Origin of the sequence: Mucilaginibacter rubeus (genome assembly GCF_014643835.1) — a bacterium.
Taxonomy (GTDB): Bacteria; Bacteroidota; Bacteroidia; order Sphingobacteriales; family Sphingobacteriaceae; genus Mucilaginibacter; species Mucilaginibacter rubeus.
In genome coordinates this window covers 922,744-974,011 of the sequence record NZ_BMKD01000002.1, presented here as the reverse complement: position 1 = coordinate 974,011, position 51,268 = coordinate 922,744, and the positions used below count along the sequence as shown (strand labels likewise).

General features: G+C 41.7%; 37 protein-coding genes and 1 tRNA gene (1 of these 38 cut by a window edge). 26 read left to right on the top strand and 12 right to left on the bottom strand.

What is annotated here, in order from left to right; translation table 11 throughout:
* Positions 1-511: 511 nt before the first annotated feature.
* From IEX80_RS10515 to IEX80_RS10505, 3 genes are all read right to left on the bottom strand, one after another.
* Positions 512-697 carry a hypothetical protein gene (locus IEX80_RS10515; RefSeq protein ID WP_090533036.1) on the bottom strand — a complete coding sequence of 62 codons (186 nt, stop codon included), beginning with the start codon at positions 695-697 and terminating at the stop codon, positions 512-514.
* Positions 698-798: 101 nt separating this feature from the next.
* Positions 799-1,488, bottom strand: coding sequence for a sterol desaturase family protein (locus tag IEX80_RS10510; RefSeq protein ID WP_090533034.1), 690 nt, complete (start codon positions 1,486-1,488; stop codon positions 799-801).
* Between the two features lie 19 nt (positions 1,489-1,507).
* Positions 1,508-2,689, bottom strand: coding sequence for an AIR synthase related protein (locus IEX80_RS10505; protein WP_229701592.1), 1,182 nt, complete (start codon positions 2,687-2,689; stop codon positions 1,508-1,510).
* Between the two features lie 219 nt (positions 2,690-2,908).
* Here IEX80_RS10505 and IEX80_RS10500 point away from each other — a divergent pair, with 219 nt between their 5' ends.
* Positions 2,909-4,684, top strand: a complete 1,776-nt coding sequence (locus IEX80_RS10500; protein WP_188832832.1) for a chloride channel protein — start codon at positions 2,909-2,911, stop codon at positions 4,682-4,684.
* Between the two features lie 164 nt (positions 4,685-4,848).
* Here IEX80_RS10500 and IEX80_RS10495 read toward each other — a convergent pair whose 3' ends face one another.
* Positions 4,849-7,023 (bottom strand): glutamine synthetase III family protein, encoded by a 2,175-nt coding sequence (locus IEX80_RS10495; RefSeq protein WP_090533030.1) that lies wholly within the window; start codon positions 7,021-7,023, stop codon positions 4,849-4,851.
* A gap of 598 nt (positions 7,024-7,621) precedes the next feature.
* On the opposite strand from IEX80_RS10495, the gene IEX80_RS10490 reads away from it, so the two are divergent.
* The 3 genes from IEX80_RS10490 (at position 7,622) to IEX80_RS10480 (ending at position 11,270) form a co-directional block, all read left to right on the top strand.
* Positions 7,622-9,229 carry an ammonium transporter gene (locus IEX80_RS10490; RefSeq protein ID WP_188832831.1) on the top strand — a complete coding sequence of 536 codons (1,608 nt, stop codon included), beginning with the start codon at positions 7,622-7,624 and terminating at the stop codon, positions 9,227-9,229.
* 333 nt (positions 9,230-9,562) lie between these two features.
* Complete coding sequence (locus IEX80_RS10485; protein ID WP_188832830.1) at positions 9,563-10,603, top strand: outer membrane beta-barrel protein; 1,041 nt, start codon at positions 9,563-9,565, stop codon at positions 10,601-10,603.
* A 70-nt stretch (positions 10,604-10,673) separates the two neighbouring features.
* Positions 10,674-11,270 carry a DUF4468 domain-containing protein gene (locus IEX80_RS10480; protein WP_188832829.1) on the top strand — a complete coding sequence of 199 codons (597 nt, stop codon included), beginning with the start codon at positions 10,674-10,676 and terminating at the stop codon, positions 11,268-11,270.
* Between the two features lie 130 nt (positions 11,271-11,400).
* Here the strand turns inward: IEX80_RS10480 and IEX80_RS10475 are convergent, their stop codons facing one another.
* The gene (locus IEX80_RS10475) at positions 11,401-12,711 is read right to left on the bottom strand and encodes an ammonium transporter (RefSeq protein WP_188832828.1); all 1,311 of its coding nucleotides are present in this window, start codon (positions 12,709-12,711) and stop codon (positions 11,401-11,403) included.
* Between the two features lie 166 nt (positions 12,712-12,877).
* Between IEX80_RS10475 and IEX80_RS27910 the strand changes: the two genes are divergently transcribed.
* Positions 12,878-13,000: a hypothetical protein gene (locus IEX80_RS27910; protein ID WP_262892439.1), complete on the top strand. Its 123-nt coding sequence runs from the start codon at positions 12,878-12,880 to the stop codon at positions 12,998-13,000.
* A 516-nt stretch (positions 13,001-13,516) separates the two neighbouring features.
* On the top strand, positions 13,517-14,356 hold the full coding sequence (locus IEX80_RS10470) for an energy transducer TonB (RefSeq protein ID WP_188832827.1): 840 nt from the start codon (positions 13,517-13,519) through the stop codon (positions 14,354-14,356).
* Between the two features lie 515 nt (positions 14,357-14,871).
* Here IEX80_RS10470 and IEX80_RS10465 read toward each other — a convergent pair.
* The 4 genes from IEX80_RS10465 to bla all read right to left on the bottom strand — a co-directional run bounded on the left by IEX80_RS10465 (position 14,872) and on the right by bla (position 19,338).
* The gene (locus IEX80_RS10465; protein WP_188832826.1) at positions 14,872-15,912 is read right to left on the bottom strand and encodes a hypothetical protein; all 1,041 of its coding nucleotides are present in this window, start codon (positions 15,910-15,912) and stop codon (positions 14,872-14,874) included.
* A gap of 183 nt (positions 15,913-16,095) precedes the next feature.
* Positions 16,096-16,578 (bottom strand): YybH family protein, encoded by a 483-nt coding sequence (locus tag IEX80_RS10460; protein WP_188832825.1) that lies wholly within the window; start codon positions 16,576-16,578, stop codon positions 16,096-16,098.
* A 271-nt stretch (positions 16,579-16,849) separates the two neighbouring features.
* Complete coding sequence (locus IEX80_RS10455) at positions 16,850-18,241, bottom strand: S41 family peptidase (RefSeq protein ID WP_188832824.1); 1,392 nt, start codon at positions 18,239-18,241, stop codon at positions 16,850-16,852.
* 230 nt (positions 18,242-18,471) lie between these two features.
* Positions 18,472-19,338, bottom strand: coding sequence for a subclass B3 metallo-beta-lactamase (bla, locus tag IEX80_RS10450; protein WP_188832823.1), 867 nt, complete (start codon positions 19,336-19,338; stop codon positions 18,472-18,474).
* Between the two features lie 204 nt (positions 19,339-19,542).
* Between bla and IEX80_RS10445 the strand changes: the two genes are divergently transcribed.
* Positions 19,543-20,826 (top strand): serine hydrolase domain-containing protein, encoded by a 1,284-nt coding sequence (locus IEX80_RS10445; RefSeq protein ID WP_188832822.1) that lies wholly within the window; start codon positions 19,543-19,545, stop codon positions 20,824-20,826.
* A gap of 61 nt (positions 20,827-20,887) precedes the next feature.
* Here IEX80_RS10445 and IEX80_RS10440 read toward each other — a convergent pair whose 3' ends face one another.
* The gene (locus IEX80_RS10440; protein WP_188832821.1) at positions 20,888-21,388 is read right to left on the bottom strand and encodes a hypothetical protein; all 501 of its coding nucleotides are present in this window, start codon (positions 21,386-21,388) and stop codon (positions 20,888-20,890) included.
* A gap of 670 nt (positions 21,389-22,058) precedes the next feature.
* Between IEX80_RS10440 and IEX80_RS10435 the strand changes: the two genes are divergently transcribed.
* The 7 genes from IEX80_RS10435 (at position 22,059) to IEX80_RS10405 (ending at position 30,873) form a co-directional block, all read left to right on the top strand.
* Positions 22,059-23,444, top strand: coding sequence for an MBOAT family O-acyltransferase (locus tag IEX80_RS10435; RefSeq protein ID WP_229701591.1), 1,386 nt, complete (start codon positions 22,059-22,061; stop codon positions 23,442-23,444).
* A gap of 3 nt (positions 23,445-23,447) precedes the next feature.
* Entirely contained in the window at positions 23,448-24,293 is an 846-nt protein-coding gene (locus IEX80_RS10430) for a hypothetical protein (RefSeq protein WP_188832819.1), read from the top strand.
* A 131-nt stretch (positions 24,294-24,424) separates the two neighbouring features.
* Positions 24,425-25,642 (top strand): M57 family metalloprotease, encoded by a 1,218-nt coding sequence (locus IEX80_RS10425; protein ID WP_188832818.1) that lies wholly within the window; start codon positions 24,425-24,427, stop codon positions 25,640-25,642.
* A gap of 698 nt (positions 25,643-26,340) precedes the next feature.
* A complete protein-coding gene (gene purL, locus IEX80_RS10420; protein WP_188832817.1) occupies positions 26,341-28,563 on the top strand; it encodes a phosphoribosylformylglycinamidine synthase subunit PurL in 2,223 nt (740 codons plus the stop codon).
* On the top strand, positions 28,563-28,952 hold the full coding sequence (gloA2, locus tag IEX80_RS10415) for an SMU1112c/YaeR family gloxylase I-like metalloprotein (protein ID WP_188832816.1): 390 nt from the start codon (positions 28,563-28,565) through the stop codon (positions 28,950-28,952). The genes purL and gloA2 overlap by 1 nt, the downstream gene beginning before the upstream one ends.
* A gap of 668 nt (positions 28,953-29,620) precedes the next feature.
* Positions 29,621-30,325, top strand: a complete 705-nt coding sequence (locus IEX80_RS10410; protein WP_188832815.1) for a tRNA1(Val) (adenine(37)-N6)-methyltransferase — start codon at positions 29,621-29,623, stop codon at positions 30,323-30,325.
* A gap of 56 nt (positions 30,326-30,381) precedes the next feature.
* A complete protein-coding gene (locus IEX80_RS10405) occupies positions 30,382-30,873 on the top strand; it encodes a metallophosphoesterase family protein (RefSeq protein WP_188832814.1) in 492 nt (163 codons plus the stop codon).
* A gap of 186 nt (positions 30,874-31,059) precedes the next feature.
* On the opposite strand, the gene rnhA is transcribed toward IEX80_RS10405, so the two are convergent.
* Together rnhA and IEX80_RS10395 are read right to left on the bottom strand one after the other, a co-directional pair.
* A complete protein-coding gene (gene rnhA, locus IEX80_RS10400; RefSeq protein WP_188832813.1) occupies positions 31,060-31,530 on the bottom strand; it encodes a ribonuclease HI in 471 nt (156 codons plus the stop codon).
* Positions 31,531-31,632: 102 nt separating this feature from the next.
* A complete protein-coding gene (locus tag IEX80_RS10395) occupies positions 31,633-33,729 on the bottom strand; it encodes a heavy metal translocating P-type ATPase (RefSeq protein WP_188832812.1) in 2,097 nt (698 codons plus the stop codon).
* Positions 33,730-33,852: 123 nt separating this feature from the next.
* On the opposite strand from IEX80_RS10395, the gene IEX80_RS10390 reads away from it, so the two are divergent.
* The 12 genes from IEX80_RS10390 to IEX80_RS10335 form a co-directional block, all read left to right on the top strand.
* Positions 33,853-33,926, top strand: a tRNA-His gene (locus IEX80_RS10390).
* Positions 33,927-34,317: 391 nt separating this feature from the next.
* A complete protein-coding gene (locus IEX80_RS10385) occupies positions 34,318-36,336 on the top strand; it encodes an alpha-amylase family protein (protein ID WP_188832811.1) in 2,019 nt (672 codons plus the stop codon).
* A gap of 119 nt (positions 36,337-36,455) precedes the next feature.
* A complete protein-coding gene (locus tag IEX80_RS10380) occupies positions 36,456-38,225 on the top strand; it encodes an SGNH/GDSL hydrolase family protein (protein WP_188832810.1) in 1,770 nt (589 codons plus the stop codon).
* Between the two features lie 160 nt (positions 38,226-38,385).
* On the top strand, positions 38,386-39,471 hold the full coding sequence (locus IEX80_RS10375; protein ID WP_188832809.1) for a LacI family DNA-binding transcriptional regulator: 1,086 nt from the start codon (positions 38,386-38,388) through the stop codon (positions 39,469-39,471).
* A 467-nt stretch (positions 39,472-39,938) separates the two neighbouring features.
* Positions 39,939-41,066, top strand: a complete 1,128-nt coding sequence (locus tag IEX80_RS10370; RefSeq protein ID WP_188832808.1) for a phosphotransferase enzyme family protein — start codon at positions 39,939-39,941, stop codon at positions 41,064-41,066.
* The gene (locus tag IEX80_RS10365) at positions 41,066-41,713 is read left to right on the top strand and encodes a carbohydrate-binding family 9-like protein (RefSeq protein ID WP_176627757.1); all 648 of its coding nucleotides are present in this window, start codon (positions 41,066-41,068) and stop codon (positions 41,711-41,713) included. The genes IEX80_RS10370 and IEX80_RS10365 overlap by 1 nt, the downstream gene beginning before the upstream one ends.
* A 113-nt stretch (positions 41,714-41,826) precedes the next feature.
* Positions 41,827-43,569: a DUF4091 domain-containing protein gene (locus IEX80_RS10360; protein WP_229701590.1), complete on the top strand. Its 1,743-nt coding sequence runs from the start codon at positions 41,827-41,829 to the stop codon at positions 43,567-43,569.
* Positions 43,570-43,795: 226 nt separating this feature from the next.
* Positions 43,796-44,383, top strand: a complete 588-nt coding sequence (locus IEX80_RS10355) for an RNA polymerase sigma-70 factor (protein WP_188832806.1) — start codon at positions 43,796-43,798, stop codon at positions 44,381-44,383.
* A 158-nt stretch (positions 44,384-44,541) separates the two neighbouring features.
* A complete protein-coding gene (locus IEX80_RS10350) occupies positions 44,542-45,723 on the top strand; it encodes a FecR family protein (RefSeq protein WP_188832805.1) in 1,182 nt (393 codons plus the stop codon).
* Positions 45,724-45,921: 198 nt separating this feature from the next.
* Complete coding sequence (locus IEX80_RS10345) at positions 45,922-49,278, top strand: TonB-dependent receptor (RefSeq protein WP_229701589.1); 3,357 nt, start codon at positions 45,922-45,924, stop codon at positions 49,276-49,278.
* A 47-nt stretch (positions 49,279-49,325) separates the two neighbouring features.
* Positions 49,326-51,161: a RagB/SusD family nutrient uptake outer membrane protein gene (locus IEX80_RS10340; protein WP_188832803.1), complete on the top strand. Its 1,836-nt coding sequence runs from the start codon at positions 49,326-49,328 to the stop codon at positions 51,159-51,161.
* Between the two features lie 68 nt (positions 51,162-51,229).
* A protein-coding gene (locus IEX80_RS10335; RefSeq protein WP_218117248.1) for an IPT/TIG domain-containing protein crosses the window boundary here: on the top strand, positions 51,230-51,268 show its 5' portion. It continues 1,296 nt past the right edge of the window; only the first 39 of its 1,335 coding nucleotides appear in the window; the start codon lies at positions 51,230-51,232; the stop codon falls past the right edge of the window.

The window sequence follows — 51,268 nt, the reverse complement described above, 5'->3', positions numbered from 1 at the left end:
GTTTATTGAAGATAGCAAACATATTAACTGCTTTCAGCATTGCCTGTAAAAGCAAATGGCCGAATAATCTTTTGCTTTGCAATTTAATTATTCAGCCATTTTAAGCCCTGTTGCGCAACGGCCACAATTTGACCGGGGCTTTTTTTCGTTAGAAATAATTTGATTATATATTTATATTATTTCATAGTGAGTGAAAGTTAATGTATTGGTTAATAATTATTAATCAATACATTGACTTTGTTTTGAATTATGTTTTATATTTGAATAATACTTAAATTTTATCACCGCCTATGAAAACAAATATCGAAATCATCGCGCTCATCCTCTTTAGCTTTTTAATCGGCTTCTCCGTACACTTAGGCTTTACTATGTCAATTGTGTCGTTTGAATTTACGTTATTGAAAGATATATTAAACCCCGGAAATAGCTTTTGGAATCAACTAAATATCTCACTTTTAGTGTTGTTTCATCTTGGATTGTTAGCGCTGCCCTTCATAAGATCATCAAAGTATTATAAAGTCTTTTTGATCTTTATTCCGGCGTGTTTTCTGTTAACTGTTTGCACAAATACGGTCATCTTTTTATTAATAGCGCCGGATTTGGCAGTCTCGATGATTCCCTTTATAGTTATGTGGATCATCTGCCTGGTTAAAAAAGATAATTCTAAGCGCATACCATATGAGGTGTCGTTGAACATATAAGCAAGGATAAAATTCGATCTAACCAATTATAGCCGGGAGCATTTGCATCGCCTCCGGCTTTTATTTTTTATAAAAGGTGAGCTTATAAGCTTATTGTTTAAGGCTTATAAGTTTTAAATAACCTATCCCAGATGTTGGTATAAAAGCCGAAATTAAAATCAATTTCCAGGTGATGCCGATGGTGAAAAGAGGGTGTACCTAAATATTTAAAAGGAGCCATTTTTCGAACAGAGGCAGGAACGGGCTCAATACCTAAATGGCCCATGATACCGAAAAATAAATTGGCTGTAAGGTAAATCAGTACCGCATAGAAATTGAAACCATAAAGAGCCAATATTATAAGCCATAACGAGCCAAAGCCAATCGTTTCGATAGGATGGAGAACAAACAGGTCGATAGGGATAGGATCGGCGTAATGATGGTGAAATTTGTGGATCGCTTTATAAATAACTGAGTGGTGGATGAAGTAATGGAAAATGAACATAGCCAGGTCCATCAGCATAAATAAGAGCAAGAAATCAAGAAGGGTGTACCACTTTAACTGGAACGTGAGTGTTATATAGTTGTGCTTAAAAAGCCAATAACCGGCATAGGTGATCGCTGTGTTGATGGCATTGGTTAACATGCATACCAGAATCTCGTTTCGGCTTGTCCGTTTTATTGGTTTGTTGGATAGTTTTAAGATCAACCATCCGAATAGCAGGGCCAGGGTAGTAACAAAAAGGTTTTCGGCTAAAAATATCGCCCATAATTTTAATGGGGACAAAGTAGCCAAAAACCTCAGCATAAATTTATGTCGTTATTATTTACTCGTACTCAAACACTCCAAACTCCGATGTCACGGTTACTTTTTTAGTATCAGCCTTTTCTACACGGCCAATGATCTGTGCATCAACACCAAAGTTTTTTGAGATATTGATCAGGTCAGCAGCTATAGCTTCAGGCACATAAAGCTCCATGCGGTGCCCCATATTAAATACCTTGTACATTTCCTGCCAGCTGGTTTTTGACTCCTCGTGAATGAGTTTAAACAATGGTGGTACAGGGAACAGGTTGTCTTTTATAATATGCAAACCTTCTACAAAATGCAATACTTTGGTTTGCGCGCCGCCGCTGCAATGTACCATGCCATGAACCTGGCTGCGGTAGCCATCTAAAATTTGCTTAATGATTGGCGCGTAGGTACGGGTCGCGCTTAAAACGAGCTTGCCTGCTGTTACGGTTTCACCGTTGCCAATGTCAATAGCGTCGGTAAGGTTTTTACTGCCCGAAAAGATCAGCTCGTAAGGGATGGCCGCGTCATAGCTTTCGGGGAATTTATCGGCGATGGTTTTATTAAACACATCATGGCGGGCGGAGGTTAGGCCGTTTGAGCCCATGCCGCCGTTGTATTCTTTTTCATAAGTAGCCTGACCGTATGAGGCAAGCCCTACAATTACATCGCCGGGCTCAATACGGTGGTTAGATATCACATCTTCGCGCTTCATAAGGCAGGTAACCGTCGAATCAACAATGATAGTACGTACCAGGTCGCCTACATCGGCAGTTTCACCGCCGGTGGAGTAAATGCCTATGCCGGCCTCGCGCAGTTCGGCCAAAATTTCTTCGGTGCCATTAATGATCGCGGCAATAACTTCACCAGGAATTAGGCCCTTGTTACGGCCGATGGTTGATGACAGCAGTATATTATCTGTAGCCCCCACGCAGAGCAGATCATCAAGGTTCATGATGATGGCATCCTGGGCTATGCCGCGCCATACAGAGATATCTCCCGTCTCTTTCCAGTAAGTATAAGCCAGGGACGATTTGGTACCGGCACCATCGGCATGCATAATATTGCAATACTCAGGATCGTTGGTTAAGATATCGGGTACTATTTTGCAGAAAGCTTTTGGGAAAATGCCTTTATCGATATTTTTTATGGCATTATGAACGTCATCTTTGGAGGCTGATACGCCACGCTGATCATATCTTTGCGAAGAAATCATGGGCAAATATAATGCTATTAACCTTAATTTTCAGAAAGAGTGCTACTCCTTATACGGAGTTTAAATTATGGGTGTGACCTGATTAATAAAATTGACCGAAATTGTGTTTCTTTGTAAGAAAATAGACTGGTGTATATGACCAGTCTGTTTTATCAGCTTAATTGAAAACAATTCGCGCTCATAACTCTTCATCAGCAGAATTGGTAGTATATACTTCTTATGTTAAAAACGCTTTCCTACAAAATAAACCGCTGGCGGTTAAAACGCAATAGTCAACGTAACTTTTTAATTTATTGCAGCGTGTTTGTAGGTTTTATGGGCGGACTGGCCGCCGTTGCCCTTAAGTTTTTAGTGCATTTAATGGAAGAGTTAAGCCGGAATATCTCTTCGCACCTATATTATCATATAGCATATGTGTTTTTACCTGCAATAGGCATTTTGGGTACGGTGCTTTATCAGCACCTGATCAACCGCGATAAGATTGAAAAAGGGATAGGTAAGGTGCTCATCAATATCAAAAAGAACCGCTCAAACATCAAAGCCAATAATATTTATTCGCATTTAATAACAAGCTCGTTAACCGTAGGCTTCGGCGGTTCGGCAGGGTTGGAGGCGCCTATTGTTTGTACAGGTACAGCCATCGGTTCAAACGTAGGTAAGTTTTTTAAGCTTACACCCTATGAAAAAACGGTATTGTTAGCTGCAGGATGTTCGGCGGGCATAGCTGCGGTATTTAACAGCCCTATTGCCGGGGTGCTTTTTTCGCTGGAGATATTAATAGGAGAGATCACCATTCCTACTTTTATACCTTTATTAATAGCCTCCGCTACGGGAGTTGTGGTTTCCAAATTATTATACTCGGGGCAATTGTTCCATTTGGTTACCGAAGGCTGGGCAATGAACGCCCTGCCCTTTTATGTGCTGCTTGGCATATTAAGCGGATGGATAGCGATATATATATCCAAAGTAGGGGGTAAACTTGAAGGAGGGATCCTTAAAAAACAAAACCGATATGTGAGGGCAGTTGGTGGCGGTGTGATATTAGGGTTGATCATTGCTGTGTTTCCTCAATTGTTTGGCGAGGGGTATCATTATCTCACCGAAATTTTAAATGGTAATATCAATGTATTAAAGGAAGAAAGCTTTTTTGCCAACTGGCTTTCCGAACCGCTTGTCATGCTGTTATTTATAGGGGCACTCGTGTTTACCAAGATCATTGCTGCGGGTATTACCATTGGTGCCGGTGGCAATGGCGGTACATTTGCACCTACGGTATTTACGGGTGCCTTCCTGGGGTTGTTTGTGGCTTATGGGGTTAATCAAACCGGGCTGATACATTTAAATACGGTTAATTTTATTGCGGTGGGTATGGCGGGGGCCCTGGCTGGCGTATTGCATGCCCCCTTAACTGCTATATTTTTGATAGCCGAAATTACCGGTGGATATGTGCTTTTTATTCCGCTCATGATCGTATCGGCTATGTCATACATCATATCGCGCTATTCATCGCCCCATAATATGTACTGGAGCCAGCTGATTCATCATAATAATATTCACCCGGGGCAGGATTACGGCATGCTTAACAGTATAATGCTTGATAGCATCATTAACCGCAAATACACCCCGGTTGATAAACAAATGCCGGTTGGCGAATTTTACCAGGTACTGGCAAAAACCGATGCTAATATTTTCCCGGTGCTTAAAGGGGACGGAAGCCTTGAAGGTGTTGTATTGATAGACGACATTCGCCGGCGCTTGTTCAATAAAGACATCGCGGATGAAAATATAGCCGATATCATGATTGAACCACCGGCTATAATTGATTATGATCAACCGGCCAGCAGCGTTATGGACACCTTTGATGCCATTGACGTATGGCAGTTACCGGTAGTAAAAGATGAGGTTTTTATCGGCTTTATATCCAAATCGGCATTGCTATCAAAATACAGAGCTGTGATTATTGAACAGCATAAGGCGAGTGATTTGTTTGCGTAGGAATAAAAAATAAAAAAATGTCATTGCGAGGAACGAAGCAATCGCATGCTATACAGAGTGGTCACGCTTCCGTGCGATTGCTTCGTTCCTCGCAATGACATGATAATACGAATGCCACTAACTTTATAGTTAGTGGCATTCGTACCAATTTGTAAAATTCCGTTCTATTTAATAAACAACAACTCCCTGAATTTTGGCAGCGGCCATTGGCGGTCATCAACCAGTTGCTCCAGTTTATCAACGTGGTAGCGGATAGGCTGGAAGAATGATTTTACCTTTTCATCGTAATCAATAGCGCGCTGACGAAGGTCGTCAATAACGTTAGCTTTTTTACGCTCTTCAACCATTTGCTCGGTATTGGTTTTAATGAAGTTCACATGCTCGGAGATCCTGTTAATGATGTCCAGCTGCGAAGCATAAGTTGCTTTATCCAGGCCAATGTCTTTTAGTCCTTTTACATTTTCAATCAGTTTGCTTTGATAAGCAATTGCTGCCGGGATAATCACGTTCATCACCATTTCGCCAATTACGCGGGCTTCTATCTGTAGCTTTTTGTAGAAAGCATCAAGCAAGATCTCGTGACGTGCATGCGCTTCACGCACGGTGAACACGCCGGTTTCGGCAAAAAGATGTTCCGACTTATCGTTTATTAAAGCATCCAGCGCTTTTGGTGTGGTTTTAACATTGGGTAAACCTCTTAGCGCGGCTTCTTTTTCCCATTCTTCGCTATAGCCATTTCCCTCAAAGCGGATGTTTTTTGATTCTTTGATGTACTTTTTGATCACCATTAATAAAGCCAGATCTTTTTTCTCGCCTTTTTTCATCAGCTTATCTACATCGTATTTGAATTTTTTAAGCTGATCGGCAACGATAAGGTTAAGAATGGTCATCGGGCTGGCCGAGTTGGCTGATGAACCTACCGCGCGTAGCTCAAACTTGTTACCGGTAAAGGCAAAAGGCGAGGTACGGTTACGGTCGGTATTGTCGGGCAAAATTTGCGGGATCTTAGGGATGCCCTGCCATAACAGGTTTTCTTCTTTAATTTTTTTGCTGATGCGGGATGTTTCTATCTCATCAAGCACGTCGCTAAGCTGGCTGCCCAAAAATATAGATATAATGGCCGGAGGGGCTTCATTGGCGCCTAAACGGTGGTCATTGTTAACTGATGCAATGGATGCCCTTAACAGGTCGGCATGCTCGTGTACCGCTTTGATGGTATTCACAAAAAAGGCCAGGAACATGAGGTTGTTTTTAGGCGTTTTGCCTGGCGATAACAGGTTTTTGCCTGTATTGGTTATCAGCGACCAGTTATTGTGCTTGCCCGAACCATTAAGGCCTGCGTATGGTTTTTCATGAAGTAATACCTTAAAGTTATGGCGCCTGGCAACACGGTCCATCAAATCCATTAACAGTTGGTTATGGTCGATAGCGAGGTTGATCTCTTCATATATCGGTGCACATTCAAACTGGGATGGAGCAACCTCATTATGACGGGTTTTAAGCGGGATGCCTAATTGCAATGCTTCGGCTTCCATATCCTGCATGTAAGCATACACGCGCTCAGGTATCGAGCCAAAGTAATGATCTTCCAGTTGCTGGTTTTTCGCCGACATGTGGCCGAATAAAGTGCGGCCGGTTAAATAAAGATCGGGACGGGCATTAAATAAGGCCAGGTCAACCAAAAAGTATTCCTGCTCAATACCTAATGACGCGTTTACCTTTTCAATGCCCTTATCAAAATAATGGCAAACATCAACGGCTGCTTTGTCAAGCACGTTCAGTGCCTTTAATAAAGGTACTTTATAATCAAGTGCTTCGCCGGTGTACGATACGAACACTGTTGGGATACACAGGGTACGCGCCATTAAAAAGGCAGGCGAAGAAGGGTCCCATGCGGTATAACCGCGGGCCTCAAATGTATTACGGATGCCGCCACTCGGGAAGCTTGAGGCATCAGGCTCCTGTTGTGCAAGGGCATCGCCCGAAAAACGTTCTATAGCGCCGCCATCTGCGGTGGGCTCAAAAAAAGCGTCATGTTTTTCGGCCGTAGTGCCGGTAAGCGGTTGAAACCAGTGTGTATAATGGGTTGCGCCTTTGCCTAAAGCCCAGGCTTTCATTGCCGAAGCGATCTGTTCTGCCAGGTCGCGCGGGATCGGCTCACCTTTTTCAATTGAATTTACAATTCCCTGGTAAGCCTCTGATGAAAGGTATTCCTTCATCTTCTTTTTATCAAAAACATTCGATCCGAAATAATCGGAAATTTTTGGTGAAGGCGGTTTTACTTCAGGGATAGTTCTTGAAAGTACATCCTGTAAGGCTTTAAAACGAATATTGGACATATTTTATGAGGTTTAAATAAAGGTTAGTGTTCAAAAATATAACTATCCTTTAAAATATCGGGCAAAATTAAGTGAAATATAACATACCACCTAATCATTAAAAAACTGATATAATTTAAAGGAAAGTCTTAATTCTTTTAAAAATTCTGCCTTAAATCAATAAAATCGTGTTTTTTTAATGTTTTTGGGCGTGTTTTTGATTTTAAAACTGGTTAATTGGTGTTTTTAACTGTAAAAATTAGATTTTTCAATTTTTTTTATGATGAAAATGAATTTAGATTGAAAATATCATTTTTAAATGTTTAAAAAATGACATTGTAGGAGCCTTGTTTTTGCAATTTTCATAATTTTTCGATTTTTTACCATTAATTTATCATTAATAATTTGTTATTCTTAAAAATACTACCTAATTTCAGAAAATAATTTACGAAAACACACCAATTATTATGCTTTTTATAAAAAAATGAAAAAGATTAAAGGCAGGATTGAGGATTTGGAGGTGAAAAGGGTTTTGTAATTCAGGATAGCAATCAAACTAAATTTAAATACAACAATCAAACTAATTAATTTTTAAAAAACAATCAAACTAAATTAAACGATGAAAGTAGGTTCTACAAAACACAACTTCCTAAGTGCAGTCCGACAGCTGACACGTGAAAAATGGGCGCTGGGAGCAACCATTTTTACAGGGAAAATGATTGGCTTATTGCTGGTGTTTGCCGCAATGATGGTTTTGCCAGGTGTATTTGGCACAAAAGCTAACGCTGCCGAAACGTACACCGCCCATGAAACAGCGTTAATTAACACGGTTAATACTGTTTGGACACTGGTTGCTGCCTTTTTGGTATTTGGTATGCAGGCGGGTTTCGTTATGCTCGAGGCTGGTTTCGCCCGTAAACGCGAAACAGTGAACGTGCTGATGGAGTGTATTTTTGATACTTGTCTTTGTGGTTTACTATTTTACGCTATAGGTTATGCCTTTATGTTTGGCAACGGTAACGGCTTTATTGGCTGGGGCGGTGCTGATGGCAAAACCTGGTTCTTCCTCCAAAACACACCTGAAACTTATGGTTCAACCGGTATCCCGGTATTGGCACACTGGATTTTCCAGTACGCTTTTGCTGATACCTGCTCAACCATCGTATCAGGTGCAATGATCGGTCGTACCAGTTTCCGTGGCGATATCCTTTACAGTATCGGTATTACCGGCTTTATCTATCCTATCATCGGTCACTGGGCATGGGGTCCGGATGGTTTCCTTGCCTTAATGGGAACTTCAGGCTTCTTTAAATCAATAAGCGCTCAGCCTTTCCGTGACTTTGCAGGTTCAACAGTAGTACATACTATTGGTGGTGTGGCTTCTTTGGCTGGTGCAATGGTATTAGGCCCACGCTTAGGCAGGATATTTGCCCGCGATGATAAAGAAAAAGGCGGTTTGCCTCCAGGTCACAACTTATTGGTTGCTGCTGTAGGTGGTTTTATACTTTGGTTTGGTTGGTATGGTTTTAACCCTGGTTCAACGCTATCAGCAATGGATATGCAGGGTATCGGCCGTGTTGCTGCTAACACTACACTTGCAGCCTGCGCCGGCGGTTTTGCTGCTATGCTTGCCGCTTTATGGTTTGGTCCAACTAAAGGTAAATTTGATTTGGCCTTTACAATAAATGGATTTTTAGGTGGCCTTGTTGCAATTACCTGTCCTTGTTATTGGGTAAGCCCGCTTGGCGCGATCCTGTTGGGTGTGGTTGCCGGCTTTGTAATATTTGCAGGTGTTTACCTGATCGAGTGGTTCCGTATCGATGATCCGGTTGGTGCGGTGTCAGTACATGGTCTTTGCGGTATCTGGGGTACTTTATCATTGGGTTTATTTGCTTCAGGCCAGTATGGTGCTACAGGCCCAACAGGCGCAGATAACTCTGCTCCGGTAGCAGGTTTGTTCTATGGCGGCGGCTTTGATGTGTTGAAGGCGCAGCTTATAGGTAGCTTGACTATTACCGTTGCTGTGTTTGTAATTACTTATGTGATGATGTTTGTGATCAACAAATTAGGTCATCCATGGAAATTACGTATCGAAGAGCATGGTGAAACAGGCGCAGGTGGTATCGACGTATTTGACCACGGTATCGAAGTTTACCCAGTTCAGGATGATGAGATCAGCTTAAGCGGCCTTTTTGATAATGGCGCTAAGGTTGCTTCTGAAGCCTGATCATATAGGAGCTTAACAGCTTAAACAAAGATATTGATGCCTTGTGCGGTTGGAGAGTGGTAGTATTAGCCTATAGTCCTCAGTTTAAAGTCGGGAGTTCATTTCTGACTTTAAACTAAGGTGGTGGCTTAAGACTAAACAGCATTTCATATTAAAACAGCAGTAGTTGTTTAAATGAACGTTGACGTTGCCAATCGTGCAGGGATTTTTTATGCCGACACATAAACTATCCTTTTAACTGCAAGGTGTTGATAATCAAATAATAACAGTGTATTTCCCCGAAAAAAACAACAATTAACAAATAGTTTATCAATTCACAATTAAATCGTTATCATGAAAAAAGTATTTCTACTCTTCTCATTTTTTTCAATTGCGGCCTTTACGGTTAAGGCTCAGGACACGGTTAAAACAACCTCAGATTCCCCTCTGGTGATCTACGGTTCGGTAGATACCTATTATAAATATGATTTTTCTGATAAGGGTTCGCAAATCCCTACCAGCTTTGCAAGTGATCATAATTCAGTATCAATTGGTATGATTGATCTGGGTTTGAAGAAAAAAGTTGGTAAAGCAGCTTTTGTGGGCGAGCTTTCATTTGGTCCGCGTGGCCAGGCCCAATCAATTCCTAATGGTCCTAATGGCGATTCATTCCACATTCAAAATTTGTATGTATCATATGATTTAACCGATAAATTAAACCTTACCGGTGGTTATATGGCTACCTTTATTGGTTATGAGGTTATTAGCCCGGTAGGTAACTTTAACTACTCTACTTCGTATTTATTTACCAACGGTCCGTTCCAAAATCCTGGTGTTAAATTAACTTACGCGTTTAGTGATAAAGTAAGTTTAATGGCGGGTATTTTTAATGATACCTGGAACAATTATACTTCAACGCATAAGGTAAATACTTTCGGCTCACAGTTGTTTGTATCTCCTGTTAAAGGATGGACTGCTTATCTTAACCTTGCTACCGGAAGTACTTCAGGTACCGAAGTTGATTTAACAACCGCTTATCAAATTACTGATGCCTTTAAACTGGGCTTAAACGGCGCTACTTATTCAGTTCCGCATGATGGCGGTGGTTTTAGCGGCGTTGCTTTGTATCCGCAGTTAGCAGTATCAAAAACAGTAACTTTAGGTTTAAGGGGCGAGTACTTTAAAACTAAAAAAGGTGATTTAGTAACTTTAGGCCCTCCTCCGGGACAAAATGTTAAAGCATTTACCTTTACTGCAAATATCAAATCAGGCCCGCTTACTTTCATTCCTGAAATCAGGTTAGATCACGGCTCATCTACTTCATTCATTAACCACTCTGGCGATCCTTCAAAATCAGCCGGCCAGTTTGCTGTAGCTGCTGTGTACGCGTTCTAAAAAAATTAATTTAATCTATTTTTATCGCGAGCCGTTCCGGGTTATCCGGAACGGCTTTTATATTTGTTACATGAAAAAGATACTATTGGGCTTTGTCGGTCTCCTTTTTTCATCCGGCGCTTTTGCGCAGAAGGATTCACTGGCTTTTGATGAGAATAATAAATACATTTATTATAAAACGGTTGACCAGCCCGGCTCCATTGCAGATTCGCTTTATAGCAGGGGATTGTATTTTTTAACTAAGGCCTATCCTAAAAAGGTGCTTAAACTGGCAAAGGCCGATAAGGATGGCAATGCGCTTACCGGTACGGGTATTTTTTTGGTTAACAAAAAAGGCCTGATGGGAAATAGTGAAGGCGGTGAGCTAAGCTATACGCTTAAAGTAGAGGTAAAAGATGGTAAATACCGTTATTGGTTAACGGATTTTGTTTATCAGCCATATCAGCGTAATCGCTATGGTAACGTGGAACATATGCATGGCAAGGATGTTGCCCTGGAAAAGGCATCTGAAAAATTATCAAAGGTTGATTTTAACGCCTGTTTAAACCAGGTGGTGAGCAACAGCAAGCACATAGGCGATAATTTAAAGGCGTATATGCTTAAAACTTCGTCGCTTGAAAAGCATGACGTGAAAAAAGTAAAAAGGGTATCTACTAAAGAATGGTAATTTTCTTGAGATTGCAGTTGCAGTTTCAGTAAATAATGCGCAAGATGAAATAAAAGAGCCGCACGCTGTAAAGGGTGCGGCTTATTTTTTATGTTGTTAATTGAGTTTAATCAGGTAGGGTAGGATCTGGTTACAGTTCTTCGTCATGTTGGCTGATGTCAAGACCTGCAAGCTCTTCTTCTGGTGTTACACGCAGTGTGCTGATCATGTCGGTGATCTTTAATAAGATGAATGAGCCGAAGAAAGCGAAGGCTGATACACCTACAAGGGTAATTAAATGAATAATGAAAAGGTGTGTTTCGCCGTAAAATAAACCATTGCCGGTTGTATTAGCGGCGTTTACGTTTTGGTGTGCAAATACACCGGTTAATAACATACCAACCATGCCGCCTACACCATGGCATGGGAATACGTCGAGGGTATCATCAATGCTGGTTTTTGTTCTCCAGATCACAACCAGGTTGCTTACAACTGCTGCTACGATACCGATAATTAATGAATGAGGGATGGTTACATAGCCCGCTGCCGGGGTGATAGCCACCAAACCTACAACCGCGCCGATACAGGCACCTAATACACCTGGTTTTTTACCGCGAAGGATATCAAAAAACATCCAGGCCATAGCAGCCGCGGCTGATGCTGTAGTGGTTGTTGCCAAAGCGGTTGCTGCCAGTGTGCCCGAGCCAAGGGCCGAACCCGCGTTAAAGCCAAACCAGCCAAACCATAATAAGCCTGTGCCTAATAATACATAACTGATCCGGGCCGGGTTATGAGAGGTTTCATTACGGCCTTTTAAATATATGGCTGATGCCAAAGCTGCCCAGCCTGCACTCATGTGCACCACGGTGCCGCCCGCAAAGTCAAGTACACCTTTTCCGAAAAGGAAGCCTTTTGGATGCCAGGTAGCGTGAGCCAAGGGGGCGTATATGAAGATCATGAACAGGCAAAGGAAAATTACGTACGAGTTAAAGCGGATCCTTTCGGCAAACGCGCCGGTGATGAGGGCCGGGGTGATAACCGCAAATTTTAGCTGGAACATAGCAAATAATATCAGCGGGATAGTTGGGGCCAGTTCCCAGGTGGCGTTGCCCAATGTGCCTTTCATCATAAAGAAAGTGCCGGGATTGCCGATAAAGCCACCAAACTCATCTTCGCCAAAGGCAAGACTAAAGCCGAATATTACCCATATAACAGTAATTACACCCATACAAACAAAGCTTTGCAGCATGGTTGACAATACGTTTTTTTTGCTCACCATACCGCCATAAAAAAATGCCAGGCCAGGGGTCATGATCAGTACAAGGGCGGTACTTACTAATAGCCAGGCGGTATCACCTGTATCAATTTTGCTGTCTTTAATGGTTGTAAGAGTAACTGAAGGGTATAGAAGGGCTAATACAATTACAATTAAAAGTATGCCGAAGGGTATGAATTTTTTCATGTTTTGGGTTTAAGGGAGGAAAAAATGAAGGTTTGAATAATACTGCCCGATATCCAATCAAAAATACCGGACAGCATTAAAACTAAATTTTTTTAAAAAACAATAAATCCTGCATGCTTAATCAGAGCATGAGAGTTGGTTTATTGTTTTTTGCCTACCAAAAATCGTGAAACGGAAAAAGGATGAGTTTGCGGAACCTGGAGAGCTTGCTTGTATCCAGTTCGCAAATGAAATCAAGGTATTTAAATTTAATGGCGTAGCCGCCGGGCATTGCTACAAAGGCCTGTAAAGAATGTGCACCCCTATGCTGGTGTATATTAATAGCGGGCGTGAGTGCATTATTGAGTGCGAATTCAAAATTTAACGGGCGATGACGCGGTATTGTCGCAGATACCGTCGTTTTTTTTGTGGTTTTGTGGTAATAATGGTATAATCCACCCTTAGCGGACGCAGTGAAGCCGCTAAAGAGTAAAAAAAATAAGGCAATAAGTTTATAAAGCCTGTTAACCATATCTAAAAGTAATAAAAAAATAAAATAATTGCACTTTTTTTTAAAGTATTTTAAGTTTTTGATGATTTATATATAAAAATTATGTTTAAATGAATGTTTTTGTGCTGTTTTTATTTAATTTATAAAAAAATGGACCTGGTTATTGATTTTTAAACAGATTATTATGATTTGATGGTTTTTGTAAGAAGATGAAAATTTGATGAAAAATTAGACGAAATTATTTTCGATAAATTTAGTTTTATACAAAATATAATATAAGTATATTCGTTATAATTGAAATTTAATTTCGAAACTATGATTATCACCAAATTTGATTTGTACAATGCCGAGTGGCTCGACCTTGTATTTGACCATCGCAACAAAAATTACGGCGCTTATGAATTAAGACAAAGCTATGGGCGTACCATGACAAAATCCATGGGGATCGCCTTTGCGGCAGTAGCCCTTTTATCGGCTGCAGCCATTATTTTTAAGGCAAAGCCGAAGCCAATTGATAATAGCCGGACAATTGAAGTGACACTTGATCCTTCCATCCCCAAACCACCTGTTGAGGCTAAACCCAAGCAACCGGATGCTCCTGCTCCAATGGAGCATCAAAAGCCGGCTGCCCCGGTTGAAGCAAAAGGTTTCACCACGCCGCACCTGGTAACAACAGAGCCGCCAACAGACCCGCCTACAATAGATCAACTGAAAAATGTTGCCATTGGGCCGGTAGATGCAGCAGGGAAGAGTGGAACAGATAATGTAGCCAAAACAGACGAAGGAACTCCCGGAGGAACAGGAACTGCCAAAGTTGATGATGGCGTTCATACACTTGGTGAAGTACTTGAAGTAATGCCAGAACCTGTTGGCGGTGCTGCAGCATGGGCTAAATTTTTGCAAAAGAACCTGCGTTTCCCGGCGGTTGCCCAGGAGCAGGGTGTTTCAGGCAAAGTTCTTCTGAGTTTCATTATTGAAAAAGATGGCACTTTATCAAATATAAAGGTGGACCGTCCTGCAGGCTATGGTTTTGATGAGGAAGCCTTACGTGTATTAAAGCTTGCCAAAGCCTGGAAGCCTGGTGTGCAAAACGGCCAGAATGTACGGGTTAGGTACAGTATCCCGATAAGCTTTCAGTTAGCGACAGAAGAATAGGTAATAATTTGCTGTGTGTTTTTAATTAAATGTGTGTTATATAGTAGCTAACTGTTTCGGCCCCGTGCAAGCGGGGCTTTTTGTTATCCATCATGCCTCCCGGAAGTTGTTTAAGAACGATAAAACATTTTTGGTAGAGACGCATAATTGCGTCTCCCATAGGGTAAGCCGGTTTGTAAATCATTAAGTTCAGGAATTCGCATGTGGGAAACGCATGTGATGCGTCTCTACATAAAAAAACAAAATTCGTCATTGCGGGTAGCCACCCCGGAGAACCCGGAAAAAGTTGCGGTGATGTATAAAATAGATTTTAGCGCCGGTGCCCAGGGGCGCGTTAGTGATAGTAGTGGATACCGGCCTTGTGGCTAATGCCTGTGCAGTATGAGCGGATAGCACGGCCGCAGGCAACGCCCATATTTATAATATTGACCGGGAAAACGCATTTAACGATCAGTAATTTACAGTCGCGTTATTATAAGTAATGAAGTAATGACGCCTTTTTTATAAAATCTTCATCAGGCAGTTTTCAAAAAGCCTCTTAATACCTCATTATATAAAGACTGTGCCGAAACTATCGCCGAGTATTTTCCACTTTCCGTTATCACAATAAAGGGATCTTCATTTGCAAACAGGGCATTTGTTTGCTGCTCATTATCCCAGTTTTTGTCTATCTGTTTTTTTATCAGTACCGGCTTAAATAAATTATCAAGGTGTACGGTGCTGATATGCTTTGCGCCGCCTGTGCTTTCAATAGTTTGGCCAAGTTCGTTCTGTAAAAGCTGCTCGGCTAATAATTCGTTAGGTAAACCGGTGGTGTTTGAAAATGCCATCCAGGCGTGGCTCAGGGCAAGTATACCCTGCATCCAGGGCGGTGGCGGCGGTGGAGGATAATAACTGGCAGGCGGCAAGACGGCTAACGGGCCTAATAATGCCCATTGCGCGGCAGCCGCGCGGGCGGCATAAAAGGTTCTTAAGTATCGCGGGTCTTCTTTTAGCAATTGTTCCAGGAGGTCGCCGGGGCGGGCCCAGCCTAAATAAGTTTGCTCTCTTGCTTCGACAGTTGCTACAAAAACAATTTTATCGGGTTTTTTAAGGCGGTCGGCTCCGGCCAGCAAAACTAATAACCGGGTTTCCCACCAGGCATGGCCATCTTCAAGGTCGATCACAGCGACGCCCGAAGAAGTAGCCGCGCGCAGTGTTTCGAGGATATTGGAGGTGCCGCTGTCGGCAACATACTGTCCCCGGACCCCGATATTGGCGGGCACGGTAAAGCCCGAATTCGACAGTTGCTGGATTTTTGAAAAGTCGATCTTGAGGTCGCCATAGCCTATGCTGCCCCCGCGCTCAATAACTACGTTGAGAATTGCGAGGACAATAGGGAGCAGGCTAAGGATAAAAATACCGATCAAGACGGTGTTATTGGCCGAGTCGGCAGGCCAGCCTGTATAAACACGGAGCACCCCCGTGAGCAGCAGAAGTACCAATAAAACAACAACGGCGGTAATGATACTCACCTTTGGCGTAAACGGCCAAAAACTATGATCGCGCGGTTTCATTTATTTCGCCAATTGTGCTTGTGCAAATGCTAATTGCTGGTTGGTATGTTTTATTGCTGTTAGATGAATGAAATTAAATATAAATTATTGAAAAGCAATGCGTTGAACCACGTTTTGCGTGTGCGGTTTTTACGCGAATGTAAAAAGCGGCGTTATTTTACTGACAGCTGAGCCTGAACAGAATTATTTTGCAACTTCGGGAGCGGCCTGGGCCATTTCCCTTATAGAAACCCAACCGTAGGGGCTGTTTTTATACCTTACAAAAACAGTCATTGACCGCCCCCTGCCTACAGACGGCTTGCCGCCATTTACCGGGGTTGCCCTAAACGCGAATATGCAGGTTTCGATAATGGTGTTGCCATTAAAGGCGGTACTTTCAACCTGGTTCTGGATTAATTCCATCCTGGATGTACGGAACATGGCCGTTAACTGCCGGGCCAGCTGCGCGCGGCCGGTAACTACATTGTTGCCGCCAAAATATTTAACAATATCAGGATGGTGCAACGCTACTATAGCCTTTACATCACTATGAGCAAAAGCCGTAGTAAAAGCGGCCTTGGTTTTTTGAAGGGCAAGTTTGTCGGCGGCAAGGTTATCGCTTTGGGGAGCTGACGAACAGCCGCAAAATATTAAAACGATGAAAATAAGGTAGCGCGATGTTTTCATACCGGTTATTGATTTTTGATAACAAAATAGCGAATGCTAACGGTATGGGTTTGATGAATTGATGATTGTGTTGGGATAATTGACGAGATGCGGGTTGGGAGGGATGAAGGGGGCGGAAGTTACGCTATCGGTAAACTTGGGCCAGTGAAGGAGACCTGTGAAGGTAAAACAGAACGGCCATTACTATAAAGTATCGGCTGTTTTAATGAATTTAGGCTTAAGCGCCGGATAGCCCCATTTGCTGCTTAACACATATGAGAGATTGTGCCTTTTAGTGTTCCAATGTTTCCTGGGCTTTTTTGATCCAATCGTCTTTTTCCTGCAAATAAACGGCGGGCTTTATACCCGTTTCATCAATTCCCTGGCCTACATCCACGCGGCGGCTACGAGAGGAAGAATAATGAAGAACGTACGGCATGCAAGAAAACGGAGCTTGTAGTACGTTGGAATAATCGAGCGTTCCTGATGTGTTCTGCCCCATCAGCGTAACTTTTTTACTTTGGCGGCTTTGTAGTAAAAACTCTTCGGTAGTACTGGCGCAATTATTATCAATTAATATAACAACCTTAGCCGGGTTGGGCTGTATTTTGTATCCGGTGATGTCAAAATCGTTAGCATTCATTACCATTTTACCCCTGTTTGCTTCAAGCGAGGCAACTGTTTTTCTGAGCGATTGTTTGTTTTCTTCGGATCTGTCATTGTCATTTAATATATTTTTCCAGCCGGCTATATTGGCATCGGTAGAGAGCAAATCATTACCTATATGTTTAATCGGGCCGGTATACACCAAATCCATTAAGGGGGTAAAGGTATAGTCGGCGCCGCCGCCATTGCCCCTTAAATCTAAAACCAAATTAGGGGTGTTTGAAAGTATCGCTTTATTTGCCTTAACAATAGAATCAATGTTTGTTGCATTTGACGGAGAAAAGGTTGATATTTTCAGATAGCTGGTTTTATCAGATAGTTTACGGAACGCCACCGGTTCGTATTTGGATGAGGCGGACTCAGTAACTGTAGTCCCCTCGCGATGCCAATCGCCATAAATCCGGTTGCCTTTAAAATAAAACCCTTCTACTTTTGGCATCCCGTTAAGTATATATAATATACCACGCCCAATACTGTCATTAACCATTTTAGCTTCCCATTTGATCATGCCCGGTTTCCAGCCAGGCAGGTTGGAACTCACAATCACAGCCAGATAGTCGTGCAAGGGTGTTTTATCTTTTATTACCGCTATCTTATATTTGGCCGGATCATGAAAATCATAAATACCCTCAAAGCCTTTGGATTTTCTTAATTCGGCAATTTTTTCTGCTGTTATAGGAACGATCTCCCGGTTTGCTATATACGCCGAATCAATTTTAGTTGCATCAAATTTAACACCAACGGATACATGGTGGTCTTTAAATTTACCAAGATATTGGGCGATGATCAGGAGACAATGTTCATTGGCATGGGGCTTTTTTGCAAGCCCGATATATTCACTGAGCATTTTATCGTAGCCGGCTTTAGTCATCAGTGCCTGCTTGTCCTTAAAACCGGCGTAATTCTTTTCCATAAAGCCGGCGATATATTTTACTTCGGTTTCGCAGTTACAGGTTTGCGAAAAAGCACGGCAACCGATAAGTGTTAAAGTAAATAGTAAGGCGATTTTTCTGATCATTGCGAAAGGCTTAAGTTTTACCGTAAGTTACAATAAAACACTTTACTTCAAAGCAGAATAACAAAATAGTTACTGAAAATATATATGCTATAATATTTAATGACCCGAACGCGGGGCACAATCAAAGACGCTTGCGGGAGCCTCGCTTGTATACCTCAGATATGCAGCTTGATATTCATATTTGATGTTATGTTGTCGCTAAGCTTCGGCCAGTTAACGATCCCCCCCAATTATTTTACCGCTATTTTCTTATCGTACTCATTCTGCAGTTCATTTATTTCATCGTAATAATTCTTCTTATCAGCAAAAACCATCGGATTATAAGGGCTGCCAGGCTTGTGTTTGCTGAGGAGATCAAATTGGGAGCCATGGGATGCTAACCAGATATCAAATTTTAACCCCTTCATTGCTTTTAAGGTATACGCATAGTCATTGGCGATGCCGGGATAGGAAGAGATATCTGAAAACTTTTTATCGGTAACGATAGTGGGCATGTTGGCGATCAAAACCCTGTAGTTTCGTTTATTATCTTTTACATCAAATAAATAGCTGCAGGAACCTTTGGTATGGCCGGGATGGTGAAGTATGGTTAGTTTCATGTTACCCAGCTTAATACTATCGCCGTTGTGTAAAATACGGTCTGCTTTTACAGGCCTGAATGTGCGCACATCCCCTTTAAGATCATAATCGGAAAGCCCCCCGTCGGCTACAACTGCCGCGTCGCCTTCATCCACCATCATTTTGGCTTTTGTGATCTTCTTTATTGCCGCCATCGCGCCCATGTGATCAAAGTGGGCCTGGGTTGTTAAAAGAATTTTTGTGTCTGAAACCTTGAAGCCCAGGGTCTTGATATTTGCTGTGATTTGCTGTTCGGAAGACGCAAGCCCGGTATTGACCAGGATATTGCCTCCGGAAGTGGTGATGAGATAACAAGCCAGATCGGTGGTGCCCACATAATAAAGATTGCCCGCGATTTGAAAAGGCGGAAAGGAGCGGGACCATTCCGGGTGCTTTGCTGCTGATGGTTCCAGTACCCTTTGGGCCTGGACTATTAAAGCGTTGCAGAAAAATAATAACAGGATAACCGTTCGTTTCATTACATCAATCTTTAAAGGTGAAAGGATTTATTTATGCGCGCATGGTGCTGCAACAAAAATGCAACAAACTCGAAAGTATTTGCAACATACGCGTAAGTGTTTTTTTTACTGATAATGTTTTTTTGTAAGGTAATTGTATCTGCGTTATAACCCCGGCAACAAAGCCTGCAATTTACACTAAACCTAATATCAATTAAATACCCTATGAAAAACACTTATCCATCCGGGCTTTATAGCCTATCGTTTAATGCTTTGAAAATCAGTAAATTAATTACAATTGCAGGTCTGCTGTTTTTTGCCGCCTGCAAAAAGGACGCACCTTCTGTAACTAAAACAAACAACGGTGCAGATACAACCGGTAAAGGAACGGGTACAGGCACCGGAACAGGCACAGGTGGAGGAACGGGTACCATTGTTGATACCCTAACCCCCAGCAAGGTTGCTGTTGCTGCTTTAGATGATGAGGTAAATACCTTTATGACTACTTATGATGTACCGGCGGTATCTGTAGCGATTACCAAAGGCGAAAAGCTGGTTTACCTGAAAGCTTACGGCGTAAGCGATAAATCTAAAGGTACCAAAGCCGTGATCAGCGACCGTTACCGGTTGGCCAGCTGTTCAAAACAATTCACGGCGGTTGCCATCATGAAACTGCTTGAACAGGGGAAAATAAAACTATCGGACAAAGTATTTGGCGATGGCGCTATTTTAGGTAAAACCTATGGTACTAAAGCCTATGGCTTACACATTACCGATATTACGGTTGATGAATTGCTGCACCACACCTCGGGCGGCTGGGGGAATGAAACAGATGACCCGATGTTCAGTAACCCGACAATGACGACGGCACAGCTCATTACCTGGACTTTAGATAACCGCCCGCTCGATCATGTACCAGGTACCAATTACGACTACTCAAACTTTGGATATTGCATATTGGGGCGTGTAATAGAAAAAATTACCGGGCAAACCTATGCTGAAGCTGTAAAAACGTTGGTTTTAACTCCAATCGGAATTACGGATATGACCATTGGCGGTAACACACTGGCCGATAAACAGGCCAAAGAAGTTACCTATTACGGTCAATCCGGAGAGGATCCTTATGCTTATAATATTACGCGGATGGATGCGCACGGGGGCTGGGTTGCTACCGCTGCCGACCTGGCCAGGTTCCTTGTTTATATTGATAAATTTCCCGTACGGCCAGATATCCTTACCTCAGCTTCGCTAACCACCATGTATACCGGCTCAACGGCCAATGCCGGCTATGGTTGCGGCTGGGCCATTGCAGGCGATAGTTACTTTCACCAGGGAAGCTTACCCGGTACGGCTACAGAACAAGCCCGTTTGGGTAACGGGTTTAATTTTGTGATCCTGACCAACACACGTAGTTTCAAAGCTAATTTCGATTTTGCCCTTGATCAGATCTTCTGGAAGGCGTTGGCCAAAAACCCAACCTGGGGTACAGGAGATCTGTTTCTTAAATAGTAATAGTTAATAGTTAAGTGGTTACATCCCCTCGCCGGTTGGGAGACCGGTGGGGGATGACTTATTTTTGCTTTAGTTTTGCAAAGAAATCGGTAATGGTGCCAATAACGGCGCATGGCGAATTGGCCGGGCAGTTACTAACTACGGGAACATAAAAAATCCTCCTGCTGCCGGCTTGCCCGTCGGGGTTTATCTCTACAACATAGGTTTCCTCACTCATCCCGCCGCAATTACACTCCCGCGTGTTGATATTTTCAAAATTTTTGGCGGTCAGCTTGCTCATGAAGTTGGTCATGGCGGCATCCGCTATGTATTTGCCGTTTTCGGCCGATAAAGGTTTGCCTATTTGCGCGTGCGGTATTTTTTTAAAGTAATAACACTTAGCTGCCGAAAGTGCTATGGCCTTAACCTTATGGTCTTTTTTGTTGTGCGGATTATACCGGTAAATCACAACCTGCTTTGAACTGATATTTGATGGAGATTGGTTGGCGGCCTGGGCAAAAGCATTGCCAGTGCTTATGATAAGCAACGCTTTCGATATGATTTTTATGAATATTGACATCGGTTTAAATGGTGTTTGCAGGGGGCGTGCTTTTTTTGTGTCTTATATAAATAGCCCTTCATTACCTTGACTGAAATGCCTGCAATACGCTTGTCCGGCATCAGAAAGGTGGAGGTTGTTGTAGGTTATGTTTAGTTTGGTAATTGGTTGATTAAAATTAGGGATTTGTTGGGGGAATGGCAATTGTTAGTTGTTGTGAGGTCATTAATACGTCGCGCTTTTTGCGTGTGCTGCACATTCGCGCCGGTAGGGCAGATTAATTGCTGTTATTTACCCCTTTGCTGTCGCAAGCGTCCTCATTTGTGGATGTTATTTAGATATTTGGTTTGCGTACTCAAGTGTTATAAGCGCAGCAAAAGATAAATTTCTTATTTGTCTAAATCTATTCAATACGAGCTTAAACATATGAAGTGATGATCAGGAAAACTTTCGAATTGATATCTTTGGCGGACGGGCTAACAGCTGCCAACGTAAGATGATTCAGATTGAACCAAATCATCGTAGCAGCAGTTGCGCTCAACTTGAAGTATGTATATTGGTCATGATTCAAAAACACAAACTAAACTTTAAATATAAATTAGTAAAGGTCAATTAGATCTGTTATTTATTAACACATATAATGTTATTCAATTCTATAGCGTACGCATTTTTTTTACCGCTGATATTTTTTTTGTACTGGATAGTATTGAAAAGGTCAAAAACAGCTCAAAATGGACTCTTGTTAGTAGCCAGCTATGTTTTTTATGGCTGGTGGGACTTTCGCTTTTTATTTTTATTGATCTTCTCCACGCTTTTAGATTATTGTTCGGGAATCATGATTTATCAAGCCCGCAGTTCTCTTAAAAAGAGAATTTGGCTTTTCTCCAGTGTTATTATTAATGTTGGTTTTTTGGCGGTTTTTAAATATTACAATTTCTTTATTGAATCATTTTATGACATAGTTCAACCGCCGGGGGGGCAGGTAATCAATTGGACATTAAAGATCATTTTACCGGTCGGCATTTCATTTTACACTTTTCACGGCTTGTCTTATGTATTTGATATTTATAACCGGAAAACTGTTCCCTCAAGGAATTTCATAGACTACTCGCTGTTTGTTAGTTTTTTTCCATTATTGGTAGCGGGCCCGATCGAACGAGCTACCCATTTATTGCCTCAAATTAGCGCAAAACGAGAATTTGATTACAAGAGCGCTAAAGATGCTTTGCGACAGATCTTATGGGGATTATTCAAAAAAGTTGTAATTGCAGACAATTGTGCACGCATCGTAAATGAGATATTTAAAACCCCCGAGATTTTCAAGGGCAGCACATTGCTCTACGGAGCTGTATTATTCGCATTTCAGATTTACTGCGATTTCTCAGGTTATTCTGACATTGCGTTAGGCTCCGCACGTCTTTTTGGGATTGAACTGATCAGGAATTTTAATTATCCTTATTTCTCCAGAAATGTGGCTGAGTTCTGGCGACGTTGGCATATATCGCTTTCTACTTGGTTTAGAGACTATATTTATATTCCACTTGGAGGTAGTAGAGGATCCCGATGGCAAAAAATAAGAAACACGCTCCTGATGTTTATTATCAGCGGCTTTTGGCATGGAGCTAATTGGACTTTTTTATTGTGGGGAGCGCTAAATGGATTATTATTTCTGCCACTTCTATTGACCAGGCGTAATAAGAAACATGCAACAGCAATAGTGGCCGAAAATCGGTATCTTCCGTCATGGAGTGAAGTGTTCGGTTTGTTAACCACCTTTCTTTCTATAACGGCCGGGTGGATATTATTCAGGGCGGATACAATAAGACTTGCCTTTAGCTATTATAAAGGCATATTTTCCAAATCTTTTATTTCACAACCCCAGTTATTCGATAATTTGATATTTAAGTTTATTTTGATTCTTTTAATCGTTGAATGGATACACCGAGACAAAACACATGGGCTTCAAATTGATTATGTTAAGTGGCCTGCCATACGATGGGGGATATACATAGGTTTGATTTATTTGATTTGTTACTTTGGCGGCACACAACAGGGGTTTATCTATTTCCAATTTTAAGTTATGAGTACTGCGTTTTTTATCAGGCGTTTTTTGCTTTTTATAATTTTGGCGGCTCCGTTTATAACAGCTCAAAGCCTTTACACTTATTTTAATAAATCATACGAGCAAATAGTAAATGGGAGTGAAATTTATACTTCTTTGCACAAAAGCAAGGTTAAAAAAAAGGTAAAAGTCTTGATAATAGGAGACAGTGTGGGCGAACAGCTATACGACAATCATACATATAATGATGAAATCTATTCACTAACCACAAATCAGGCAATCTCATTGGCGGGTTATTATATTCTTTTAAAAAAATTTACAGATATTAATAGTGATAGCTTGCCGGAACAAGTCATTTTAATTCTTCATCCTGAAACATTTACAAACAACCTTGATCAGAAATTTACTTTTCACTACTTCCTGAAACCATTTTACAAACAGGAAAACAAGCCGCTGCTAACTACAAAGTGTTTGGAACAAATTCATAAAATCCCTTTCAATGCTTTGTCTCAACTTCCTTTTATTCTTAATACTAATTGGGCACCAGACTATCAACCTGGAAAAGATACCACCTATCGATTAATTTCGCCTATCTCCAACGACTATATAATTAAGATCAATAAATTGTGCATTCAGAAACACATTGCGTTTAAACTTTATAGCCCCCCGGTTAGGTCCAGCAGCAGGAACCTGATAGCAAAGTACTCAAGTGGGCAAAACGAGTGCATTCAATGCGATCTTACCCCTGAGTTTTATGATTATTTTAAGAATATCCAATATTTTGCGGATACGCTTTTTCAAGATCATATTCACTTCAAAAAGCAATATATACCCAATGATATTCTTAGGTTAAAAATTAAGTAAAAAATATTGCATTTATATATATGTCTTCATTATATTCGTAGTAATAAAAATATCCTAAACCAGTGATCAACCACCACCTCGGATGAGTTTTAGGCATTTTTGTTTTGTTCTGCCGTTAACTAAATCACTATATGAAAACAAAACTTAAACTGTTATTTATTGTGTTTTTTATCTGCATAATTGCGGATTCGTGTAAAAAAAATGCAGCTCCACCGAAGGTGGATACTCCAAAGGAAAGCGATCTTCAAGTAATTGCAAAATTGGGATTCAACACTTCGGGGATAATTGAAAAATCAGATGGCTATATCGTAGAAAACGATATTTTTTTATCAAAAGACTCTTTGCGTCAATCTTATAAAAACGCATCTGTTATCGTCGCCAAAACAGAGCAATACAACACTACCAATTTGGTGACAGGGTTGCCAAGAACTATTACCATGTATTCCCCCTTGTCGGGCGTTTATTTGTCGGCTTTGGATGATGCTATTACGAGGTGGAATAGCTTAGGTCTTTTAATTACGTTTCAGCGAGTGTCCAGCCCACCTTATGATATTACAGTGACCTCTGCATACCAAAATAGTAATATACTTGCGGTTTCTGGCTTCCCTTTTAGCGATGGCAGGCCATACAATTATATTACTTTAAATACGTATAATTTAACCGGCACCACAAATCAGGATTATATTTCATCTACTATTCAACATGAGATGGGGCATACCATTGGTATGAGGCATACCGATTATGCTGACAGATCATACAGTTGCGGAGGTACAGCCAGTCCGGAATCAAGTATTCCTGACGGGGCAATATATATACCAGGCACACCTTCAGGTCCCGATCCTCAATCAATTATGTTAGCATGTAATAGTGGGCTAAATCGAACTTTTACCTCCAATGATATTATCGCGGTTAGTTATTTATATACATCTTCACATATCCCCGGTCCCCAGCCTGTTTATTTATTCTACAATTCGGGTCTTGAAGATCATTTCACTGCTGCAAACAGAAATGCAACCTTGTCGTCAAGCGGTTGGGCATATTATGGCGTGATATTTAAGGCATATTTAACAAATGCTTCAGGGACAGTTCCGGTATATGAATTTTATAACACATCCACCGGAGATCATTATGATTCCATTAATCCGAATGAGGTCAATGGTTTGGCAAATTGGGTGAATGATGGAATCAAATATTATGCTTATAGCACCAACGTTTCCGGATCAATCCCGGTGTATAGCTTCTATAATTCGTCTAAAACCGATCACTATCTGACACCTGATATAAATGCGGTTAACGGTAGCTCAGGATGGGTAAATGAGGGTGTTAAGTTTTATGTTCTACCTAAATAATTTAATAATATATTCATATTAAGAAAGCTAAGATCAAAAAAAAGGATCTTAGCTTTCTCTGTTTTTAGTTCCCTATTACCGCAAGCCAATCCGATACTCAGCAAACGAACTTCAAGCGAGGATGCTTGCGGTAGCAAAAAAAATTGGTCGTTGCCGCAAGGCTGTGCCTTGTGGCCCACATGCAAGGTATAATCCAGAAATGACTAAATACCTAAAAAAAAGTACTATAATTTAATGATATCAGCCTTACTAATGGTGTCGCTATTTTGCCAGTACCCTTTAAGCATGAAGCGCTGATTTTAAAAAAACTCAAAAAAACATAAAAAACAAGCGAAATAAATGCTGGATAAAAAAAACTGCATTTTAATACTGTTTTTATACTCTTGAAAGTTTTAAGTGGTGACTATTAGTTATTTAGCTATGTTTCAAGCAAAAAGCCAATTGTTTGATTATCAAAGTGTTTCATAAAAAAGGTGTCCCGCGTTTTTACACTCGAAATTTGGAACATGCTCATTTTTAAAAAAAGACGCCGGAGATTTTTTTATTTTTTTTTCGGGAATCAAAAAATTGGGACAGCCGCTTTGTTACAATTGATCTGATACTCATGTTGGCGTTTCCCAAACCTTTCACCTTTAGCCTTTAACCTTTCCGCCTTTTTTCATACTTTTGCGCATCCTTTCAAATAAAACAATATTACATTGGAGCACCAGGAATTAACCACCGTTGAAACCGCTAAAGATCTGGGCCTTTTACCCGAAGAATTTGCACGTATAAATGAAATATTAGGGCGTGTGCCCAACTTTACCGAGCTTTCTATTTTCTCGGTTATGTGGAGCGAGCACTGCTCATATAAAAATTCAATTACATGGCTTAAAACTTTACCAAAGGATAGTCCGCGGATGCTGGCTAAGGCAGGTGAAGAAAATGCCGGTCTGGTTGACCTTGGCGATGGCATTGGCTGTGCCTTCAAAATCGAATCGCACAATCACCCTTCGGCACTTGAACCTTATCAAGGTGCTGCAACAGGCGTGGGCGGTATTAACCGCGATATTTTTACCATGGGTGCAAGGCCTATCGCACAGCTTAACTCATTACGCTTTGGCGACCTGAGCCTCGACAAAACCAAATGGTTAGTTAAAGGTGTGGTTAAAGGTATCAGCCACTATGGTAACGCTTTCGGGATCCCAACCGTTGGCGGCGAATTGTTTTTTGACGATTGCTATAATGTTAACCCGCTGGTTAATGCTATGTCGGCCGGTATTGTTAAGGCTGGCGAAACCGTTTCTGCTACATCGTATGGTGTGGGCAACCCGGTTTATATAGTTGGTTCGGCTACAGGTAAAGACGGGATCCACGGTGCCGCCTTTGCTTCTAAAGATATTACCGAAGATTCGGTAAACGACCTTCCTGCCGTACAGGTAGGCGATCCTTTCCAGGAAAAATTGTTGCTTGAAGCTACCCTTGAGGTAATTAAAACCGGTGCCGTTGTTGGTATGCAGGATATGGGTGCTGCCGGTATCATCTGCTCAAACTCAGAAATGAGCGCCAAAGGCGAGCACGGGATGCGTATAGACCTGGACAAAGTGCCAACCCGCCAGGACAACATGAAACCTTACGAGATCCTGCTTTCTGAATCACAGGAGCGTATGCTGATCGTAGTTCATAAAGGTCGCGAAAAAGAAGTTGAAGACATTTTTGACAAATGGGACCTTAACTGCGCCATTATTGGTGAAGTTACTGATACCAAACGTTTGGAGTACTTTATGCACGGCGAAAAAGTTGCCGATGTGCCTGCCGATGACCTTGTATTAGGTGGCGGTGCCCCGGTTTATCAACGCGAATACCGTGAGCCTGCATACTTTGCCGAAAACCAGAAATTCAATATAGACGACGTTGCCGAGCCTGCAAACCTGGTTGAGGTTGCAGAGCATTTGGTTGGCCATCCTAATATTGCTTCAAAACGTTGGGTAACCGACCAGTACGATAGCATGGTAGGTGTACAAACTATGACCGCCAACCGTTCATGCGATGCTGCCGTTGTTGCCGTAAAAGACACCGACAAAGCCATCGTGTTAACTACCGATTGTAACTCGCGCTACGTATACGCCGACCCATATAAAGGCACTGCCATTGCCGTTGCCGAAGCTGCACGTAACATTACCTGTGCCGGCGGCGAGCCGGTTGCTATTACCAACTGCTTAAACTTTGGTAACCCTTACATTCCTGAAGTTTACTGGCAGTTTGTGAGCGCTATTAAAGGTATGGGCGATGCCTGCCGCAAGTTTGAAACCCCTGTTACCGGTGGTAACGTGAGTTTCTATAACCAATCGGCCGATGGTGGTTCGGTATTCCCTACGCCAACTATTGGTATGTTAGGTGTGATGGACAACGTTGAAAACATCATGACTGCCGACTTTAAACAGCCTGGCGATTTGATCTATCTGATCGGTGAATCGGTTAATGATATCGCGTCATCACAATACCTTGCTTCATGGCATAAAATAACTAAAGCACCTGCGCCGCATTTCGATATCGATAAAGAATACGATATGCAGCAAACTGTTAAGGAACTGATTAAACACAAAGTGGTTGAATCGGCCCATGACGTTGCTGATGGTGGTTTATACATTGCCCTGTTAGAGTCGGCCATGCCTAACGGACTTGGTTTTGATATAGCTACTGATGACAGTATCCGTAAAGATGCCTTCCTGTTTGGCGAGGCACAAGGCAGGGTAGTGGTAAGCGTTGCACCCGAAGAGGAGGAGCGCTTTGTTGAGGTGATGGCTACCAGTGAGGTTGAATTTACCTTATTGGGCACTGTAACCAACGGTGGTTTAACTGTTGATGAAGAAGCCTTCGGTCATGTTACCGACCTGAAAATGGTTCATGCTAACATCCTTCACGGTATTTTAGGCGAATAATGTTAAAACTTAACCGGGTACATCATATAGCTATCATCTGTTCGGATTATGCAAAATCCAAACGGTTTTATACAGAAGTACTTGGCTTAAAAATAGTCCGCGAAGTTTACCGCGAACAACGACAATCATATAAGCTTGATCTGGAAGTGGGAAACTTCTACCAGATCGAGCTTTTTTCTTTTCCTGATCCGCCTGCACGTTCTTCGCGTCCTGAAGCGGCAGGTTTACGTCATTTAGCTTTTGAGGTTGATGATCTGGGTGAGGCGGTAGCGCATATCTCTTCTTTTGGAGTTGATATTGAACCTATTCGTGTAGATGAAACTACGGGCAAACGCTTTACATTTTTTGCCGATCCGGATGGTTTGCCGCTGGAGTTGTATGAGATCTAATTTAGGTAGTCGTGCCGAATTTATTTCGGCGATCCCACAGGACAAGTCTGCTTCGTTTTTAAATAGCTTTTGTTGGTATTAACAATCATTGGCCCGCTCAATTGCCGCGGGATGGCTGTTACTTTTGTCTTGACACAAAAGTAACCAAAAAGTCAAGTCAGCAGATAGGCTTCTTTGCCGCACCGGCCAGTGCACATGCCTTTGTTTGGCCTTTGCCCTGCAAACCGGGCATAACCACGGGCTGCAATTATTTTGCCCCGCTTCGCATGTGCCCAATGCTTCTGCAAAAACTTGCTATGCCCCTGCAGCCGCACAAGGCCACCATTGTTCTGCCCGCTTTCTCCCGAAGCTTACCTGCTGACGAGGAGGGGAGGAGATTCAGGACAGTGAGAGCCAAGAAACAAGAAAAGAAATTACGACTTCATGAAAGGATGGATCTTTGGGCAAATAAAATAATGTTATAAATCCCAAAACGAAAGCGGGTAAAGGCCCGGCAAAAAAGCGGGCCAGGGAGCATGGCCTGTGGGGGGACGCATTTTTTTGCCTTGATGTTTGGTTACTTTGCATCTAAGGTAAAGTAACTGGCCCCCGCCCGGCCAAGAGGGCGACGATGTAAGTTATTTAGCAGAAGTGCAGTTTATTCCCAACCAATAGATAACTTCGCCCTCATGTTCCGTTTCAAACAATTCAGCGTTGACCAAACCGGCTGTGCCATGAAGATCAATACCGATGGCGTATTGCTGGGTGCTATAGCCGGCGAAGGCGAGCCGTTGAACATACTGGATATCGGTACCGGTACAGGCGTAATCGCCCTGATGCTGGCGCAACGTTTCACGGATGCCAAAATAGACGCAGTTGAAATTGATGAGCAGGCGGCTATAACAGCAAAAAACAATTTCAACAATTCGCCATTTAAAAACAGATTAACACTTTATGCAAATGGATTTGAACAGTTTTTTGAAGATTATCCTGGAAAGAGATATGACCTCATTGTATCAAATCCGCCGTTTTATATTAACTCCCTGCAATCACCGGGAGTTAAAACAAATTTAGCCAAACATGCTGCTGATGGTTTCTTCGAAAAACTAATATCGGTAGTTGCCCCGCAACTTACCGAGCAGGGTATTTGTTGGCTGATACTGCCCACAGATACTTCGGTATTGGTGAAAGACCTCGCCTCGCAAAACGGACTTTATCTGCAAGAAACGATCGGTATACACTCTTTTAAGAATGATGCCGCACACCGGGAAATTCTTGCTTTTGGAAAAAACGACACGCAGACGATAGCCGATAAATTTGTGATCTACAGCGAACCAAAAGTATACACAGACTCATACCGTGAAATGTTAAAAGATTTCCTGACGATATTTTAACCCCTATCTTGATTCTTGCATCTTAATTCTTACCTCTTACTACGTATCTTTATCCCATGACCCGCATAGGCCTAATTTCTGATACTCACAGTTACCTCGACGATGCCGTTTTTAAACATTTTGAGAATTGCGACGAGATCTGGCATGCCGGAGATTTCGGCACCATTGAACTGGCCGACAAGCTTGCCGCTTTCAAGCCGTTAAAAGGCGTATATGGCAATATTGACGATAAAGATGTACGAATTGTTTACCCCGAACATATACGCTTTAAATGCGAAGATGTAGATGTATGGATGACCCACATCGGAGGTTATCCCGGCAGGTATAGTCAAAACATCAAAGCTGAAATTTACAGTAATCCACCCAGGCTGTTTATCACCGGGCATTCACATATTTTAAAAGTGATGTTTGATAAGAAGATCAATTGCCTGCACATGAACCCCGGTGCGGCAGGTAAGCAGGGCTGGCATAAGGTGCGCACCTTGTTAAGGTTTAACATTGATGGCGATAAGATCCAGGACTTACAGGTGATTGAGTTGGCAGGGTAGGAAGCAGAAAGCTTTGTTATTTGAATGAGCCGAATGGATTTGAGCATTGGGGCGAAAGAGAAATCTTCTACGCTTTGTAAAGCAACGATGCATGGCTTAAAGCATGAGGTATAAGATATCTCCTCACCGCTCACGCGCTTTCCATGTCAGGTTCGTCGAAATGGTAAATTGTGAATAGGTGATTAGTTACACCATCCCCGCCCTTGCATTCTCCGCCTCAAAAACCGAATCAATAAGCAGGGGAGGACGTTTACCTGCCGCTACAGCCAGTTGATCGCAGCGTTCATTTTCAGGGTGCCCATTATGACCGCGTACCCAGGTAAATTTAATTTTGTGCAGTTTGCTAATCTCTAAATAGCGCATCCACAGGTCTTTGTTTTTTTTGCCTGCGAAGCCTTTGGCAACCCAGCCATTAACCCAGCGCTTTTCAATGGCATCAATAACGTATTTAGAATCGGAAAAGATCATTACATCCTGATTGGGAGCTTTCAGCGCTTCCAAGCCTTTTATTACCGCCAACAGTTCCATCCGGTTATTGGTAGTTTTGCGAAATCCTTCAGATAGCTCTTTATAATGCTGTCCCGAACGTAATATCACACCATATCCACCTGGTCCCGGATTACCGCTTGAAGCCCCGTCTGTAAAAATCTCGATCATATTTTAAGTCCATGGACAATAGTTTATAGTCCATGGCAAAAGTAAGAAACTTTAAATCATACGTTGCATTGATCTAAAGCAAATAAAACTATGGACTATGGTCTATCGACCATCAATCTTTTTAATCTTCAACCTCAATGAATTACCTATCACCACTACATCCGAAAATGCCATGGTCAGTGCGCCAACCATAGGATTAAGGAAACCCATTGCTGCCACTGGGATAGCTATGATATTATAGGCAAAGGCCCAGAAAAGGTTTTGTTTTATGGTAAGCAGCGTATGCCTGCTGATCTGTAAAAACTTAATCACCGACTGCAGGTCGGTATTTAATAGTACCACACTGGCCGACTGAATTGCCACCTGACTGGCGTCATTCATAGATATGCCAACATCGGCATGGGTTAGGGCAGGAGCATCGTTAATGCCGTCACCTATCATAATGGTTTTACCTTTTTGTTTATAAATGTCAATCACCTTCAGTTTTTCTTCGGGAAGTTTTTCGCCATGAACCTCTGTGATACCTAATTGATGAGCTACGCTAAGGCAACGGTCTTTTTTATCACCGCTCAACAGTACCGGGATAATACCCATTTGTTTAAGTTGAGTTATAAGAGTGGAGGCTTCTGGTTTTATCTGGTCATCGACAGCAATTTGCGCCATCAGTACCTGGTTTTTATATAGCGCAATGTTGAAACTGGCCTGGTGGTTGGTTTTCGCTGTACCCAAAAAGTAATTATTGCCGTGGATATCTTCTGCACGCATACCCAGGCCTTTTTCTTCTTTAACCGATTTTAAAATGAGCTTTTGCTGAGGTAATCCTTTTAAACCGTTTACAAGCGATTTGGCTATAGGATGATTAGATCGTTCCTCAATAGCAGTGATCATGCCCCTGATGTGTTCTATATCCGCACCATTCTCAATCCTGATCTCATTAACGGTAAACTTGCCGGTTGTAAGGGTACCTGTTTTATCAAACACTACATATCTGGTATTAGTAACGGCTTCAATCGTATCTCCGCCTTTTACCAGGATGCCGTTCTTAGCTGCCCGGCCCAAGCCAACCATAACAGCGGTGGGCGTGGCTAAACCCATGGCACATGGACAAGATATCACCAGCACAGCAATTGCATTCATGACAGCATGTTGTAAGTCTGAACTGCCAACAAAATAGGTAAGTATAAAAGTAGTAAGCGCTATCAGTATTACCGCAGGTACAAATACAGCTGCAACCTTATCACCCAGTTTTTGTACGGGAGGCTTGGCCGCCTGAGCTTTTTTCATCAAATCGATGATCTGAGCAAGGATGGTATTTGACCCAACACCGGTTGCCAGCATGTGGAAATTGCCGTTAATTAATATAGTGCCGCCAATAACCTTATCATATTTTTGTTTTTCAACAGGGATGCTTTCGCCGGTAAGCATGGCTTCATCAACCGAGCCTTCGCCCGAAAGGATTTCGCCGTCAACAGGTATTTTATCGCCCTGCTTAATCAGCAGTGTATCACCAGCGCGCACTTCTTTGGCATTGATTACCTCAACGCTGCCGTTTATTATCCGGTTAGCATTTACTTGCTGAAACTTGATCAGATCTTTTACTGCTGAAGTAGTTTGGCTTACCGAGCGTTTTTCAAACACATTGCCCAGCAGTACCAGTGTTATAATGGTAGCACAGGTTTCATAAAACTGGTATTGTGGCCCCAGGTTACGTATTGTGCCGATAAGGCTATAGACAAATGCCGACGTTGAACCCAAAAAAATGAGCACATCCATATTAGGAACGCCGCCTTTAAGTGAGTTGATGGCGCTTTTACCAAAATGCAAACACCCAACAATAAAAACCGTCAGACATAATAACAATTGAATAATGGGCTGATGCAGAAAATGCCAGGGTAATATCATGTGCAGCAAAAGTGGTGCGGTAAAGATGGCGCAGAAGACAAATTTGTTTTCTACCCGTTCGTAAAACGGTACCGAATGGGTGCTGAGATCCTCGACAACTTTAAAACCTAAACTTTCTATCCCTTTTTTTATTTCAGGCAGCCGGGTTTCATCGTTGGTTGAAAATTTTACCTCTTCGCCGGCAAAATCGACCAGGATATTGTGTAAACCTTTTTTTTCGAGGAATTTATGGACGGACATCGCGCAATTATTACAATGCATGCCGGTCACATTTAGTTCTATCAATTGCTCAGCCATGTTACAAAAATACTTATTATGCATAATCATTCTAAATTAAACGGGTAAGCTTAATGTAATTTTAAAAAAGAGTTTGCAATTAACCAGGAGATTTCTATTTTTGCACACTCGAAAAACAAAACGGTAGGCATAGCTCAGTTGGTTAGAGCACCAGATTGTGGTTCTGGGGGTCGTGGGTTCGAGCCCCATTGCTTACCCGCTTTTATAAGGCTCATTTACATAAGTAAATGGGCTTTTTTTATGCCCATAGGTAGTTTTTACATGGGGAATTTGATTTAGCAGCTAATATCACTACCACCTGGAAGTGACAGGCATAACTTATGGCGCTATCTGTAATGAAGTATGTCTTTTATTTGCGGCATATACCGTTCTCCTCTCGAAATTAGCCTGATGCTGCGCCTGTGGCTGAAAAAAGGCGCAACCGATTGTTTTGCACTGTATTCTCGCACGATACATATGATCTCATCATTTTTGCCCATATGGAGTGTCAAACAGGCTCCTTCCAATTTTTAGGGTATTCATTATGTTTTATATTTGTGTGCGCACACACACAAATTATTATTTTATTTTTCTCGTAATTTATCAACTATGCTAAAAAGACTGTTGTTTTTAATTTGTATCGGCCTAACAAGCGTTACTAAAGCTCAGGATGTTTTTCTTTCGGGTGTAAAACCGGGCAAGGCATTGGTGTTTTCGACTAAGGGGGCACTGGTTTTAAAAAATAATTGTTTATCTGTAAAGTGGCTTGCTGGTAAATCGATAATTGCCATAAACGAATCTGCCGTTCAGAATAAGAAACAAATTAATTTAAAAGGCTCTCCTTTATTTGGATTAGAGTTTAAGGATGGTACTGTAATAAATTCTGCTGATTTTCAATTAAGTACCACTCCGAAAATTGTTCAGATCAAAGGAGATCCTGAGGCAGTTAAATTTTCTGAAAAGGAAGATGGTGTGGAAATTTTAGCCGAATTTTTGAATGTGAAATATGGCATTCGTGTAAAGTGGGAAGCTATTTTGAAAGATAATTCCAATTATATCAGACAAGTTTTCGTCGTTTTTGCTTTGAAAGACTCTTTAAAGATCAGGAAATTGAATCTGATCAATTTTCCGGCAGAAACGGGCATTAAGCCGTTGGGGATTGTGGACGGATCGCCAATGGTATCGGATGATTTCTTTTTTGCCTGTGAAAGTCCGATAAGCAAATACAATAATCAGCATGGCCGGATCAGCAGCTATATTGAGCGGCAGGAGCCAACTCTTGATTTCGAAGCATCTACTGTATGGGGCATTGCCCCTAAAAGGCAGTTACGGAGGGGCTTTCTTTATTACCTGGAACGGGAAAGAGCGGTGCCATACCGCCAGATGCTTCATTATAATTCGTGGTATGACCTTTCCTGGGCCGATCGTAAGTTAACTGAAGCTGGTTGTATTGATCGTATTCAGGCATTTGGCGACAGTCTTACGGCGAAACGTCATATTAGCTTAAACGCATTTTTGTTTGACGATGGCTGGGATGACAACCAAACATTGTGGCAGATCAGCCAAAAGAATTTTCCGGCAGGTTTTGATAACATTAAAGCGCTGGCTGACAAATACGGAGCTTCATTGGGCGTGTGGATGTCGCCCTGGGGAGGTTACGAGCAGGCAAAGGAACAGCGGCTACAATATGGCCGAAGCCAAAATCCTCCTTTTGAAACTAATTTGCATGGGTTTTCTCTTTCCGGTCCGGTTTATTCGTCCAGGTTTAAAAGTACTGCCGCTAAGTTCGTGACCAGTGATGGTATCTCTATGTTTAAATTTGATGGTGTAGGGGCGGGGGATCAGTCTACAGGTGCTACGGTTGAATATCAAACAGATATGGAGTCTTTGTTGGATTTAGTAACGGGCTTGCGTAAGGTAAAACGGGATTTGTATTTTAGCCTCACCATAGGTACCTGGCCGTCGCCTTTCTGGCTTAAATATGGTGATGTAATTTGGCGAAATGGCTGGGATACAAACACGCAAGGGCAGGGCAATGGCCGTCAGCAATGGCTCAATTACCGGGATGGTCAGGCCTATAAGAATATTGTAATGCGCGCTCCCCTTTACCCTTTAAGCTCCCTGATGTATCACGGGATTTGTATCGCGGATAATGGTGCGCCTGCTAAGTTTGACATGGATGATAAAGATATTTCTGACGAGATATGGTCGTTTTTTGGATCTGGAACCAGTTTGCAGGAGTTGTATATCAATCCTCATAAGTTAAACGAGGCCAACTGGAATTGCCTTGCCGCTGCCATAAAATGGTCGCGCGAAAATGCAGATATTATGCCGGATGTACATTGGGTAGGCGGCGACCCATCCAAAGGGGATGTTTACGGTTTTGCAGCCTGGTCGCCGAAAAAGGCTGTTCTTACCTTAAGAAATCCCTCAAATACAGCTAAAACATACCTGGTTAATACCCGGGAAGTATTTGAATTGCCATCAAATAGTAATCCAGATTATATCTTTTATAATGCGAAAGTTAACAGTAAAGAAACGAAGTCGTATGTGTTTAAGGGAACCGTTCATGATGTTAAGCTTGAGCCGTTTGAAGTGATGGTTTTAAACGCTATACCTGTAAAATGACGGTTTAATCATTTGTTTGTCTTCTGATTTGAATTATAAATTGATATTACAAGTGTGCGCGCAAACGCATTGGCCCGCACGATGGTGTGTATGGCAACATTGCTTTTAAATAAATAAAAATGAAACGCGTATTCGTAGTGGTATTGTTAATCCTTTGCTTTTTCAATAAGACATCCTTTTCGCAAAATTTAGCTCCATATAAATGGTATGACCCGGTTAAGACTGATTTTCCGGTTATAGAAGGGCAGGCCTGGTCAAAAGAAGCGGCGGGCAGTTATGACAGGTTTCCGGCGCGTGCTCAAAAGGGCCTTAATCCTAATGTGTGGAACATCTCGCATAGCAGTGCTGGGTTGTACATTAAGTTTAAAACAGATGCTCAAAACCTGGTTATCCGGTATAAGGTTAATGGCGAGTTTGCCATGTCACATATGCCGGCCACTGGTGTAAGCGGATTGGACCTTTATGTATTGGATGCTAATGGCCAATGGTGCCTTGCTCCGGGCAGTTTCTCGTTTAAGGATACTATTACTTACCGGTTTTCAAATATTAAGGTAAGTGCCGATTTTGCGGGGAGAAGTTATGAATACAGGCTTTTTCTGCCTTTGTATAATTCGTTATCATGGCTTGAAATAGGCATTCCACCTGGTAGTGCATTTAATTTTATGCCTTTATCCAAAGAAAAGCCGGTGCTTGTATACGGAACATCCATTGCGCAGGGGGCCTGTGCTTCAAGGCCAGGTTTAGCATGGACCTCCATTTTGCAGCGCGCGCTGGATCGCCCGTTGATTAATCTTGGTTTTTCTGGCTCCGGATTGCTTGAGAAATCAGTTATTGATCTGATGGCAGAGGTGGATGCGAAAGTATATGTGCTTGATTGTATGCCTAATATGATAAGTTTTTCTGACCAGGAAATCGAAGCACGTTTATCTGCAGCGATACAAACTTTAAAGCAGAAGCACCCATTGGTGCCGATATTGCTTGTTGAACACAGCGGGGGGAACGCGGGCGGACTATTGGATACGGGTAGAAATGCTGGTTATGGTCATGTTAATAAAGTGCTTGACCTGGCTTATTCAAAGTTGATTGCAGCCGGAACAAAGGGTATTTATTTATTGACTGGCAAAGAAATCGGGTTTGGTATCAACTCAACAGTTGATGGCTTACATCCTAATGATATCGGAATGGAGCAGTATGCCGCAGCATATGAGCAAGCAATCCGTGTTATAATTAATGAACCAATTGGCCGCTATTCAACCACGCGGCCCGCAGTACAAAGCAGGGATGGGTATTATGACTGGCGAAACAGGCATAATGAAATATTAACGCTTATCAAAACCAGTTCGCCAAAGATTGTATTTCTTGGTAATTCGATCCTGAATTACTGGGGTGGTGAGCCTAAGGCGCCTTTAGCAAGAGGAGCTGATTCGTGGGATAAATATATGGAACCTCTGGGTGTGAAAAATTTTGGTTTTGGCTGGGACCAGGTAGAGAACGTGCTATGGCGCGTATACCATGAAGAAATAGACGGGTTTAAGGCGGACAAAGTGATGATTATGATAGGCACTAATAACTTGTCTGCCTGCAGTGACCAGGAAATATCAGAAGGGTTGAAAATGCTTGTGCTGGCTGTGAAGGAACGTCAGCCCACAGCGGAGGTTCTTTTATCGGGTTTGCTGCCCAGGAGGGCAATGGAAAGCCGGATAAAGGTGCTTAATAAAGCTATTGCTAAACTGGCAGCTCAAACCCAAGTCCGTTTTATTGATCCGGGCAAATTATTGCTTAACCATAAAGGGAAGATCGATGAATCACTTTTCGGGGATGGCTTGCACCCCAATGAGGTTGGTTATCAAAAGCTGGCGGTAACATTGGTGCCATATCTTAAAAAATAATAAAGATGCGGGTATGAAATGCGCTTGACATGTGAAACGCAGAAATAAGTTCAGTATAGCGGAATCGTTTTAAAAGTAATTTCTATCAAATGATAGTCGATATTGATGAGATGGGTTATATTAAATTACTTTTGCTATCTTTTCTACGCTAAAGTTTATTATGAAGAATAAAATTGTTCGCATTAAAGACATTGCCGAAAAAGCGAAGGTTTCGACAGGTACGGTTGACAGAGTACTGCATAAACGCGGGCGGGTGTCAAAAAAGGTAGAAGAGAAAGTGCTCAAAATTATTGAAGAGATGGATTACGAGCCCAATCTTATGGCAAGGGCTTTGGGATCAAATAAAATATACCAAATAGCGGCCTTGATACCTGATCATGAAATTGATTCCTATTGGTATGCGCCTAAGGCCGGTATTGAAAAGGCAGAGAAAGACTTAAAGCAATATGGCATTATTGTACAACAATATGTCTTTGATCCATATGATGTAGATTCATTTATAAGCAAGGCCAGTAAATTAACCAATGATAAGCCGGACGGCATAATTTTATCGCCTATATTTTACAGGGAAACCCTACCTTTTTTCGAGAAATGGAAGGCTGCTGAAATTCCATTTGTGTTGTTTAATACACAAATTGCTGAATGTGAGCCCTTAAGTTATATCGGCCAGGATTCATATCAGAGTGGTTTTTTGGCTGGTAAGCTTATTCATTATGGACAACCCGATTCCTGCTCTGTTTTAATTGCGCACATTGATGAAGAGACGAGCAACGCCGCTCACCTTTTAAAAAAGGAGCAGGGATTTCGCAATTATTTTTCTCAAAATAACCTGGATCATCAGTACAAAATTCTGAGGGTTGAGTTAAACAGGTCAAATGCCGCAGTTTTTATGAAACAACTGGGGGATGTTATTGACAGCACCCCTGATTTAGGCAGTATTTTCGTGACAACATCTAAAGCTCATGAAATTGCGAAGTACCTGGAACAGCGCTATATAAAACATATTAAAATAATAGGATATGATTTATTGCCTCCTAATCTGTATTTTCTGAACAAAGGGACAATCAGTTTCCTGATTAATCAAAACCCTAAGGGACAAGGTTATTGGGGTATCTATCAATTAACCGACAGCCTGGTGTTCAAAAAAGAAGTGCCAATTATTAAGTATCTTCCGCTTGATATCGTTACAAAAGAAAATGTGAACTATTATGTTGATGATGAGGATGTCGTTTATTTAGATATTTGATCTCTCCTTAGCTAATTATACTTCATTCACAGGTCTGTATCCGCCATTGTTCGGTTATCCGGTTCAACCCCTGGTCAAATCCTTTTCTGCCAAAGCCCAATTTTTATGGGTTAAAGAAAAACGGTACAATAAATTACTTGATCTCTCACAAAGGCGCTATGCTTTTAAGTTTCCCATTTGCGGCTTAGTGTCCTTGTACGCAAAAAACTTTTTTAATAACATTTTTGTACACAACCAGAGCGGCTCAGCTCAGCGTGGTATTCGCCGATAAGTTCTCGCTGACTAATCTGTTTCATTTATATAATCCGAAGGTTTTTCCGGCGCATTGTCCTCAAAAAAAATAGTAACAAAAAATTAACAAAATGTGTGCGAACACACTAATATAATTATATTTGTATCAAGGTGTTTATGTTAATTTAATGTGTTCGTAAACATTTTCCTGATCGCAACGTATAAACGAAAAATAAATGTCATATAATATCTCTGAAATAGTATCTAATTTTTGCATTGAAGGAAATGTCGCAGCTATTATTCCGTATGGGTCCGGGCACATAAACGATACATTTCATTTGAAAAATACAAACCCGGGTTTGCCAGGGTATTTGCTTCAGCGAATCAATCATCATGTGTTTGAAAACGTTCCGGCTTTGATGAAAAATGTACAATTAGTAACAGATCATTTAAAAGAAAAATTGACCGGCATTCCGGGTTCAAGCCCCGACAAAGAAGTACTGACAATAGTTTCGGCTAAAGACAAACAGTGTTTTTTTTGTGATGAAACAGGTAATTACTGGAGAATGTATTGTTTTTTGAAAGATACCAAGAGTTATGACATGGTATTAACCGAACAGCAAGCTTATGAAGGCGGAAAAGCATTTGGAAAATTCCAGTTACTGTTGTCAGATCTTGATAGCGGATTACTTTACGAAACCATACCAGACTTTCATAACATCACCATGCGGCTTGATCGTTTAAACAAAGCGGTATTGGCTGATCCGAAAAACCGGATTAAGGATGTTTTGACTGAGTTGTCGTTTATAATTGAAAGAGCAGATCAGATGGCTACTATCATGAATTTGGGAAAGGAAGGGAAATTGCCGCTGCGCATTATTCATAACGATACCAAATTCAATAACATATTGCTTGATATAAATGATCATGAACAATGTGTAATTGACCTGGATACAGTTATGCCAGGCTATGTGGCATATGATTTTGGCGATGCCATCCGCACTATCATCAATACCGCGCCCGAGGATGAGCAGGATGTTACTAAAATAGAGCTAAACATCCCCTTATTTAAAGCTTATGCAGCGGGGTATTTTGAATACGCCGGTAGCTTTTTGTCAGATACAGAAGTTAAATCGCTTTCGATGGGAGTTTTATTAATACCCTATATGCAGGGTGTGCGTTTCCTGACGGATTATATAGAAGGGGATGTTTATTACAAGATCCACTCTCCCGAACATAATTTACAGCGAGCCAGGGCGCAGTTCGAGCTGCTTAGTAAGCTTGAGAAAAATTACGACGTTTTTGATCAGATAATTCATAACACAGCAAAAAAGTACATACAGATAACAACCGAAATTAAATAATGGAACTTACAGTAGCATTTTTAGAAGATGTGGACAAAAGCAGCCCTATTGAACACATGTCTGTTTTGTTAGACGAGCAGGAGAAGCACCTTGTTGGAATTGTACCATGGCCCGATTATAATTACAAACCCGATGTTCATTTTGCAATAGCTTACAGTACCGATTGTTTTATGTTGAAATATTACGTAAAAGAAAAAGCGATAAAAGCTTCCTGTTACAAACCTAATGAACCTGTTCACCAGGATAGCTGTGTGGAATTTTTCATTGGTTTTGGTACCGAGCTGGAGTATTACAATTTTGGGTTTAACTGTATCGGCACTTGTTCGCTTGGGTTCGGAAGGGGCAGGGAAAATCGCGAGTTATCACCTGAAAAGCTAATACGGCTTATAAAGTCTCAGGTGCGGTTAACACAGCAAACAAATATTGGGCATGGCGATATTAGCTGGGAGCTTACCCTGATGTTACCGTTGGATGTGTTTTATCATCATTCATTTACATCATTAAAAGGACAACAATGCCATGCTAATTTTTATAAATGTGGAGATGAACTACCTGAGCCACACTTTTTAACGTGGCATAATATTGAATGCGACGACCCCGACTTTCACCACCCGGAGTTTTTTGGGGAAATAAAGCTTGAAGCTTAACATAGCCATGCGGCATTTATATGTGTTTGAAGTTATTTGCAAGGTAATAGCACAGAGTTTTTTGTTTTTATTATTGATAATGTAGATCCCGGAAAAACGACGATTTTATGAGAATGAAACTTATATTAATAATGGTATTATATAGTTCAGTGGCTTTGGCACAGGTTAAAGTTGATGGAACTTACCAGGAGCTTCCGGATCCCAAACCTGTAAAACGGGCAGGCTGGAGTGCGCTGAAACCCGGGGTTTATGTAAGTTTTGCTACCGCCGATATACGTTATGATAAACATAATGCTCCTGCCATATCTCCTTTGCAGGCTCAATGGAAAACCAAAGCGTGGAAAGGAGAAAAAGTGCATACTCAATTCCTGATATGGACAACCCGGAACCTGAAACAACTAAGCTTTATATGGAGTAAACTTAAAGATGGTAAAGGGCATGAAATCCCCGAAAAAAATATAAACGTGAGTTTTGTACGTTATGTGATGGCCGATGGGTTAAACAAAGAAGGCGGTGGCTGTGGTATATTGCCCGGCCATGATTCCAGCCTTGTTGAGGATGTTATTGACCCTGTAAAAATGCTTCCGGCGGGTAAAAATACAACCCGGCCGGTTTGGTTAAGTGTGAGTGTACCGGCTACTGCTGTTGAAGGCCTTTACAGAGGGAATGTGAAGGTAATTGAAGGGAAAAATGCACCGCCTTTAATTTTACATTACGCTATACAAGTGCTTAATCATACCTTGCCTGCACCGGAGCACTGGAAATTTCACCTTGACTTGTGGCAAAATCCCTATTCGGTGGCCCGGGTATATGGTGTAAAGCCATGGTCAAAGCAACATTTTTATGTAATGCGCCCTTACATGAAAATGCTGGCAAATACCGGGCAGAAAGTAATTACAACTACACTTATTCATGATCCGTGGAATAGCCAAACCTATGATACTTACGGATCGATGATAAAATGGACAAAAAATAAGAATGGCTCATGGAGATATGATTATTCAATATTTGATAAGTGGGTGTCTTTTATGATGTCATTGGGGATTAATAAGTTAATCAACTGCTATAGTATGATTCCCTGGAATCTAAAGTTTTACTACTATGACGAAGCCCTGAGAAAAGAAACGATGATCGTGGCTAAACCCGGCTCGGCAGAATACGAGGCACATTGGCGCCCAATGCTGATGGATTTTGCCCGCCATCTTAAAGAAAAAGGATGGTTTAATAAAACCACTATAGCTATGGACGAAAGATCCATGGCCGATATGCAAAAAGCTATTGCGTTAATAAAAAGCGCTGATAAAAATTTTAAGATTTCGTTAGCAGGCAATTATCATCCAGAAATTGAAAGAGATTTGTTTGATTATAGTGTGGCGTCAAATCAGTTAATGGATGAGGCAACAATTCGTTTGCGCAGGGAATCGGGTCTAAATACCACCTATTATACCTGCTGCACAGAAGGATATCCCAATACATTCAGTTTTTCGGCCCCGGCCGAGTCGGTTTGGCTGGCATGGCATGCCGCTTACAAAGGATATGACGGGTATTTGAGATGGGCTTACAATTGCTGGACCAAAGATCCTTTACGTGATACACGATTTGGGGCATGGTCATCGGGCGATGCTTACCTCGTTTATCCCGGTCCACGGTCCTCTGTTCGCCTGGAACGATTGATCGAGGGCATCCAGGATTTTGAAAAAATTAATATTTTAAAGGAAGGGTTTATAAAAAATAAACAGCAGGATAAATTGCTTCAGCTAAAAAATATATTGGAAGGTTTTGACATAGGCGAGTTGAAAAATAAGACTGCCGCCGAAACACTTCAGGCCGCGCAGGAACGACTGAATAGCTTATAAATCACAAAAAAAACGTTTTAATTATTTATATTTATTGTTTGCCCGCTTTCATTTTCAGTTTTTTTTTGACTTTATTTATAACTTCTGATTATTTTGAAAAGCTTAACATAAATGGCTTACACCAAGCCCCTGAGGAATAGCTTTTTTAATTTTAAAAAGTTAAAACCAATAATCGATAATAAGTACATTCTTTGGACGATGCCAATTATAAATTTTATAATGCAGAATGAATAGCCTGGAAATTCAGCTGATGACGGATGAGGATCTTATAGCATTGATCAGGGAAAATGACCTTGGGGCGTTTGAACGTATTTATAATAAATATTGGTCAAAGCTTTATCTTTCAGCATATAACATCATCAGAGATCGCCAGGTAGCTGAAGATGTAACCCAGGAAGTATTGGTAAACCTGTGGATGAAACGGGCCAATCTTAAACTCACTTCGTTAAATGCCTATTTATATACATCTGTTCGTTACCAGGTGTTTAATGTTATCCGTTCGGGTAAAATAAGAGCCGATCTTTTTAACAGGCTGGAGGAGCTTTTTAGCAATAACGGCGGCGAGGAGCTCCTGTCTGAAAAAGAAATTAACCGTTTGCTGGAACAAGGTATTGCTGAGTTACCTGAAAAATGCCGCCAGATTTTTATTATGAGCCGCAAAGAACACTTATCAACCAAAGAAATTGCCGAACGGCTGGGTATCGCGCCAAAAACAGTCGAGAACCAACTGACTGTAGCCCTGAACCGCTTACGTAAAACGCTGGGCGATTTTGTTTGCATAGCCGCCATTATGTTATGCGGGCGTTGGTTTTAAGCTTTTTTACCTGTATCTGGTTGCATTTATCCCTTCCTTAGATATTATTACAGGTTTTACTCTCAAAAATTTCATGATTCCTTAATGCTGTAGAAATATTTTATTATTCTTTGGGGGTATGGCCTGTTCAGGGTTACTTACATACAATAACTACCCAAATGGAAAAAGAAACACTAATAACCTTAATAAACAAATACTTATCAAACGAGGCTACTCCCGAAGAAGAGGCCCGATTGCTAAGCTATTATGATACACTCCAAAAAAACAAGCTGCAATGGGATGAGCTTGAAATGGGCAATGAAAATGTAACAAAGAGCGAGTTGTACAGCAAGATACTGTCAGAGATAAAAAAACGTGAATCTGCACCTAAAAAAATGATTTTTCTGAGGAGGTGGTTTGTGGCGGCTTCTATCACAACATTGCTGATCGCGTCGGCTTCTTTGGTTTTTTATATGAAGTATAACAGCTCATATTTCATCGTAAAAAATAGCACACATCCTGTAAACAAGCACAGTATTGCCCCGGGAGGAAATAAAGCATTGCTAACTTTAGCCGATGGTTCAAAAATTACCCTGGATGATGCCGCATCCGGCGAACTGGCCAAACAATCGGGTACAAAAGTATCTAAGGCGGCAAATGGTCAGTTGGTTTACACAGTTGAAAACTCTGCATCTCATGCCACTGCTCCGGGTTTGCCTGAATACAATGTTATTGAAATCCCAAAGGGAGGGCAATACCAGGTTAATTTAGCCGATGGCACTAAGGTTTGGTTAAATGCCGGATCTTCACTCAAATATCCTACAAATTTTGATGGTGCAGTACGCAAGGTTGAATTAGCAGGAGAAGCTTACTTCGAAGTTGCTAAAAATGCACATAAACCATTTAAGGTTATCAGTAACCACCAGATGGTGGAGGTTTTGGGTACACACTTCAATATCAGCTCTTATACGGACGAAACTTCGGTTAAAACTACTTTATTAGAAGGCTCCGTTAAGGTATCAGCCATCAAAGCCAATCAATCCAGATTACTGAAACCTGGTCAGCAATCTGATATCAATTACGCAAATAATTCAATTTCGGTACAACCGGTTAACACCGACGAGGTTGTGGCCTGGAAAAATGGTTATTTCCTTTTTACCGACGAAGATTTGAAAAGCATTATGAGCAAGTTTGCCCGCTGGTATAATGTTGAGGTAGAATACCAGGGAAATGTGGATAATTTAAGATTTGGAGGGATGGTGTCGCGTTCAAAAGACCTTGCGCAGGCATTGAAGATAATTGAACAGACAGGGAACGTAAAAACCAGGATCGAAGGAAGGAGGGTTATCATTATGCCGTGATCATTACCCAGCATATGGTAGCCTAAAAAGGAAAGCCGGAAGTGGTGGAACACTTCCGGCCGGAAAGTTAGGGCTTTGCCATGAAATTAAATTCGTAGTCCAATTACAGATTAAACCCAAAACAAGTTCAAATGTATGAAATGTTATGAAATAAGTTTATACACAATCCCCCGTATAAAAAATAAAGCACTGTTGATCATGAAATTATCGATCATATTGTTACTGGCAACAATACTTCAGGTAAGTGCTAAAAGCTATGCACAAAAAATTACATTGTCAGAGAAAAATGCTCCGTTAGAAAAAGTGCTTAAAGAAATAAGAGAGCAAAGCGGGTACGATTTTTTTTATAACTCAAAGCTGATTAAAGACGCTAATCCGGTTAGTATCAATGTACGGAATACAGAATTGGAAGAAGTATTGAAACTGGCACTTTCGGATCAGCCGTTTATCTATAGCATAGAAGAGAAAACAATAATTATAAAACCTAAGCCTGCGCCTGTTAAGCCCTCCGTTCAGGCTGTACCTACTATCAAAGTGTCAGGTGTTGTTACTGATTCAAAGGGTGTTACTTTACCCGGCGCGAGTGTACGTATCAAAGGGACTGATAAGGGGGTAATAACTGATAGCGAGGGGCGGTTTACCATTGAAGCCAATGATAACAGCACCCTTGTTATTTCATTTGCCGGTTTCATTGCCAAAGAAATTACGGTTACCGCAGCAACATCTTTCCTAACTGTTCAGTTACTTGACGATACCAAGGGTATAAATGAAGTGGTAGTAGTAGGCTATGGTAAACAAAAGAAGCTGACCATAACCGGGGCCGTTACCACGGTGAATGTTGCTGATATAACAACTCCAAACCGCTCCCTATCTAATGCACTGGCAGGTAAGGTAGCCGGGGTTATATCGATGCAAAGAAGCGGGGAGCCGGGTTATGATAACGCATCATTTACCATCAGGGGTATTGGCACTTTTACGGGTAACTCAAACCCGCTTATTATTATAGATGGAGTGCAGCGGGATGACGTGAACAGTACTTATGGCGGAGCTTATAACAACATCGATCCGGAGGATATTCAAAGCATTTCCCTGTTAAAAGACGCTTCGTCAACCGCCGTATATGGGGCCAAAGGCGCCAACGGGGTTTTGATCATTACCACTAAAAAAGGTGTTGCAGGTAAACCTAAAATTTCATTTAAAACAGAAACATCCATGTCGGGCCTTACCAGGACCCCAAAAATGCTGGATGCCGTTTCATGGATGAGGTTGCATAACGAAGCAACTACAAATGATGGTAACCCTCCTGCATATTCTGAAGAAACTATCCAGAAAACGGCAAGCGGGTTAGACCCATACCTTTATCCCAATGTAAATTGGATAAAGTCTGTATATAAGAATTGGGCCCCCGGCTATAATACCAACTTAAATGTAACCGGCGGTGCTTCGTCGGTAAGGTATTATGTTTCCGCTTCTTTTTATGACCAGGATGGAAGTTATAAAGTAACCAAACAAAATGGCTATAATCCCAACCTTAACTTTAAGCGTTATGACTTCAGGTCAAACCTTGATATCGATATCAGCAAAACCACTTTATTGACCATGAACCTGGATGCGATGCTGGTGAGCAGCCGTTATCCCGGCATCTCGGCAGGAAACATCTGGTATGAATCATATTTAACCCCACCTAACGCGTTCCCGATAAGATACCCCGATGGCAAATGGGCCGGTCCGTATAACAATGGCGGGTCTAACCCGGTAAACGATATCCAAAACTCAGGTTATAACACCGAGTTTCGCCCTACCATCCAGTCTGTTTTTTCCATTAACCAGAAACTGGATGCAATTACCAGCGGCTTGAGCGCCATGGCCAGGTTCTCGTTCGATTCGTACAGCGAAAATGACAATGGCAGAACAGGTACCAATGATCTTTACTTAGCTACGTCAAGAGATCCGCAGGGTAACCTGGTATTAGGTCAATCGAGGTACGGAAACCAGTTTTTGGGTTATACGCAGTATTCATCTGCCGAAAAAACCATGTACCTGGAAACCAATATTAATTATGATCAGTCCTTCGGCAAGCACCATGTGGGCGGATTGCTTCTATACAATATGCGATCGAGAGTCCAGAGCACCGCGGGGAGTGTTATTACCTCTATTCCTTATAACAATCAGAGTTTGGCCGGCAGGGCAACATATACTTACGCCGATAAATACCTGCTTGAGTTTGATGCGGGCTATACCGGTTCGGAAAACTTTGAACCGGGCAAAAAGTTTGGCTTTTTCCCGGCTGTCTCTGCGGGTTGGGTAATTTCAAGGGAGCCTTTTTTCAAAGATTTTTCAAAAACGTTTAACCTGCTTAAAATAAGGGGTTCACATGGTCTCGTAGGTAACGATCAAATAGGATCTGATTACCGTATCACCAGGTTTCCTTATATTAACCAATATGGCAGTGGCGGCTCAGTGGGTTTAGGCCTTAACGGAACAATATATGGTGGTACTACCGAGACTGTTATAGGAGTGGAGAACCTGACATGGGAAAAAGCCAGGAAAGATAATATTGGACTGGAGATAGGGTTGTTCAATAAACTGAATATCACTATTGATGCCTATAAAGAGAGGCGGACAAATATTTTAGTTCAACGCAGTTCTTTATCAGGGATACTGGGTGTAAGCGGGGCTGTATTTGCCAACTTAGGTGAAATGAATAACCATGGTATTGAGGGTAACATTGAATATAATGATAATATAGGTAAGGTAGGCTTGCGCCTTTATGGCAATTTTACTTATAACAATAATAAAATTGTACAGAAAGATGAGCCTAAACAATTATACGCCTATCAGCAGGCTACTGGTCGCAAATATGGCGATAACCTGATGTACGTTGCCGAAGGGTTATTTACCTCGCAGGAAGATGTTGATAAAAGCCCCACCCAGTTTGGCGCTGTGTTGAGGCCCGGCGATATCAAGTATAAAGATGTAAATGGCGATGGCGTGATCAACAGCTATGACAAGGTTTATACAGGTAAATCCGACATACCTACCATATTATACGGCGCAGGGTTTACGGTTGGTTATAAAAAGTTCGATCTTTCTCTTTTCTTCCAGGGAACCGGTAATGTAATTATTATGGCAAACGGTTCTTCTATAACCGGTGCAGGTGCAGGCGGGGCAGGTATTGTACCGTTTACAGGTATGGGCACTTATCCATCGGGTATGCTTGCAAGCCTTGAGGACAGGTGGACAGTTGATAACCCAAGTCAGAATGTATACTATCCGCGTTTAGGCATTGCTAATCAAAACAGCAATAATTATCAGCCGAGTACATGGTGGTCAAAAGATGCGAGTTTTGTCCGTTTAAAACAGGCCACATTAGGTTATACTTATAAGCCCTCCTTTCTTACCCAGGCGGGTATTAACTCAGTCTACCTTTATTTAACGGGGCAAAACCTGCTAACATTCTCCAAATTCAAACTTTGGGACCCTGAACTTGGCTCTAACGGGGCAGGCTATCCACCGGTACGAATACTTGCCTTAGGATTAAGGGTTGCGTTATAGAGATCGTGAATTTTAAATCAGTTTCAAAAGAATTTAAAGTGTGCCAAATGAAAAAAAACATACTAATAATGGTAGTTGGGATCTGCTTCCTGGGTGCCTGTTTATCGTCCTGTAATTACCTTAATAAAAAACCGGATAACCTGTTAACATCAGATCTGATCTGGAGCACAAGGGCTAATGCCGAATCTTACCTGTATAACATTTACGGCTACATTGTACAAACCGATGGGGGAGATTACAGCGCGATGGGCGCTAGTGACGAGTCGTCGGTATCCATTCCCGGCACCAATGTAAGGCAAATGGTTGTTGGCAACTGGAGCCCTGTAAATGCTTATTTTGATTATTGGGACAGGTATTACACTGGTATCCGGTCGTCCTTCATTTTTGAAGCCAATATTGATAAGGTTCCTGCTACCCAGCTAAGTGTCAGCTTAAAAAATCAATATAAAGCCGAAGCAAGGTTTTTGCGCGGATGGTTTTACTGGCAGTTAATGAAGCAATATGGCCCTGTTGTAAAAGTAACGGAAACGTTAAGCTTAAATGATGACTTCAATAAGTACCCGAGAGCGTCTTTTGACGAATGTAAGGATTACGTTAACCAACTGATGGATCAGGCCGCTTCGGGTTTACCGGCGCAATGGCCTTCAACCAGCAATTACGGTCGGCCAACAAAAGGTGCCTGCCTTGCTGTAAAAGCTCAGCTGGCCTTATTGTCGGCAAGCCCATTATGGAATGGTAATCCATCGTTTGCTTCTTTTAAAAACCAGGATGGCACCCCGCTGGCACCCACAGTATTTGATGCCGGCAAATGGAAAATAGCTGCCGATGCAGCCAAGGCTGTAATTGATCTGAGTGCGTACAAGTTATTTACAAATCTGGATAACGGCGGAACCCAGTTTGATCCTTATCTGTCTGTCAGGGACCTTTTCTTAACAAACTGGAACAGTGAGATCATATTTTCAAGAAACTCCTGGAATTATTGGGGATATACCAAATGTGTGTCGCCAGGGCCGGGAGGATATAGCATGTACAATGCCACCCAAAATGTTGTGGACGCGTTTTATATGAATAATGGCCGTACCATTGATGATCCGCTTTCGGGATATACAGCCACGAGTTTTGCTCAAAGTAATGGCGCAAAATATTGGGAACACAGCAAAGGGCAATGGAACATGTATGCCAATCGCGAACCGCGGTTTTATGCCTATATCCAGTATAATGGCCGGCCGGTACTGCCTGCGCCAACTGTTGATGATAAAAACTATTATTCATCTGCAGCGAATGTTGACGGCACTGGCCGGGTTGAATTTTATTATAACGGTAAAGCCGGTGCAAAAGCCAGCGGCGCAAGTAATAACATTACCGGATATGATGTATTAAAAAATGTAAGCCCTGCCGATAATATAAGGATGGATGCCACCAACTACAGGCCGTTTATATTGATCAGGTATGCCGAGATATTATTGGATTATGTAGAAGCCCTGAATGAATATGATCCTTCGAACCCCAATATCGTACTTTATCTTGATCAGATCAGGACCAGGGCCGGCTTGCCTGGCATAGAGACCGTTTATCCGGGAGCTGTTGGAAACAAGGATTTAATGCGGAAATATATTTTAAGGGAACGCCAGGTAGAGCTTTGTTTTGAAAGCGACAGATACTTTACCCTTGTAAGAAGGCTGTTGTTGGGTGCCGATGAAAATCAGACTATCTATGGCCTTAATGTCAATACTGACGATCAGGGCCTTGGATTTGCATTTACCGAGCTTTACAACAAAACGCTTTTTCAAAAAAGGGTATGGAACAATAAAATGTACCTGTTCCCAATATCCCAGTACCAATTGGACCGCGATAGGGCATTGGTACAAAACCCGGGTTGGTAATGCCGGCTCTTATTTACCCAACAGGGTGTAAAAGGTCTGGAAATAAATAATTAAACCGTATTATTCAAATGAAAACATTCATAAATATATTGGCAAAAGGCATCAAT

What these genes read in the sequence shown, in the direction of transcription:
- IEX80_RS10515 (WP_090533036.1), bottom strand. Translation starts at nt 697, where the DNA reads ATGTTCAACGACACCTCATATGGTATGCGCTTAGAATTATCTTTTTTA.
- IEX80_RS10510 (WP_090533034.1), bottom strand. Translation starts at nt 1,488, where the DNA reads ATGCTGAGGTTTTTGGCTACTTTGTCCCCATTAAAATTATGGGCGATA.
- IEX80_RS10505 (WP_229701592.1), bottom strand. Translation starts at nt 2,689, where the DNA reads ATGATTTCTTCGCAAAGATATGATCAGCGTGGCGTATCAGCCTCCAAA.
- IEX80_RS10500 (WP_188832832.1), top strand. Translation starts at nt 2,909, where the DNA reads ATGTTAAAAACGCTTTCCTACAAAATAAACCGCTGGCGGTTAAAACGC.
- IEX80_RS10495 (WP_090533030.1), bottom strand. Translation starts at nt 7,023, where the DNA reads ATGTCCAATATTCGTTTTAAAGCCTTACAGGATGTACTTTCAAGAACT.
- IEX80_RS10490 (WP_188832831.1), top strand. Translation starts at nt 7,622, where the DNA reads ATGAAAGTAGGTTCTACAAAACACAACTTCCTAAGTGCAGTCCGACAG.
- IEX80_RS10485 (WP_188832830.1), top strand. Translation starts at nt 9,563, where the DNA reads ATGAAAAAAGTATTTCTACTCTTCTCATTTTTTTCAATTGCGGCCTTT.
- IEX80_RS10480 (WP_188832829.1), top strand. Translation starts at nt 10,674, where the DNA reads ATGAAAAAGATACTATTGGGCTTTGTCGGTCTCCTTTTTTCATCCGGC.
- IEX80_RS10475 (WP_188832828.1), bottom strand. Translation starts at nt 12,711, where the DNA reads ATGAAAAAATTCATACCCTTCGGCATACTTTTAATTGTAATTGTATTA.
- IEX80_RS10470 (WP_188832827.1), top strand. Translation starts at nt 13,517, where the DNA reads ATGATTATCACCAAATTTGATTTGTACAATGCCGAGTGGCTCGACCTT.
- IEX80_RS10465 (WP_188832826.1), bottom strand. Translation starts at nt 15,912, where the DNA reads ATGAAACCGCGCGATCATAGTTTTTGGCCGTTTACGCCAAAGGTGAGT.
- IEX80_RS10460 (WP_188832825.1), bottom strand. Translation starts at nt 16,578, where the DNA reads ATGAAAACATCGCGCTACCTTATTTTCATCGTTTTAATATTTTGCGGC.
- IEX80_RS10455 (WP_188832824.1), bottom strand. Translation starts at nt 18,241, where the DNA reads ATGATCAGAAAAATCGCCTTACTATTTACTTTAACACTTATCGGTTGC.
- bla (WP_188832823.1), bottom strand. Translation starts at nt 19,338, where the DNA reads ATGAAACGAACGGTTATCCTGTTATTATTTTTCTGCAACGCTTTAATA.
- IEX80_RS10445 (WP_188832822.1), top strand. Translation starts at nt 19,543, where the DNA reads ATGAAAAACACTTATCCATCCGGGCTTTATAGCCTATCGTTTAATGCT.
- IEX80_RS10440 (WP_188832821.1), bottom strand. Translation starts at nt 21,388, where the DNA reads ATGTCAATATTCATAAAAATCATATCGAAAGCGTTGCTTATCATAAGC.
- IEX80_RS10430 (WP_188832819.1), top strand. Translation starts at nt 23,448, where the DNA reads ATGAGTACTGCGTTTTTTATCAGGCGTTTTTTGCTTTTTATAATTTTG.
- IEX80_RS10425 (WP_188832818.1), top strand. Translation starts at nt 24,425, where the DNA reads ATGAAAACAAAACTTAAACTGTTATTTATTGTGTTTTTTATCTGCATA.
- gloA2 (WP_188832816.1), top strand. Translation starts at nt 28,563, where the DNA reads ATGTTAAAACTTAACCGGGTACATCATATAGCTATCATCTGTTCGGAT.
- IEX80_RS10410 (WP_188832815.1), top strand. Translation starts at nt 29,621, where the DNA reads ATGTTCCGTTTCAAACAATTCAGCGTTGACCAAACCGGCTGTGCCATG.
- IEX80_RS10405 (WP_188832814.1), top strand. Translation starts at nt 30,382, where the DNA reads ATGACCCGCATAGGCCTAATTTCTGATACTCACAGTTACCTCGACGAT.
- rnhA (WP_188832813.1), bottom strand. Translation starts at nt 31,530, where the DNA reads ATGATCGAGATTTTTACAGACGGGGCTTCAAGCGGTAATCCGGGACCA.
- IEX80_RS10395 (WP_188832812.1), bottom strand. Translation starts at nt 33,729, where the DNA reads ATGGCTGAGCAATTGATAGAACTAAATGTGACCGGCATGCATTGTAAT.
- IEX80_RS10385 (WP_188832811.1), top strand. Translation starts at nt 34,318, where the DNA reads ATGCTAAAAAGACTGTTGTTTTTAATTTGTATCGGCCTAACAAGCGTT.
- IEX80_RS10380 (WP_188832810.1), top strand. Translation starts at nt 36,456, where the DNA reads ATGAAACGCGTATTCGTAGTGGTATTGTTAATCCTTTGCTTTTTCAAT.
- IEX80_RS10375 (WP_188832809.1), top strand. Translation starts at nt 38,386, where the DNA reads ATGAAGAATAAAATTGTTCGCATTAAAGACATTGCCGAAAAAGCGAAG.
- IEX80_RS10370 (WP_188832808.1), top strand. Translation starts at nt 39,939, where the DNA reads ATGTCATATAATATCTCTGAAATAGTATCTAATTTTTGCATTGAAGGA.
- IEX80_RS10365 (WP_176627757.1), top strand. Translation starts at nt 41,066, where the DNA reads ATGGAACTTACAGTAGCATTTTTAGAAGATGTGGACAAAAGCAGCCCT.
- IEX80_RS10360 (WP_229701590.1), top strand. Translation starts at nt 41,827, where the DNA reads ATGAAACTTATATTAATAATGGTATTATATAGTTCAGTGGCTTTGGCA.
- IEX80_RS10355 (WP_188832806.1), top strand. Translation starts at nt 43,796, where the DNA reads ATGAATAGCCTGGAAATTCAGCTGATGACGGATGAGGATCTTATAGCA.
- IEX80_RS10350 (WP_188832805.1), top strand. Translation starts at nt 44,542, where the DNA reads ATGGAAAAAGAAACACTAATAACCTTAATAAACAAATACTTATCAAAC.
- IEX80_RS10345 (WP_229701589.1), top strand. Translation starts at nt 45,922, where the DNA reads ATGAAATTATCGATCATATTGTTACTGGCAACAATACTTCAGGTAAGT.
- IEX80_RS10340 (WP_188832803.1), top strand. Translation starts at nt 49,326, where the DNA reads ATGAAAAAAAACATACTAATAATGGTAGTTGGGATCTGCTTCCTGGGT.